Source organism: Phaeovulum sp., assembly GCF_030684035.1.
In the GTDB taxonomy this organism is placed as follows: Bacteria; Pseudomonadota; Alphaproteobacteria; order Rhodobacterales; family Rhodobacteraceae; genus UBA6213.
The window spans coordinates 1-55,279 of the sequence record NZ_JAUXPI010000057.1 but is presented as its reverse complement, the minus strand read 5'-3'; the positions used below and the strand labels follow the sequence as shown (position 1 = coordinate 55,279).

The 55,279-nt window shown below is 65.4% G+C and carries 54 protein-coding genes and 1 tRNA gene; 28 read left to right on the top strand and 27 right to left on the bottom strand.

Annotated features, from left to right (window positions below; all coding sequences use genetic code 11):
* Positions 1–65: 65 nt before the first annotated feature.
* From Q8J98_RS12925 to dusB, 3 genes are read right to left on the bottom strand one after another with little or no spacing between them, the layout of a single operon-like run.
* Positions 66–1,439: a response regulator gene (locus Q8J98_RS12925; RefSeq protein WP_305294716.1), complete on the bottom strand. Its 1,374-nt coding sequence runs from the start codon at positions 1,437–1,439 to the stop codon at positions 66–68.
* On the bottom strand, positions 1,439–2,521 hold the full coding sequence (locus Q8J98_RS12920) for a nitrogen regulation protein NR(II) (RefSeq protein ID WP_305294715.1): 1,083 nt from the start codon (positions 2,519–2,521) through the stop codon (positions 1,439–1,441). Before Q8J98_RS12920 ends, Q8J98_RS12925 begins: the two co-directional genes overlap by 1 nt.
* A complete protein-coding gene (gene dusB, locus Q8J98_RS12915) occupies positions 2,518–3,480 on the bottom strand; it encodes a tRNA dihydrouridine synthase DusB (protein WP_370868090.1) in 963 nt (320 codons plus the stop codon). Before dusB ends, Q8J98_RS12920 begins: the two co-directional genes overlap by 4 nt.
* 208 nt (positions 3,481–3,688) lie before the next feature.
* On the opposite strand from dusB, the gene Q8J98_RS12910 reads away from it, so the two are divergent.
* From Q8J98_RS12910 to Q8J98_RS12895, 4 genes are all read left to right on the top strand, one after another.
* Entirely contained in the window at positions 3,689–4,816 is a 1,128-nt protein-coding gene (locus Q8J98_RS12910; protein ID WP_305183820.1) for a bifunctional 2-C-methyl-D-erythritol 4-phosphate cytidylyltransferase/2-C-methyl-D-erythritol 2,4-cyclodiphosphate synthase, read from the top strand.
* Positions 4,807–5,307, top strand: a complete 501-nt coding sequence (locus Q8J98_RS12905) for a phosphatidylglycerophosphatase A (RefSeq protein WP_370868089.1) — start codon at positions 4,807–4,809, stop codon at positions 5,305–5,307. Before Q8J98_RS12910 ends, Q8J98_RS12905 begins: the two co-directional genes overlap by 10 nt.
* Positions 5,304–5,774, top strand: a complete 471-nt coding sequence (locus tag Q8J98_RS12900; protein ID WP_305183819.1) for a CinA family protein — start codon at positions 5,304–5,306, stop codon at positions 5,772–5,774. Before Q8J98_RS12905 ends, Q8J98_RS12900 begins: the two co-directional genes overlap by 4 nt.
* Before the next feature lie 154 nt (positions 5,775–5,928).
* Positions 5,929–7,107: an ammonium transporter gene (locus Q8J98_RS12895; RefSeq protein WP_305294712.1), complete on the top strand. Its 1,179-nt coding sequence runs from the start codon at positions 5,929–5,931 to the stop codon at positions 7,105–7,107.
* A 26-nt stretch (positions 7,108–7,133) separates the two neighbouring features.
* Here Q8J98_RS12895 and Q8J98_RS12890 read toward each other — a convergent pair whose 3' ends face one another.
* The 4 genes from Q8J98_RS12890 to Q8J98_RS12875 all read right to left on the bottom strand — a co-directional run bounded on the left by Q8J98_RS12890 (position 7,134) and on the right by Q8J98_RS12875 (position 14,496).
* Complete coding sequence (locus Q8J98_RS12890) at positions 7,134–9,410, bottom strand: Hint domain-containing protein (RefSeq protein WP_305294710.1); 2,277 nt, start codon at positions 9,408–9,410, stop codon at positions 7,134–7,136.
* A 165-nt stretch (positions 9,411–9,575) separates the two neighbouring features.
* The gene (locus Q8J98_RS12885; protein ID WP_305294709.1) at positions 9,576–10,340 is read right to left on the bottom strand and encodes a Hint domain-containing protein; all 765 of its coding nucleotides are present in this window, start codon (positions 10,338–10,340) and stop codon (positions 9,576–9,578) included.
* A 210-nt stretch (positions 10,341–10,550) separates the two neighbouring features.
* Entirely contained in the window at positions 10,551–13,586 is a 3,036-nt protein-coding gene (locus Q8J98_RS12880) for a Hint domain-containing protein (protein ID WP_305294708.1), read from the bottom strand.
* A gap of 826 nt (positions 13,587–14,412) precedes the next feature.
* A tRNA-Leu gene (locus Q8J98_RS12875) sits at positions 14,413–14,496 on the bottom strand.
* A 115-nt stretch (positions 14,497–14,611) separates the two neighbouring features.
* Between Q8J98_RS12875 and Q8J98_RS12870 the strand changes: the two genes are divergently transcribed.
* From Q8J98_RS12870 to Q8J98_RS12860, 3 genes are all read left to right on the top strand, one after another.
* Complete coding sequence (locus tag Q8J98_RS12870; RefSeq protein ID WP_305294728.1) at positions 14,612–15,190, top strand: YqaA family protein; 579 nt, start codon at positions 14,612–14,614, stop codon at positions 15,188–15,190.
* A 50-nt stretch (positions 15,191–15,240) separates the two neighbouring features.
* Complete coding sequence (locus Q8J98_RS12865) at positions 15,241–15,681, top strand: disulfide bond formation protein B (protein WP_305294727.1); 441 nt, start codon at positions 15,241–15,243, stop codon at positions 15,679–15,681.
* Positions 15,682–15,771: 90 nt separating this feature from the next.
* Positions 15,772–15,933 carry a hypothetical protein gene (locus tag Q8J98_RS12860; protein WP_305294707.1) on the top strand — a complete coding sequence of 54 codons (162 nt, stop codon included), beginning with the start codon at positions 15,772–15,774 and terminating at the stop codon, positions 15,931–15,933.
* 98 nt (positions 15,934–16,031) lie between these two features.
* On the opposite strand, the gene Q8J98_RS12855 is transcribed toward Q8J98_RS12860, so the two are convergent.
* A complete protein-coding gene (locus Q8J98_RS12855) occupies positions 16,032–17,279 on the bottom strand; it encodes a glycerate kinase (RefSeq protein WP_305294706.1) in 1,248 nt (415 codons plus the stop codon).
* A 569-nt stretch (positions 17,280–17,848) separates the two neighbouring features.
* Between Q8J98_RS12855 and Q8J98_RS12850 the strand changes: the two genes are divergently transcribed.
* Complete coding sequence (locus Q8J98_RS12850) at positions 17,849–18,133, top strand: helix-turn-helix transcriptional regulator (RefSeq protein ID WP_305294726.1); 285 nt, start codon at positions 17,849–17,851, stop codon at positions 18,131–18,133.
* Between the two features lie 11 nt (positions 18,134–18,144).
* On the opposite strand, the gene Q8J98_RS12845 is transcribed toward Q8J98_RS12850, so the two are convergent.
* A complete protein-coding gene (locus Q8J98_RS12845; RefSeq protein WP_305183812.1) occupies positions 18,145–18,357 on the bottom strand; it encodes a hypothetical protein in 213 nt (70 codons plus the stop codon).
* A gap of 146 nt (positions 18,358–18,503) precedes the next feature.
* Between Q8J98_RS12845 and serS the strand changes: the two genes are divergently transcribed.
* The gene (gene serS / locus Q8J98_RS12840; protein ID WP_305294705.1) at positions 18,504–19,793 is read left to right on the top strand and encodes a serine--tRNA ligase; all 1,290 of its coding nucleotides are present in this window, start codon (positions 18,504–18,506) and stop codon (positions 19,791–19,793) included.
* Between the two features lie 124 nt (positions 19,794–19,917).
* Here the strand turns inward: serS and Q8J98_RS12835 are convergent, their stop codons facing one another.
* From Q8J98_RS12835 to Q8J98_RS12815, 5 genes are all read right to left on the bottom strand, one after another.
* Positions 19,918–20,763 carry a hypothetical protein gene (locus Q8J98_RS12835; protein ID WP_305294704.1) on the bottom strand — a complete coding sequence of 282 codons (846 nt, stop codon included), beginning with the start codon at positions 20,761–20,763 and terminating at the stop codon, positions 19,918–19,920.
* 205 nt (positions 20,764–20,968) lie between these two features.
* A complete protein-coding gene (locus tag Q8J98_RS12830) occupies positions 20,969–21,694 on the bottom strand; it encodes a peptidase (protein ID WP_305294703.1) in 726 nt (241 codons plus the stop codon).
* A 33-nt stretch (positions 21,695–21,727) separates the two neighbouring features.
* A complete protein-coding gene (locus Q8J98_RS12825) occupies positions 21,728–22,540 on the bottom strand; it encodes a transglutaminase family protein (RefSeq protein WP_305294702.1) in 813 nt (270 codons plus the stop codon).
* Positions 22,537–23,490: an alpha-E domain-containing protein gene (locus Q8J98_RS12820; RefSeq protein ID WP_305294701.1), complete on the bottom strand. Its 954-nt coding sequence runs from the start codon at positions 23,488–23,490 to the stop codon at positions 22,537–22,539. The genes Q8J98_RS12825 and Q8J98_RS12820 overlap by 4 nt, the downstream gene beginning before the upstream one ends.
* A gap of 4 nt (positions 23,491–23,494) precedes the next feature.
* Positions 23,495–24,910, bottom strand: coding sequence for a circularly permuted type 2 ATP-grasp protein (locus Q8J98_RS12815; RefSeq protein WP_305294700.1), 1,416 nt, complete (start codon positions 24,908–24,910; stop codon positions 23,495–23,497).
* Between the two features lie 211 nt (positions 24,911–25,121).
* Here Q8J98_RS12815 and Q8J98_RS12810 point away from each other — a divergent pair, with 211 nt between their 5' ends.
* The 3 genes from Q8J98_RS12810 (at position 25,122) to Q8J98_RS12800 (ending at position 28,755) form a co-directional block, all read left to right on the top strand.
* Positions 25,122–26,939: a M3 family oligoendopeptidase gene (locus Q8J98_RS12810; protein WP_305294699.1), complete on the top strand. Its 1,818-nt coding sequence runs from the start codon at positions 25,122–25,124 to the stop codon at positions 26,937–26,939.
* 3 nt (positions 26,940–26,942) lie between these two features.
* Complete coding sequence (locus Q8J98_RS12805) at positions 26,943–28,121, top strand: dipeptidase (RefSeq protein ID WP_305294698.1); 1,179 nt, start codon at positions 26,943–26,945, stop codon at positions 28,119–28,121.
* Between the two features lie 82 nt (positions 28,122–28,203).
* On the top strand, positions 28,204–28,755 hold the full coding sequence (locus Q8J98_RS12800; protein ID WP_305294696.1) for an outer membrane protein: 552 nt from the start codon (positions 28,204–28,206) through the stop codon (positions 28,753–28,755).
* A gap of 63 nt (positions 28,756–28,818) precedes the next feature.
* Here Q8J98_RS12800 and Q8J98_RS12795 read toward each other — a convergent pair whose 3' ends face one another.
* From Q8J98_RS12795 to Q8J98_RS12780, 4 genes are all read right to left on the bottom strand, one after another.
* Complete coding sequence (locus tag Q8J98_RS12795; RefSeq protein ID WP_305294695.1) at positions 28,819–30,261, bottom strand: class I adenylate-forming enzyme family protein; 1,443 nt, start codon at positions 30,259–30,261, stop codon at positions 28,819–28,821.
* 69 nt (positions 30,262–30,330) lie between these two features.
* Positions 30,331–31,308, bottom strand: a complete 978-nt coding sequence (locus Q8J98_RS12790) for a Gfo/Idh/MocA family protein (protein WP_305294694.1) — start codon at positions 31,306–31,308, stop codon at positions 30,331–30,333.
* A gap of 142 nt (positions 31,309–31,450) precedes the next feature.
* Positions 31,451–32,350 (bottom strand): RNA polymerase sigma factor RpoH, encoded by a 900-nt coding sequence (gene rpoH / locus Q8J98_RS12785; protein WP_305183800.1) that lies wholly within the window; start codon positions 32,348–32,350, stop codon positions 31,451–31,453.
* Between the two features lie 151 nt (positions 32,351–32,501).
* Positions 32,502–33,530: an RluA family pseudouridine synthase gene (locus Q8J98_RS12780; protein WP_305294693.1), complete on the bottom strand. Its 1,029-nt coding sequence runs from the start codon at positions 33,528–33,530 to the stop codon at positions 32,502–32,504.
* On the opposite strand from Q8J98_RS12780, the gene Q8J98_RS12775 reads away from it, so the two are divergent.
* Positions 33,529–33,840: a DUF6476 family protein gene (locus Q8J98_RS12775; protein WP_305294692.1), complete on the top strand. Its 312-nt coding sequence runs from the start codon at positions 33,529–33,531 to the stop codon at positions 33,838–33,840. The genes Q8J98_RS12780 and Q8J98_RS12775 overlap by 2 nt on opposite strands.
* A gap of 113 nt (positions 33,841–33,953) precedes the next feature.
* On the opposite strand, the gene Q8J98_RS12770 is transcribed toward Q8J98_RS12775, so the two are convergent.
* A complete protein-coding gene (locus Q8J98_RS12770) occupies positions 33,954–34,220 on the bottom strand; it encodes an accessory factor UbiK family protein (RefSeq protein ID WP_305183797.1) in 267 nt (88 codons plus the stop codon).
* Positions 34,221–34,328: 108 nt separating this feature from the next.
* Here Q8J98_RS12770 and lgt point away from each other — a divergent pair, with 108 nt between their 5' ends.
* The 5 genes from lgt to Q8J98_RS12745 all read left to right on the top strand — a co-directional run bounded on the left by lgt (position 34,329) and on the right by Q8J98_RS12745 (position 38,463).
* Entirely contained in the window at positions 34,329–35,198 is an 870-nt protein-coding gene (lgt, locus tag Q8J98_RS12765; protein ID WP_305294691.1) for a prolipoprotein diacylglyceryl transferase, read from the top strand.
* Entirely contained in the window at positions 35,195–36,298 is a 1,104-nt protein-coding gene (locus Q8J98_RS12760) for a class I SAM-dependent methyltransferase (protein WP_305294690.1), read from the top strand. The genes lgt and Q8J98_RS12760 overlap by 4 nt, the downstream gene beginning before the upstream one ends.
* Entirely contained in the window at positions 36,282–37,046 is a 765-nt protein-coding gene (gene pgeF / locus Q8J98_RS12755; protein WP_305294689.1) for a peptidoglycan editing factor PgeF, read from the top strand. Before Q8J98_RS12760 ends, pgeF begins: the two co-directional genes overlap by 17 nt.
* 228 nt (positions 37,047–37,274) lie before the next feature.
* Positions 37,275–37,448: a hypothetical protein gene (locus Q8J98_RS12750; protein WP_305294688.1), complete on the top strand. Its 174-nt coding sequence runs from the start codon at positions 37,275–37,277 to the stop codon at positions 37,446–37,448.
* 265 nt (positions 37,449–37,713) lie between these two features.
* Positions 37,714–38,463 carry a Hint domain-containing protein gene (locus tag Q8J98_RS12745; protein ID WP_305294687.1) on the top strand — a complete coding sequence of 250 codons (750 nt, stop codon included), beginning with the start codon at positions 37,714–37,716 and terminating at the stop codon, positions 38,461–38,463.
* Positions 38,464–38,533: 70 nt separating this feature from the next.
* Here the strand turns inward: Q8J98_RS12745 and Q8J98_RS12740 are convergent, their stop codons facing one another.
* Positions 38,534–39,034 (bottom strand): Lrp/AsnC family transcriptional regulator, encoded by a 501-nt coding sequence (locus tag Q8J98_RS12740; RefSeq protein WP_305183791.1) that lies wholly within the window; start codon positions 39,032–39,034, stop codon positions 38,534–38,536.
* A 160-nt stretch (positions 39,035–39,194) separates the two neighbouring features.
* Between Q8J98_RS12740 and trxB the strand changes: the two genes are divergently transcribed.
* The 4 genes from trxB (at position 39,195) to Q8J98_RS12720 (ending at position 43,888) form a co-directional block, all read left to right on the top strand.
* Complete coding sequence (gene trxB, locus Q8J98_RS12735; RefSeq protein WP_305294724.1) at positions 39,195–40,139, top strand: thioredoxin-disulfide reductase; 945 nt, start codon at positions 39,195–39,197, stop codon at positions 40,137–40,139.
* Positions 40,140–40,329: 190 nt separating this feature from the next.
* On the top strand, positions 40,330–42,036 hold the full coding sequence (locus Q8J98_RS12730; protein ID WP_305294686.1) for a bifunctional sulfate adenylyltransferase/adenylylsulfate kinase: 1,707 nt from the start codon (positions 40,330–40,332) through the stop codon (positions 42,034–42,036).
* Between the two features lie 26 nt (positions 42,037–42,062).
* Complete coding sequence (locus Q8J98_RS12725; protein WP_305294685.1) at positions 42,063–42,890, top strand: hypothetical protein; 828 nt, start codon at positions 42,063–42,065, stop codon at positions 42,888–42,890.
* 122 nt (positions 42,891–43,012) lie between these two features.
* Complete coding sequence (locus Q8J98_RS12720; RefSeq protein ID WP_305294684.1) at positions 43,013–43,888, top strand: glycosyltransferase family 2 protein; 876 nt, start codon at positions 43,013–43,015, stop codon at positions 43,886–43,888.
* A 34-nt stretch (positions 43,889–43,922) separates the two neighbouring features.
* On the opposite strand, the gene Q8J98_RS12715 is transcribed toward Q8J98_RS12720, so the two are convergent.
* Both Q8J98_RS12715 and Q8J98_RS12710 read right to left on the bottom strand, forming a co-directional pair.
* Positions 43,923–44,150, bottom strand: coding sequence for a DUF1150 family protein (locus Q8J98_RS12715; protein WP_305294683.1), 228 nt, complete (start codon positions 44,148–44,150; stop codon positions 43,923–43,925).
* On the bottom strand, positions 44,147–44,575 hold the full coding sequence (locus Q8J98_RS12710) for an Hsp20 family protein (protein ID WP_305294682.1): 429 nt from the start codon (positions 44,573–44,575) through the stop codon (positions 44,147–44,149). The genes Q8J98_RS12715 and Q8J98_RS12710 overlap by 4 nt, the downstream gene beginning before the upstream one ends.
* Positions 44,576–44,787: 212 nt before the next feature.
* Here Q8J98_RS12710 and Q8J98_RS12705 point away from each other — a divergent pair, with 212 nt between their 5' ends.
* The 3 genes from Q8J98_RS12705 to Q8J98_RS12695 all read left to right on the top strand — a co-directional run bounded on the left by Q8J98_RS12705 (position 44,788) and on the right by Q8J98_RS12695 (position 46,628).
* Positions 44,788–45,006 (top strand): YdcH family protein, encoded by a 219-nt coding sequence (locus tag Q8J98_RS12705; RefSeq protein WP_305183785.1) that lies wholly within the window; start codon positions 44,788–44,790, stop codon positions 45,004–45,006.
* Positions 45,007–45,076: 70 nt separating this feature from the next.
* On the top strand, positions 45,077–45,562 hold the full coding sequence (gene purE, locus Q8J98_RS12700) for a 5-(carboxyamino)imidazole ribonucleotide mutase (protein ID WP_305183784.1): 486 nt from the start codon (positions 45,077–45,079) through the stop codon (positions 45,560–45,562).
* Positions 45,555–46,628 (top strand): 5-(carboxyamino)imidazole ribonucleotide synthase, encoded by a 1,074-nt coding sequence (locus tag Q8J98_RS12695; protein ID WP_305294681.1) that lies wholly within the window; start codon positions 45,555–45,557, stop codon positions 46,626–46,628. The genes purE and Q8J98_RS12695 overlap by 8 nt, the downstream gene beginning before the upstream one ends.
* A gap of 1,159 nt (positions 46,629–47,787) precedes the next feature.
* On the opposite strand, the gene hisG is transcribed toward Q8J98_RS12695, so the two are convergent.
* The 3 genes from hisG to hisS are packed head-to-tail and all read right to left on the bottom strand — an operon-like array spanning position 47,788 to position 51,211.
* Positions 47,788–48,495, bottom strand: coding sequence for an ATP phosphoribosyltransferase (gene hisG, locus Q8J98_RS12690; RefSeq protein WP_305294680.1), 708 nt, complete (start codon positions 48,493–48,495; stop codon positions 47,788–47,790).
* Positions 48,492–49,565, bottom strand: coding sequence for an ATP phosphoribosyltransferase regulatory subunit (locus tag Q8J98_RS12685; protein ID WP_305294679.1), 1,074 nt, complete (start codon positions 49,563–49,565; stop codon positions 48,492–48,494). The genes hisG and Q8J98_RS12685 overlap by 4 nt, the downstream gene beginning before the upstream one ends.
* A complete protein-coding gene (gene hisS, locus Q8J98_RS12680; RefSeq protein ID WP_305294678.1) occupies positions 49,565–51,211 on the bottom strand; it encodes a histidine--tRNA ligase in 1,647 nt (548 codons plus the stop codon). Before hisS ends, Q8J98_RS12685 begins: the two co-directional genes overlap by 1 nt.
* Positions 51,212–51,334: 123 nt before the next feature.
* On the opposite strand from hisS, the gene Q8J98_RS12675 reads away from it, so the two are divergent.
* The 3 genes from Q8J98_RS12675 (at position 51,335) to Q8J98_RS12665 (ending at position 53,118) form a co-directional block, all read left to right on the top strand.
* Complete coding sequence (locus Q8J98_RS12675; RefSeq protein WP_305294676.1) at positions 51,335–51,538, top strand: SlyX family protein; 204 nt, start codon at positions 51,335–51,337, stop codon at positions 51,536–51,538.
* Positions 51,539–51,543: 5 nt separating this feature from the next.
* The gene (locus Q8J98_RS12670) at positions 51,544–51,975 is read left to right on the top strand and encodes a hypothetical protein (RefSeq protein ID WP_305294675.1); all 432 of its coding nucleotides are present in this window, start codon (positions 51,544–51,546) and stop codon (positions 51,973–51,975) included.
* A gap of 66 nt (positions 51,976–52,041) precedes the next feature.
* Positions 52,042–53,118, top strand: coding sequence for an AbrB family transcriptional regulator (locus Q8J98_RS12665; protein WP_305294674.1), 1,077 nt, complete (start codon positions 52,042–52,044; stop codon positions 53,116–53,118).
* Positions 53,119–53,171: 53 nt separating this feature from the next.
* Here the strand turns inward: Q8J98_RS12665 and Q8J98_RS12660 are convergent, their stop codons facing one another.
* Both Q8J98_RS12660 and Q8J98_RS12655 read right to left on the bottom strand, forming a co-directional pair.
* Entirely contained in the window at positions 53,172–53,726 is a 555-nt protein-coding gene (locus Q8J98_RS12660; RefSeq protein ID WP_305294673.1) for a hypothetical protein, read from the bottom strand.
* A gap of 2 nt (positions 53,727–53,728) precedes the next feature.
* Positions 53,729–55,102 (bottom strand): ethylbenzene dehydrogenase-related protein, encoded by a 1,374-nt coding sequence (locus Q8J98_RS12655; protein ID WP_305294672.1) that lies wholly within the window; start codon positions 55,100–55,102, stop codon positions 53,729–53,731.
* Positions 55,103–55,279 lie beyond the last annotated feature (177 nt).

Sequence of the window (55,279 nt, the reverse complement as noted above, 5' to 3'; positions counted from 1 at the left end):
CCCCGGCCAGACGAGGCACAGGCGAATCCCTGAATGCGGAAATGCCACGCCGGTCTGTTGCATCTTTACATCAGCTTGCGGCGGCGTGTCACCTGAATATCCAGATCGGTGATCTTCTTGCGCAGCGTATTTCGGTTGATGCCCAGCAAGTCGGCGCAGCGCGCCTGATTGCCCGCCGTCGCATCAAGCGCGATCTCGATCAACGGGGCTTCGACTTCGCGCAAGATGCGATCGTAAAGCCCCGGCGCGGGCAAAGCGCCGCCGTGCAGGTCGAAGTAGCGCCGCAGGTGCCGCGCGACCGACGCCGAAATCCTGTCGCCCTCGCCCGCAGCACCTAGCGGCATCGGCTCGGCGACGGGTTGGCTGCCGAGTACCGCCTCGACCTCGCCACGCCCGATCTCTTCCTCGGCGGCGGTGACGACGAGGCGGCGCACGCTGTTTTCCAGCTGGCGCACGTTGCCGGGCCAGCTATAGGCGCGCACCAGCGCCAGCGCCTCGGGCGAAAGCCTGCGCCGGGGGGCACCCGCAGCCTCGGCCCGCGAGAGAAAGTGATCGGCCAGAAGCGGAATATCCTCGACCCGCTCGCGAAGACCCGGCACGGCAAGCGTGACCCCCGCGAGGCGATAGTAAAGGTCGCGGCGAAACCGGCCGGAATCGAGCGCCGCTGCCAGATCGCCCTGACTTGTGGCCATGATCCGCGGTGCCGGATCGGGAAGCGCATCAAGCATCCGCACCAGCCGCGCCTGCGACTCATCGTCGAAATCGGCGACTTCATCGAACACAAGGCTGCCGCCCCGCACCCGCAACAAGAGCGACGCGGGACCATCGGCACCCGCAAGGTCCGAGGCTTGCGCGACCACGAAGGGTTGGCTGCGGCGGTCGGAAAAATCGTGAATCGCGCGCGCGATAAGCGATTTGCCAGTGCCGGATTCGCCCACGATCAGCACCGCGAGATCGGCATTCATCACCCGCGCAACAAGGCGATAGAGCGCCTGCATCGCGGGCGTGCGCCCGACCAGCGGCAAATCGCTTGTCGCCTCGCGCGGGGTGCCGTTGCGCGCGGGCGCGGCGCGGTTGCGCCGCGCGAGTGCGCGGGCGGCGCGCTTCATCAGATCGGGAAGATCGAAAGGTTTGGGCAGGTAGTCATAGGCGTCGGCCTCGGCTGCTTTCACCGCCGTCATGATGGTGTTTTGCGCCGAGATCACGATCACCGGCAGACCGGGTCGCAGATTGGCGATCTTTGGCAGCGCTTCCAGCCCGTTGCCATCGGGCATGACCACATCGGAGATCACCAGATCGCCCTTGCCCTCTTCCACCCAGCGCATCAGCGTGGTCAGGCTTGATGTCGCGTGCACCCGACACCCTGCTCGGGTGAGCGCCTGCGTCAGAACGGTGCGAATAGTGCGATCGTCATCAGCAACAAGAACGGTGCCGTCCATCAGTCTCTCTCCAGATGCTTGGGTGCCACCGGCAGCGAAATGCGGAACACGGTGCGCCCCGGTGCCGATTCAACACCAATCCAGCCGCCGTGCTCCGACAGGATCTTGGACACCAGCGCAAGGCCAAGCCCGGTGCCGTTCTCGCGCCCGGAAACGAAGGGCTCAAAGATTTCGGCGGCAATGGCGGGCGGAATGCCGGGGCCATCGTCAATGATCTCAACCTGAAGCGGCAGCGCCGAGCCGCTGCCATCGGCGCGGCGCAGGCGCAGCGCGCGGTCATAAAAGCTGCGAATGCGGATCGTGCCACGCCCACCTTTCGCCGCTTCCGAGGCATTCTTCAGGAGGTTGAGGAACACCTGTGTCAACTGGTCGGCATCGCCCAGAGCATGCGGCAGCGAGGGGTCATAATCCTCGATCACCGCCATATGCGCGGCAAAACCCACCACCGCCGAACGCCGCGCCCGGTCGAGCACGTCATGAATATTGACCGCGCGCAATTCGGGCGGGCGGATATTGCCGAACTGTTCGACCTGCTCCAGCAGCTTAACCACTCGGCGGGTTTCGGCCACGATCAGGTCGGTCAGTTCCAGATCCTCGCCGCTGAGGTTCATGCTGAGCAATTGCGCCGCGCCCGATATGCCGGCGAGCGGGTTCTTGATCTCATGCGCCAGCATTTCCGCCATTCCCACCGCCGAGCGCGCAGCCGATTTCACCTGCGCGGCGCGCTCGAGCCGATCGGCAAGCTCGCGCGGATGGATCAGCAACAGCACGGTTTCGGGGTCGTCCCCAAGCGGGGTCGCCTGCAAGTTGCACACCACGGGTGCGCGTTCGCCGGTGCCGACATCGACATCATTGATGAAAAGGGCGGCGCGGCCCGCGCGCACCCGGGCAAGGATTTCCTCGACCGGCGCGCCAATGGCGATACGCTCGCCGACCGGCAGACCCTTCAGGGCGCGCTCGGACATGTTGAGGAACAACTCCGCCGCCGGGTTCACCTCCAGCACCCGGTCGGCACCGTCGATCAGGAGCGCCGGGGTGGGCAGGCTGGCCCAGATGATGCCGGGGGCGGGTGGGCGGCTCATGCAGCCACCCTTTCGCCGCTGGCGAAGGCGCGGCGGATCAGCGCCAGCGTCGCCGCCGGGCTGGCGGCAAGCAGCATTTCGGCACGCAGCGGCGCGCCTGCGACCGACGCATACCAGCCGAGGTGCTTGCGCGCCTGACGGCACCCGACCTCAACCCCGTAGAAACTGAGCATATCCTCGTAATGCTGGGAAATCATGTCGGAAAGAGCTTCGCCGACCGGCACCTGCGGGGCCGGGCAGCCATGCAGTGCATGGGCAATTTTGGCTAGCGCCCAGGGCCTGCCCTGTGCGCCCCGCCCGACCATCACCGCATCCGCGCCCGAGGCGGCGCGCGCGGCCTGCGCCGTTGGCGCATCAATGATGTCGCCGTTTGCGACCACCGGCACCCGCACCGCCGCTTTTACCGCTGAAATCGCCTCCCAATCGGCGCTGCCTTTGTAGAACTGCATCCGGGTGCGGCCGTGCACGCAGATCATCGCCACCCCGGCGGCTTCGGCGCGGCGCGCAATCTCGGCGGCGTTCAGGCAGCTGTCATCCCAGCCGAGCCGCATTTTCAGCGTTACCGGCAGCTGCACCGCCGCAACCACCGCCTCGATCAGCCTGAGCGCACGGTCGGGTGCGCGCATCAGCGCTGAACCCGATAGCCCGCCCGTCACCTTTTTTGCCGGGCAGCCCATGTTGATGTCGATGATCCGCGCGCCCATGTCGGCGACCATTCGCGCCGCCTCGGCCATCGGCTGCGCTTCGCGGCCAGCGAGCTGCACCGAGGTCACGCCATCGGCAAGGCCAAGATCAACCCGCGCCTTGGCCCGCACCGAGGGCCGCGCAGTCAGCATTTCGCCCGAGGCGACCATTTCGGATACCACAAGCCCCGCCCCGAAGCGCGCCACAAGGCGGCGAAAGGGCAGGTCGGTAATGCCCGCCATCGGTGCCAGAAATACCGGCGGATCAAGCGTCATCTCTGCCAGCGCGATACCCAAATGCCCAATCCCTGTGCGACGCCCCCCGAGCTACGCCCTTGGACGGCGATTCTCAACCTCGCACGGGCCGGGGACGGGCAATTTCGCGGCAGTTGCCTAATTTTTCGGCAAACTGCTGCACAATCACGCCGATTGCGCACCGGTCTGGCTTGGCCTAAGCAATCGCTCATGAGGTGGCGGAGGCGGCATGACGGTTGCGGTGATCATCGTAGCGGCGGGGCGCGGTACCCGCGCGGGCGCGGGCGAACCGAAGCAGTGGCGCATGCTCGACGGCAAAAGCGCATTGGCGCGCAGCCTTGCGGCCTTTGCCGGGTTCGAGCGTGTCGTGTTGGTGCTGCACCCCGACGATATGGCCCGCGGCGTTGCCGAATTTGGTGGCCAGGTTACCCTGGTCGAGGGTGGTGAAAGCCGCTCGGAAAGCGTGAGGAACGCGCTGGAACTGCTTGACGGCGCGGGTATTTCTCGCGTTCTCATTCATGATGGCGCGCGCCCGCTGGTGCCTGCGGCGGTTATCGCGCGGGTACTTGCGGCGCTTGAGGTGTCAGCCGCAGCCGCGCCCGCGCTGGCGGTGACCGATGCGCTTTGGCGGGGCGAGGCGGGGGCGGTTGTCGGCACCGTGCCCCGTGATGGCCTTTATCGCGCACAAACGCCGCAGGGCTTTCACTTCGACGCCATTCTTGCCGCGCATCGCGCCTGCCCCGAAGGCGGTGCGGATGATGTGGAACTGGCGCGGCGCGCCGGGCTTTCGGTTGCCATCGTCGCGGGCGACGAGGACAATCTGAAACTGACCTACGCCGAAGATTTCACCCGCGCCGAGCGGATTCTGGGGGCGAAAATGGATGTGCGCACCGGCAACGGCTATGACGTGCACGCGTTTTGCGAAGGCGACCATGTCTGGCTTTGCGGCGTGAAGCTGCCGCATGGGCGCGGCCTCAAGGGCCATTCCGATGCCGATGTCGGCATGCACGCGCTGACCGATGCGCTTTATGGCGCGTTGGCAATGGGCGATATCGGGCGGCACTTCCCGCCCTCCGACCCGCAATGGAAGGGGGCCGCCTCGCGCATCTTTCTTGCGCATGCGGCGCAACTGGTGCGGGCGCGCGGGTTTCGCCTTGCCAGCGCCGATGTGACGCTGGTCTGCGAGAACCCGAAGATCGGCCCGCATGCGCTTGAAATGGCGCGTGTTCTTGCAGAAATAATCGAGGTGGAGGCAGGCCGGATATCGGTCAAGGCCACCACCTCGGAAGGTCTTGGCTTCACCGGCCGCGAAGAAGGCATTGCCGCCCTCGCCACCGCAACACTGGTATCCGCATGACCCGCTTCATCACCACTTTCGCCTATGTCGGCCTGCTCCGCCCCGCCCCCGGAACCTGGGGCTCGGCGGTGGCCGTCGTGCTTGCAATCGGCATTGATTACCTGCTGGGCTTCTGGGTGCTGGCCGCCGCCACCCTCGCCATAACCCTGCTCGGGTTCTGGGCCTGCGCGCAGGCGTTGCGCGGCCGCCCCGGCGAAGACCCCGCCGAGATCGTCATTGACGAGGTGGCGGGGCAGTGGCTGGCACTGCTGTTTCCTGCCGCGGCCTTCTGGTGGATGGGCCTGCATGACTGGGCCTGGCGCGCCTACCCCGGCTGGGTCGCGGCATTCCTTTTCTTTCGTTTGTTCGACATCTGGAAACCTTGGGTGATTGGCCGTGCCGACCGGCGCCAGGACCCGGCCGGGGTGATGCTTGATGACCTCTGGGCAGGTGCTTTCGCGGGCGTCGCCACGGTCATCGCCGCAGGCGTTTCGCACGGGCTTTTGCTGTGAAGGTGGCCGATCTGATCGGCGCGGCCCGCGCGGCGAGTTTGCGCATCGCCACCGCCGAAAGCTGCACCGGAGGGCTGGTCGCCGCGGCCATCACCGATGTGGCGGGTGCTTCGGATGTATTTGAACGCGGTTTTGTCACCTATTCCAACGCCGCAAAGGTTGAAATGCTGGCGGTGCGCCCGCAAACGCTCGCCCGCGACGGCGCGGTAAGCGAGGCGGTCGCGGTCGAAATGGCCGAAGGGGCATTGGCGCATTCCGCCGCGAACCTGGCCGTGGCGGTTACCGGCATTGCCGGGCCGGGCGGATCGGTGCACGAGCCCGAAGGCCGGGTGTGCTTTGCGCTTGCCCGCAAGGGTGCCGCGACCCGGGCCGAGACACGCGAATTCGGGGCGTTGGGCCGGGCGGGGGTGCGCAAGGCGGCAACCCGGCATGCGCTGGCGTTGCTGGCAGCATCGATCGGGGTCTGATTCTGGCAGCGCCCAATGCCGCGCCATCCCGGCCAATATCTGCCCGCAAATTCAGCAAATTGCAAACCGCCCCAGAAAACGGCAGGCAGCGCCTGCACTGCCTCTTTGATTTGCGCCGGTGCCATGCTCGGTGCCTTCAAAACGGGGGGAACAGATGAACGCTGCCGATACCGCCTGGATCATGGCCGCCACGGCTTTGGTCCTTTTCATGTCGCTGCCGGGGCTCGCGCTGTTTTACGGCGGGCTGGTGCGGGCGCGCAACGTGCTCAGCATATTCATGCAGTGTTTTGGAATCGCGGCGCTGATGAGCGTTCTGTGGCTGCTTGCAGGATACTCGATCGCCTTTGGCGAGGGTGGCGCAATCTGGGGCGGGCTTGGTCGCGTGGCGTTGCATGGCATCGATGCCGCAAGCCTGCGCGGCAATCTGCCGGAAGCTGCCTTTTTCGCGTTTCAGATGACTTTCGCGGTCATTACCCCGGCGCTGATCGTCGGTGCCTATGTCGAGCGCGTGAGTTTCGCTTTCGTGATGGGGTTTTCGGGGCTTTGGATGCTTCTGGTCTATGCGCCTGTCGCCCATTGGCTTTGGGGCGGCGGGTTTCTTTCGGACGGCGGCATCTTTGGCGCGGTCGGCGCGCATGATTTTGCCGGTGGCATGGTGGTGCATGAAACGGCTGGGCTGGCGGCGCTTCTGCTTGCGGTGATGATCGGGCCGCGGCGCAACCGCACCACGCCACCGCACAACCCCGGCATGGTGGCGATGGGGGCGGGCATGCTCTGGGTCGGCTGGTTCGGCTTCAACGGCGGCTCGGCGCTTGCCGCCGATGGCACCGCCGCCATGGCGATTGCCGCCACCCATATTTCGGCCGCCGCCGCCGCGCTTAGCTGGGCGGTATGGGAGCGGATCAAGTTCGGCCGCTCGTCGCTGGTCGGCATCGTCACCGGTGCCGTCGCCGGGCTTGCCTCGGTCACCCCTGCCTCGGGCTATGTCGGCCCGGTCGCGGCGCTGGCGATTGGCGTGCTTGCGGGGGTGATCTGCCAGGAGGCGGTAAACCTTGTGCGCAACCGCCTGCACATCGACGACACGCTCGATGTTTTCGCGGTGCATGGCGTCGGCGGCATTTTCGGCACGCTCATGGTGGCGGCATTTGGCGGCGGTGCATGGGGCGCGCAGATCGGCGCACTGGCGCTTGTCGGGGCCTACACGCTGGCTGCGACCTGGGCGATTGCGCGGGCGGTGGCGCTGGTGGTGCCGATGCGCGTTGATGCCGAGGCCGAATCCAACGGGCTTGATCTTTCAACGCATGGCGAGCGTGGTTACGACATGAATTCCTAGTGGCAATAAACACGACCCAAGGCAGGTCACGCCGCCAAAAACACGCCAACCTCATGCGCCTTGAGGCTGAGCCGCGCGGCGGCAAACCCTGCCCGCGCCTCGGGCAAACGCAACTCGGGGAAGACCGCGAAAAGCTCGTCGCGCTGCGGCCCGTCAAGCCCGGCAAGCACGCCATCGCCGGGCTGGAAGCTTTCGGTCCAGGCGCCATCGGCAAGAATGATCTCATGCGCGTCGAACATGATGTGCAGATAGGTGACGCTGTCGCGGCGGGCGCGCACTATGCCGGGCTGGCCGACAAGGTGTAGCGCCGCCACCAGCACCTCGGCCTCACCAAAGAGCAGATCGGCGCGGGGTCGCGAAAACAGCATCCGGTGTTGCGGCGATACCAATAGATCGGCGCTCGGCAGGCCGTTGCCCAAGGCACCCGCACTGATCAGAACCGGCTGCAAACCGGGGTTGGCTGCCAGATCGCGCGCCGAAAGCGCGCGCCGCCCGATCCAGCGGATGCTTTGGTAGCCACTGTCGCGGGTCAGCACTTTCTGGCCGATCCGAAGCAGTTCCACCGGCACCGGCCCGGCCTTGGTCTCGTTTAGCGCGCCGGGGGTGAAGCATGGAACCTGGCTTATGTTCTCGATGTTCGAAAAGGTGGTGATGTCGCCATTCGCCCAGCGGATCGTGCCGTTTTCGGGATTGGAATCATAGATGATCTTGGCGCGGCCATGGATGATGATTTCGTCAATATCGCTGTTGTCGGCGTCTTCCGAGCCATCGACCACGTCGCCCGCGCTCTCGCCATGGTTGAGCGTGATCGTGTCGGACCCGGTGCCGCCGATGATCTGGTCTTGCCCCGCGCCGCCTTCGATCCAGTCATTACCGGCACCGCCCAGAATGGTATCGTCGCCATCTTCGCCGTAAAGAAAGTCGTCGCCGCCCCGACCGTCGAGGTAGTCGTTGCCAGCACCAGCGTGAAAGATATTGGTGTAGGGGTCTGCCGGGTTCGTCGAAGAGCCGTCAAAACCCAGCAGCGTGTCGTTGAAGGCCGAGCCATAGAGCCCGTCAACACCGCTGAGCGTATCGCCTGCCGCATCGCCCCCTGCGCCGGTTCCGGCGGCAAGATCGATGCTGACCCCCGCCCCCGAGGCGGAGTAATCGGCATAGTCCATGCCTTGCCCGCCGCTCAGAACATCGGCCCCCGCGCCACCGATCAAAGTGTCGTTGCCGGTGCCGCCGATCAGCGTGTCGTTGCCCGAGCCGCCATCGAGCATATCGGCACCGTCCTGACCAAACAGGCTGTCGTCACCTTCTCCGCCGATCAGCGTATCATCGCCCAGCCCGCCCTCGAGCGTGTCATTGCCAGAACCGCCATCGAGGCTGTCGTTGCCGTCGCCGCCAAGGATCGAATCAGCGCCGGCACCGCCTAGCAGCGTGTCATCGCCGATGCCGCCGAAAAGCGTGTCGTTGCCGGTGCCTCCGACAAGACTATCGTTGCCCGCATCGCCATAAAGCAGATCGTCGCCAAGCCCGCCTAGGATGGTGTCGTTGCCGTCGCCGCCAGAGACGGTGTCGTTATCGACCGGCACCGCTTCGAACTCGATATCGGATATGACGATCACCTGACCGCCCGTGCCACCGTTCGAGTAAATGATGTCGAAGCGCGCGACCGGCCCCGCGATCTCGATCAGCACCGACCCTGCGGCACTGGCGGCGGTATCGTTACCGGGGCCAGAGGTAATGGTGTTGCCCGAAACCGTGTCATTGCCCGCGGGCGTTATGGTGACCGGGATCAGGTTGCCCGTGGCGTCATAGGCGTTGATGGTGATGATGTCGGTCCAGCCGCCGGAATCGACGTCGTCGATACGAAAGCTGACATTCTCGACCGTGCTCGCATAGCCCGAGCCGGTAACCGCCGAGAAGTTGACCCCGATGGTGGCGGCCAGCCCGTTGCCGGTGGCGTAGAGCGCGGCCATCGAATTCGGGTTGTAGGTTTCGCCCGAGGCAACATAGCCGGTGGCCGAGGTTTCAACCTTGAAGCCGGTGGCGGGTCCATGGTCGGTGTAGGTGACGGTGGTGTTGATGCCGCCGGTGTTTTGCGTGTAGCTCGACCCGATATTGGTGCCTTGGCTGCCGCGCAGCGACCAATTGAAATCCAGGGGCGCATTGGCAAGGGTTTCGACGCCCGCGACGATGTAATCGTCGCCGCCGCCACCGGAGATGGAATCATTGCCCGAAAGGCCGGAAATCGTGTCGGCCGATGCGCCCCCGGCCAGTGTGTTGTTGGCACTCGTGCCCGTGATGACAGCCATTTACCCCGACGCTCCGCACTCTTACCCACTCGATCGCTTCAAGGTGACGGGGAATTGGGCCGGAAATCAGGCAATTCTACGCAAATGCGAAGGATTTGGGCGGGAACGGAGACAGTCCGCCGCGGCGCAGCAAGCTTGCGCCACGCCCCGGATTGCGCTCTGCGTTCAGGTGGATTCGGCACCCAATGCTTCGGGGCGGACCACCGCAAAGCGCTCAGGTACGGTCTGCGCAAGTTCCGGCATCTGCGCGCGCAGCTCAGCCTGCGCTTCGGGTGCGAGTGCTGCCAGCCGCGCCCCCGAAGGCTGAAAACTTTCGCTCCACGCGCCTTCGGCCAGCACCAGCTCGTGCCGGTCGAGCAGGATCTGAACATATTCGATATCGGTGCAATCGACGCGATGAACGCCCTCGCGGCCGATCAGTTCCCGCGCCTGCCAAAGCTGCTCGGTTGCATCGGTCAATTTCTGCCCCGGCATTGCGGCCAGAAAGCGGTGGTTGGGCGAAACCAGCATGTCGGCGGCGGGCACTCCATTGCCCAGCGCACCGGCGGCAATGCGCACCGGGCGCTGCGTCGGGTTTAGCCCGAGGTCGCGCCAGCCAAAGCGGCGCTGCCCGACCCAGCGCACCTCCTGCAAGCCATGATCGCGCGTCACCACCCGATCCCCCGGCCTCAGTTTGGTGGCAAAACATGGGCCACAGTCGGTCGCAAGCGCCACATAGGGGGTAAAGCAGGGGATCGCGGCAATGAATTCCGCAAGGCGGCGGCTTTCACGCGAGACGCCATCTTCCCCCGCCCAGCGCAGCCAGCCATCGCTGCGCTCCTGCGAAGAATACTCAAGCCGCACGGCCCTGACCGCCTCGGCCATCGCCGAACCGTCAGCCGCGTCATGCCCCTGCGGACCCGCTGGCAGGCGGGTATCATGCACAGTCATCGCTCACCCCTCTTCCGCGCCGCTGGCATCGGTCAAGTGTGCCCCGACACGCATCTTAGGCCCTGCGCGCGATTTGGCATAGCCCGACTGCCTTGAAACCGCCTGAATTCGCGGCACCAAACCGTTTCGCATCCGGAAACGCGAAAGCGGGGCGCTTCCGCCCCGCTCGCGCGCCCGTTTCCGGGCGGCCCCCAGGTGGCGCGTGCCGGGTCAGCGACCCAGCAGCGCCGCCTCATGCCGTTTCAGCGTGCGCCGCGCCACAGAGTAGTTTTCGACGCCTTCGCGGGTCTTGAGTTCCGGGAACAGCTCGAAAATCTCGTTGCGCTGCGCATTGCCCATGCCGCCCAGTGTTTGGTCGCCGGGCTGGAAGCTTTCGGTCCAGGCCCCGTTGGCCAGAACCACCTCGTGGCGGTCGAACATGAAGTGCAGATAGCTTGTGCCCAGCACTTCGACCGGCAGAATGCCCTTGTTGTCAACCAGATGCTTGGCGGCAACCAGAACTTCATGCTCGTCGAAGTAAAGCGCGGTCCGGTCACTGGAGACCAGCATCCGGTGGTTCGGGCTGACCAGCGTATCACGCTCGGGCAGACCGTTGCCAAGGCTGCCAGCCCGGATCAGCACCGGGCGCAGATGCGGTGCTGCGGCGAGTTCGGCGCGGTTCAGCGAACGTTTGCCGACCCAGCGGATTTGCTGGATGCCGTTGTCGCGGGTTATCACCCGGTCGCCCGCGCGCAGCTCTTCCACCGGCAGCTCGCCGCGCGGCGTTGCCACCAGCGTACCCGGGGTGAAGCAGGGGATCACGTTCTCGATGTTCTTGAATGTGAGCGTGCCCTTGACCGGACCACCAACCCCGTCGAGGAACTCGACAATGCCGTTTTCCGCATTCATCGGGTCATAAATCACCCGCAGCGGCCCGGCACCGGTCAGGTCGAGCACGTCGTAGTCGTCGCCGCCCTCGCCGCCGTCGATGAAATCGCCCGCGCCATCGGCACCCGAACCGACGATGAAGGTATCGCGGTCGTCGCCGCCATACATATGGTCGGCACCGGCACCGCCGGTCAACAGGTCGTTCCCGCCCTCGCCGTAAAGCGTATCTTCGCCTTCACCGCCATCAAGCGTGTCGTTGCCGGGGTGCAGATCGACGATCACCGGCTGATCGATCACCGCGCCATTGAGCGTGAAGCCCGAGTTCACTTCGCGCGTGGTCAGCGTGAAATTGATGAAGCTGCGGTTCTCGAAGGCCGCCGAAAACCAGGCATCCTGGTCTGACGGGTCGTTCTGTTCGGTGCCCATGGCGGTGATCGTGCTGCCCGCATTCAGCGCCAGCGACGTGTCGGCGGTCAGACCGTAGGTGGTGAATTGGTCGGCGGGAATACCGACCTTTTCGGCAAAGGCGGTCTTGTCGAGGTCACCAAAGGTGGCAATCGAGGAAATGTCGATCGGCAGGCCGGTCGTCTGGTCGTAGAACTCCAGCCGGAAGCTCGCGGTCTTGCCCGCGTCGCTCGAATCGTTGTTGCCGTTAAGCAGAATCTCCTTCCCGGCTCCGCCGGTCAGATCGACATTGAGGCCGGACGAGCGGTCAACCAGAATGAGCTTGGCCATCACCGTGCGCCCGTCTTCGGTCACGGTCACGTTCTTGTAGATGACGCTGTCGCCCGCATTTGCGCAGCCATCTGCACCGGTTTGCGAGCCGTATTTGACATTGGCCGCAGAAAGCGTCAGCGGTTCCGCCAGGTTGCCGGGGGCGTCGCAAGCACCGCCCGAGTCGCCCCAGATCACGTCATTGCCGGAGCCGCCCGCCAGCGAGTCGTTGCCAGCGCCGCCGTAGATGCGATCATCACCCGCATCACCCGAAATGCTGTCGTCGCCGCCTTCGCCAAAGATCACGTCATTGCCGTCACCGCCCGAGATGGTGTCGTTTCCGGCACCCTCGGCACCACCGCCGGATCCGACCAGTGCCGGGTCGAAATGGGTGTAGAAGTCGTTGTAGAAAGTCTCGTAATCGACGCCCGGCCCGGTGTTCATGATCGACCCGGAATCCGGCTCGGTACCGTTGGAGTTGCCGTCAACCTGGAAATACTGCGTGGGCTGAATGCCGCCTTTGATGGACACACCGATCACGGTGCTGCCGGGATCAAGGCTGGAATCGCTCGCGATCAGGAAGTCGCGCATCTGCGTATAATACATATCAAGGTCGTTGCTGATGAACTTGGCACTTCCCGAGTTGGGGAAGCCATCAACCTTGGCCGAGTAGTCCGCCACGCCGTCGCCGTCGGTATCAAAATAGAAGACGACGTTGGAAATTGCTTGTTGCCACTCGGGGAAGTAATCGCCTGTGGGCAACACACAACTGGCATTATCGCCAAAAAGCGTGTCGTCACCGGCACCGCCTGAAATCAGGTCGGCACCCGCGCCGCCCAACACAAGGTCAGCCCCGGCTCCGCCACTGATATTGTCGTCACCCGAACCGCCAAGCAAGGTGTCGTCGCCAGTGCCGCCATCGAGCGTGTCGTTGCCTTCGCCGCCGGAAAGGTAATCGTCGCCGGCTTCGCCATATAGCAGATCATCGCCGGCCTCGCCGTAAACCTTGTCATCGCCTTCGCCCGCAAAGACGGTGTCGTTGCCCGCACCGGCCTCGACGATGTCATCTTGCGGCGCTTCGCCGGGCAGGATCGCGTCATTGTGGTCAATCCGGTCGCCGTCCGGGTCGCCAGTGTAGTTGTAATCGATCAGGTCGGCACCCGCCGTGCCTTCAACAATGCCGTCAAGCGTGACCAGCGGCGGCAGCGCCGTGGTGGCGAGGCTGGAATAGGGAACCGACGGGCAGTTGGATTGCAGGCTGAGCACCGTATAGGTCTGCCCCGGCTGCATCGGCGCGGTCGAGACAAAGCCCATCACGTCGTTGCCCATGTTGATCGCATAGACGGTGATGTTGTCAGCCGGATTGTTGGAACCTGCGGGACGCACGATATAGGAATATTCCGGTGCGATGTCGCCTGCGGGGTGGCTTTTTCCATCGAGCACGACCGCCGCGGTCGCATCCTGGCTGGTATCGCCATCGTTGAAATTCTTGTCGTTGTCGGAGACCGTGATCTTGGTCAGCGCCGCAGTGGCGTCGATCGTGAAGGTCGTGCCGGCAGGTGACGACTTGCCGTTGTCCGCATCGGGAAAGAGCGTACCGCCGGTGCTGGTGACATTCGCCAGATCCCAGGCATAGACCGCGTAGTTGGTATAGTTATAGGTCATCACACTCTCCAAACCGTCCCGCGAGACCGGGGCAGCGCGCGTTCGCGCACCTCCGCCCGCAATGATCCACGCAAGGGGCAATCCCCTTGCACATCCCTGTGTGAGGCCCCGGTTGCGGGTAAGGGTTGCAGGCATACCTCGACGCTGCCGCAATCGACAGTTCAGCCCAAGTCAGCTTGTCGAAGTTTCGCGGGGCGGCAGATCGCCCCATTCCCAGCAGCCCCGTTCCAACCAAACCCGGCATCCGAAGATGCCTCACACTCATTGGCCACCCCCATGGCCATTGCCCCCCAGTCGAGCCACCAAGAGATACCGCGCGCGCCGAAAGCGCGGAAGGGGAAAAAGCGCCAATCGTGGCGCAACTGCGGCGGCGGCAAGGCGCGCTCTGCCTAGTTTCCCCCTGTTGCGGCCACATTTGCCCGGCGATTGTTTCCGCGGTTTTGCGGCGGATGGCGGGCGACCTTCACTTTTGATTAGTAATAATAGCCCGTTAATGGCGATCGGATTCCGCTTCGCGTCGCGAACCGGCGCAGCGATTTGGGGCGACTGTTTCTGAACCGGCAACAAACGCCTTCAATGCTGCCGCCGCGCCTGCCCACAAAAAGTCGCAATCTGGTTAACGGCGATTGTTCCCACAACGCACCCAAAGACGCCGTTTCGCGCTCACTGTTCCTTGGGTTGTCTTCCTGCGGCGAATCACTTTGGTCGAGGTGACAGATTCGCCCAAAAAGCACTGATGCTGCTTTACGCTGCGGCAAATCGGCGCTGAACAGGGTTTGTGATCTGACACATGCGCCATCAACGGAACGCGCTGGAAGCAAGGCCATGGTGCCCAAGGTCGGACTCGAACCGACACGCCTCGCGGCGGGGGATTTTGAGTCCCCTGCGTCTACCATTTCGCCACTTGGGCCCGGCACTTGCTCTATCGCCACCAAAGCACGCTGACAAGACCCTCGCGTGCTTGACGGCGCGCGCCCCGCGCGCGATTGGGGGGCGGGTGGCAGGTGAGGGTGGCGACGGTGGCGATGATCCGCAGGCTTTACGACTGGGTGCTCGGGCTTGCCGGACACCGCCACGCAATCTGGGCACTGGCTGCGATTGCCTTCATCGAAAGCTCGGTGTTCCCGATCCCGCCCGACGTGCTGATGATCCCGATGATCGTGGCGCGTCCTTCGCGCGCGTTCCTGATTGCGGCGGTCGCTACGGCGGCCTCGGTAACCGGCGGCATGCTTGGCTATTACATCGGCTGGGGGCTGATGGATGCGGTCGGGCGTCCGGTGCTCGATTTCTACGGCGCGCAAGGCAGCTTTGACGATCTGGCGCGGCGCTTCAACGAATTTGGCGCTTGGGCGGTGCTGACGGCCGGGGTCACGCCCTTTCCCTACAAGGTCATCACCATCTTTTCGGGGGCAACGCAGCTGAACCTCGCGCTCTTTGTCACGGTATCGTTTGTGGCGCGGGCCTTGCGATTTTTCCTGATCGCGGCTTTGTTGTGGCGGTTCGGCGCGCCGATACGCGATTTCATCGAGCGGCGGCTGGGCGTCTTGTTCATCCTGTTCGTCGTGCTCCTGATCGGCGGCTTCTATTTCGTGAGATACCTGTGAACAGCATTCGAAGCCTGATCCACGCGCTTACAGCAACACGACTGCGGCTGATGCTACTTGCAGCGGCGGGGTCCGCCGGGTTGCTGCTGGCGGCGCTGGTGTTTCAGGCCTTCGGCATCGAGCCTTGCAAGCTTTGCTGGTGGCAGCGCTATCCGCATTATGCGGCGGTCGCGGTCGGGGTGCTGGCGCTGGCATGGCGGCCCAGCGTTCTGCTGGCGTGGTCCGGCGCGGCGGCGGCGGCGGCAACAGCCGCGATCGGCATTTACCACACGGGTGTCGAGCGGAAATTCTGGGCCGGGCCGGATACCTGCACCGCGGGCGCGCTCAACGGGCAATCTGCGCAGGATCTGCTGAGCCAGATCATGGCGGCACCGCTGATCCGCTGCGATGAGGTCGCCTGGGCCCTGTTCGGCATTTCGATGCCAAGCTGGAACGCCATCGCTTCGCTCGGGCTGATGGCAATCTGGGTCGCCGCCGCGCGGCGCGCCTGAGCCGGCAAACTGGGCGCAAACGCCACGCGATGGCCCTTTTGCCGCCAAGATTACCCGTCACGCAGGCAGCATTCCAGACCCGGAGCCGCTATGATCCTGACCTTTGACTCCCTCGCCCTCAGTCTGATCGTGATAGCCACTTGCAGCGAAGCGTTGCGGCTGGCCCGCCTGCGGCAGTTGCGCGGAACAGTGGCAGCGGCATCGCCGCCCGAAGCGGCAGAGCATGATGTCGTCGCCACCGCCAAGACCTGACGAGAGACGCTCCATTACACTTTCGTCAGAATTGGCCGCTATGCTGCCCGCCTGTAGGGTAATGAGCACTGGCGCGGGTGGCGGGGCCACCTGCGCTGTTACCCCTCTTTTCCACGCAGCAGGACCGCCAGATCGGCCACGTTGGTGCCGGTTGCGCCGGTAAAAAGCAGCGCCCCGGCCGCCGCGAGCGCCGGGTAAGAGTCGTTGTCTGCCAGCCGTTTTGCCGGGTCGATGCCGGCCCGGCGCATCGCCGGAAGGGTCTGCGGCCCGACCACCGCACCCGCTGCGTCGGTCGGCCCGTCGCGCCCGTCGCTTCCTCCCGCCAGAAATGCCCAGTCACCCGCAAGCCCCTCCGCCTCGGCCGCCAGCGCCACCCGCAAGGCCAGCTCCTGATTGCGCCCGCCAAGACCCCGCCCGACAAGCCGCACCGTGGTTTCGCCCCCCGCCACCAGCACCTGCCCCGGCTCCATTGCGCCAAGCGTGGCAATAATTTTCGCGGCCATTTCGCCGACATCACCGCTCAGCGCAAAATCGGCAAGCTCGGCACCCTCCGCCTGCATGGCCGCCAGCGACAGCGCGTTCGACCCCACCAGCAGGTTGCGCGCCGCGGGCAATTCTGCCGCCGCAGTTTCGGGGCTGGCCAGATGCGCGCGCACGGCGGCGGGCAGCGCCGCCCACAGGCCAAGCGCGCGGCAGAGCCCCACCGCCTCGGCCCGGCCCCCCAAGGCGGCCACGGTAGGGCCAGAGGCGATCACCCGCAAATCATCGCCCGGCACGTCCGACAGGATCAACGCCACGATAGGGGCCCGGCAGGCGCGCAGCCAGCCGCCGCCCTTCAAGCGCGACAGCGCCTGCCGCACCAGGTTCATCTGGCCGATATCGGCACCCGAGCCGAGCAAGAGGCGGTTCACCGCTGCCTTGTCATCAAGGCTGATGCCCGGCACCGGCGTCGGCAAAAGCGCCGAGCCGCCGCCGGAAATCAGCGCCAGCACCCGGTCTTGCGGCATCGCGGCGGTCAGCGCCGCCTCGACCGCGCGCCCCGCCGCTTCGCCTGCGGCATCGGGCACCGGGTGGCCCGCAGCCAGCACGACCGCCCCCGCCAGCGGTTTTGCCGCCTCGCGCGTGGTAACCACCAGTGCCGGAATCCCTCGCGGCAGCGCTGCCAGCGCAGCCCCGGCCATGGCATGCGCGGCCTTGCCAAGCGCGATCAGCCGCCACCGCCCCCCCGGCTCGGGCGCGTCGGCCAGCGCCTGCGGCAGATGCCGCGCAACGGCCTGTGCCGGGTCCGCTGCCGCCACGCCCGCCGCGAACACCGCCCGCGCCCTTGCCTGCAATTCCTGCGTCATCCCGGCCTCGCCGTTGCCCGCGCAGTGATGCCACGAAACGGGTGCCGAGAAAATGGCGGGAATTGCCGCGCGGCGAATGCGCCGATGCCGGTGTCACCCAGGGCAAACCCGCAGCACGAGGGCCTGCCCGGCGCGCACCGGCATACGGGATCTGGCTGAGGATCAAACCAGCCGCGCCGACACAGCCCCCGGCGACGGTGCGGCCACAGCGAAACCGCCGGATGCGCACCGTTGGTTGCCGACCCGACGACCGGTATAACGGTCGCGGCGGCATCAGCATGAACATACCGCGTATTTGCTACATATTGCAATTCCAATATCTATATCTCGATCAGGAAGTGCGCCCCGGCGCAACGCTTGGGGAAACCGGAAATCTGGCACCGCGCAGCACAAATTCTTGTCTCGATTCGCGGGGCAGCGCATGCTATCGCGAAGAAATCGGGTGCCAGACAGGGACCGAGCAAACGGAACGTGGTGGGCAGGACATGGCCGCAGACACGCTGAGCAAATCGAAGACGGCCCCGGCAGACGAAGCCGAGCAAGGCTGCATTGCGATTGCCCCCGAGGAAATGATCAGCCGCGCGCAAGCGGCTTCGGCCTTCCTCAAGGCGCTCGCGCATGAAGGGCGGCTGATGATTCTGTGCTACCTGTCGTCGGGCGAGAAATCGGTGACAGAGCTTGAAAACCTGCTCGAGTCGCGGCAGGCGGCGGTCAGCCAGCAACTGGCCCGGCTGCGGCTTGAGGGCCTTGTTATCTGCCGCCGCGATGGCAAGACCATGTATTATTCGCTCTCTGACCCCAAGGCGGAAAGCGTGGTGGGGCTGGTGTACGAGCTATTCTGCAAGGCCCCCTGAGGCGGCGCGCTTCAGCTGCAGGTCACTTCGCGCGAGGTGCTGCCCGGGGCATTGTTGATTTCGTAACAGCGTTGCTTGCCATCATCACCGACGCAGGTTTTCCAGCTGGTGCCGTTGCCCTGATCCATCCAGCTTGTGCAGCTTGGCTCGGCAAATGCAAAGCTCGGCACCAGAAGCGCTCCGACAAGTGCGCCACCGGCAACGGCTTTCGATATCTTCCTCATGATTCCCTCCAAGCGCCCCCCGGGGGGCGCTTTTTCAGTTTACGCGCAATCGCGCCGACTGTCTGCGCCGCGATGTCGCAGGCGGGCTTTTCGCGCCTGTTGCAATAGGTTAAAGCGGCGCCAGACCCTGAACTTCGAGGCCCGCCATGCATGACATCCGCGCCATCCGCGAAAATCCAGCCGCTTTTGATGCCGCGCTCGCGCGGCGCGGGCTGGCCGCGGCCTCGCCCGCGATCCTGGCGCTCGACGAGGACCGGCGCGCCAAGATCCTTGCCGCTGAAACCGCCGCCGCCGAGCGGAACCGCGCCAGCAAGGAAGTCGGTGCCGCCAAGGCACGCGGCGACGAAGCCGAATTCGAACGGCTGCGCGCGCTGGTGGCCGAGAAAAAAGCCGAGATCGCGCGGCTCACCGCCGAGGCGGCCGCCGAAGACGCCGCCTTGGGCGACATGCTGATGTGGATCCCCAATCTTCCGCATGCCGAGGTGCCCGATGGTGCCGACGAGCAGGGCAATGTCGAAATCCGCCGCTCGGGCAGCCCGCGCGAATTCGATTTCAAGCCGCTGGAGCATTACCAGATCGGCGGCGTCGCCAAGGCGATGGATTTCGAGACCGCCGCAAAGCTTTCTGGGGCGCGCTTCGTCGTATTGTCGCGCGGGGTCGCGCGCATCCACCGCGCGCTTGGCCAATTCATGCTCGATCTGCACATTGATGAACACGGGCTGACCGAAATGATCACCCCGGTATTGGTGCGCGACGAGGCGATGTTCGGCACCGGCAACCTGCCGAAATTCGCCGAAGACAGCTACCAGACAACCAACGGCTGGTGGCTTATCCCCACCGCCGAAGTGACGTTGACCAATACCGTTGCGGGTGAAGTGCTCGACGCGGCGGCATTGCCGATCCGGATGACCGCGCTGACCCAGTGTTTCCGCTCCGAAGCCGGGTCGGCGGGCAAGGATACCGCCGGGATGCTGCGCCAGCACCAGTTCGAAAAGGCCGAGATGGTGACGATCTGCACCCCCGAGACCGCATTGGCCGAGCACGAACGGATGACCGCCTGCGCCGAGGCGGTGTTGCAGCGGCTCGGCCTGCCCTACCGGACAATCGTGCTTTGCACCGGCGACATGGGTTTTGGCAGCCAAAAGACGCATGATCTGGAGGTCTGGCTGCCGGGGCAGAACAGCTACCGCGAGATTTCATCGGTTTCCACTTGCGGCAGCTTTCAGGCGCGCCGGATGAACGCGCGCTGCCGTGCTCCGGGGGGCAAGCCCGAATTCGTGGCAACGCTCAACGGTTCTGGCCTTGCGGTCGGGCGTTGCCTGATCGCGGTGCTGGAAAACGGCCAGCAGGCAGATGGCTCGGTCAGCCTGCCCGCAGCGCTGCACCCCTATCTCGGTGGCAAGACCCGGCTGACCGCCGAGGGCGTGCTTGCCTGATCGATCTGCGCCCGGCAGCGGGCCCGGCGCAGCGCCCCAAGAAGGGCAGCCCGAAGCGCGAAGCCCAGGTCTGTAGTGGCTGGTCTTTACGCGAGAGTGGCAGGTCTTTACGCGAGCGAACGGATCAGTTGTCCATCGGGTGCATCCAGCTTGCCGCCTGGAAGGCCCCCATCGGCGTGCGCAGCGCGCTGGTAGGCCGCGCTCCCAGCGGCACCCGGACGCCCACATACACATCCATCGATGTCACGTGGTCGGCCTTCACGTTGGTGGTGACATGCGCGTAATCGATGCTGCCGACCAGATCGATGCGATCCGTCAGGCGGTGAACCGCCTCGAGCCCGAACACCACGTTGCGGCCCGCATCGCCGCAATCCTGAAAGCACTTGCTCGAATAGGCATGCTCGGCGCTGACATCAATCGTGGTGCGGTCGGAAACCTGGATCAGATAGCCGATCCGGTAATCGTAGCCCTCGAATTCGTTGTCGCCGGGCGCTCCCACCGCCCTCGCCTGCCCCAACTGCGCATAAAGCGAGCCGCCATGGGGAAGGAAATACTCGGCCTCGACGCCATAGATGGAGCCCTGCATCGGGCTGTCGGAGTTCTTGCCGTCAAAGAACCCAAGCCCGGCAAACGCCCCGACGTAGAGGTTGGAAATCCGCGTGCCCGCGCGCGCACCAACCACTCCGGTATGCAGCGGCCCGGTTGCGTTCACATTGTTGAAACCACGATCATCAGTAAATTCGGCGCGCCCGTCGAATGCCAGCGCCACGCGACCCAGGTTCACGCCGCCGTAGCCCGCAAGATAGCCCCCGAAATACGGGCTGTTGATGACATTGTTCACGGTGTTGGTTCTGTCGGTCATCTGAAAACCGGCCTCGACCGACGATTGCCAGCCCTGCGCCAGCGCGCCGGATGCCGCCACGATGCCCGCCATAGCAAGCGCCAGCCGCCAGATATTTCTCGCGTTCATCTGCCTGTTTCCCGCTGCTGCACGAGCGCACCCCTCGGGGCGGCCCAAGAAAACTCCCTGATTCAAGATCGATAGCGCTCGCAGCGGAACCGAGCAAGCATGGCGACGCAATAATTCGCCTTTGTTGCGCAATTCACCGCTCGCCCCTTGCTGCCGCGCGCAGAACCCGCACCCGCGCATAAAACCCGATGAAAGCCACACCGCCTCAAAGCGTGATGCGGCTGAAGCCATCGCGCAGCGCCTTTGACCAGGCCTCGCTCATCGCGGCAAAATCGGCGTCGCCCGCTTCGATGCGCCGCCGCATGGTCACCCGGCAGGCGTCGCGCGCGATCACCGCAAGGTCCAGCGGCATGCCTACCGAGAGGTTCGAGCGCAGGGTGCTGTCCATCGACAGGAGCACCGCCTTTTGCGCGTCCGAAAGGCTGGTCGAGGGCTTTACCACGCGGTCGAGAATAGGTTTGCCGTATTTGTGTTCGCCGATCTGCAAGAAGGGCGTGTCTTCGGTCGCCTCGATGAAATTGCCTTCGGGATAAATCAGAAACAGCCGCATCGCCCCGCCCGCGCGCTGGCCGGCCACGATCATCGAGGCGGTGGCCGAGCTTTTTGCCGCGTTCATCTTGCCGTCGATGTCGGCGCGCACCCCTGCCAGCGTGTTGCCAAGGATTTCGGCGACCTTGAGCATGGTCGGTGCCAGCATGATCGAGCTTTCGGCGCTGGCCTCGGGCGCGTCGATCGCCTCGCGCAGCCGCGCCATGGTGGTTTGCGTGACCGAAAGGCTGCCCGCAGTGAGAATTGTCACGACCCGCTCGCCCGGATCTTCAAAGCTGAACATCTTGGTGTAGGTGGCGATGTTGTCGAGCCCGGCATTGGTGCGGGTATCGGACAAAAGCACCATGCCTTCGTTCAGCAACAGCCCCACGCAATAGGTCATCTGTGGTCCCCGGCCCGTTTGTTCGCGGCAACGTTATTGCTGGCTTGCGCCGACTGCAACCGCGACCTCCAGGCTTTCGCTGCCGGGGCCCATGGCCAAGCCCTTGATTGGCGCGGCCTCTTGCGCATCGCGGCCTGATCCGAGGCGAATGTAGCGATCATCGGGGCAACAGGCGTTGGCCGCGTCAAAACCGATCCAGCCCAGGCCATTAACCCAGATTTCGGCCCAGGCATGCGCCGCTTCCTGCGCGCCCGCCGCCGCATCGCTGAACAGATAGCCCGAAACGTAGCGGGCAGCGAAGCCCGCAACATGGGCGCTGGCAATCAGCGCGTGGGCGTGATCCTGGCAAACCCCCTCGCCAAGCGCCAGCGCCTCGGCGGCGGTGGTATGGGCGTGCGTTGCACCGGGGCGGTAGGCGATGGCGGCGCGCACCGCAGCGGCAAGCAGATGTGCGCGGTCGAGCGCGTCGCTCGCGCCCGCCGCCGCCTCCTGTGCAAGCGCCACAAGTGCTGCATCGGGCTCGGTCGGCGTGCTGGCGCACAGGTAGGCCTCGGCGGGAACGGTTTCACGGTGGCCAGCCAGCACGCCGTGCAGATCGCGGGTTTCAACCTGGCCACTGACCCGCACCGTCACCTCGCGCACCGGTCCGCGCACCGACCAGCCTTCCACACGATCCCCCGCGCCATCGCGAAAGCTGCCGCCGCGAATGCCGCCCTCAACCTCGACCTGCCATTCGCGCGCGGCCTGCCCGTCAAAGCGCGAGGGCGTAAGCCGCAGGCTTTGCACCGCGCCACGCATCGGTGCCGAATAGCGGTAGGTGGTTGCATGGCTGACAGTCAGGATCATCGTGCCTCTCCGCTCAGATAGTTTTCCTGCACAAGTGCGGCCAGTCCGCCCACGTCCTGCACAAAGCGGGTCAGAAACTCGTGCAGCCCTTCCTCGAACACGTCCTCGACCGAGGTCGTCTCAAGCTGGCGCAAAAGCCTGCGCGCGCGCTCTTGCGCGGGTGTCGCGCAACCGTAAGCCAGTGCGAGCGCGTCAAGGTGGCCCACCGCCTCGCCGGTGGCGGTCATCAGCGACCGCGGGCTTTGCCGGTTCAGGATCAGGAAATGCGCGATCTTGCCCGCAGTGATCTCGCCACCGTAAGCCCAGTGAAAGGCGCGGTGCGAGGAAAGCGCCCGCAGCAGCGTTTGCCACTGGTAGTTGTCCAGCCCCGAGCCGACCAGATCGACGCGCGGCAGCAGAACATAGTATTTCACGTCGAGCAGCCGCGCGGTGTTGTCGGCGCGTTCAAGCGCAAAGCCGAGGCCGAGAAAATGATAGCCATCGTTGCGCAGCAAGGTGGCGTCAATGGCACCGCGCAACATCGCGGTATGGCGCATCGTCCATTCGGTCAGTTGCGTCAGTTCCAGTTCCGAGCGCGGCCTGCGTTCCAGCGCGCGCATTTCCTGAAACGCGGCATTCAGCGCATCCCATACCTGCGTGGTCAGCGCGGTGCGCACGATGCGGCCGTTCTCGCGTGCCTTCTCGATGCAGGAGGCAACCGACGAGGGATTGTCGCGGTCGAAGAACAGATAGCTTTCGATGTTGCGCTGCACCGGGTCGCCGTATTTTTGCGCAAACCCCGAGGCGGTGCCAGAGGCGCGCAGCAGACTGTCCCATTCGTTGCGGTAGCCGTGGCCCGCCTGCGGCATCAGCGCGATCCGCCCCCCCACCTCCAGCAGCCGCGCCATGGTTTCGGCCCGCTCGATGTAGCGCGCGATCCAGAACAGGTTTTCCGCCGTGCGGCTCAGCATCGCATCACTCCGCCAGAACCCAGGTATCTTTCACCCCGCCGCCCTGCGACGAGTTCACCACCAGACTGCCATCGGTCAGCGCAACCCGGGTCAGACCGCCGGGCACCAGTTCGATGCGCTCGCCCACAAGGCAATAGGGGCGAAGATCGACATGGCGCGGTGCGATGCCTTCGTTGACAAACGTCGGTGTGGTCGAAAGCGCCAGCGTCGGCTGTGCGATGTAATTGCCCGGGTTGGCAATCACCCGCGCGCGAAACGCCTCAAGCTGCGCCGCGCTCGACCGGGGGCCGACGAGCATGCCGTAGCCGCCCGAGCCATGCACCTCTTTCACCACCAGTTCCGCCAGATGATCGAGCACATGGCCAAGATCGTCGGGCTTGCCGCACTGCCAGGTCGGCACGTTTTGCAGCACCGGCTCTTCGCCAAGGTAGAAACGGATCATCTCGGGCACAAAGGTATAGATCGCCTTGTCATCCGCCACCCCGGCACCGGGTGCCGAGGCAATCGAAACCCCGCCCGAACGATAGACATCCATCAGCCCGGCAATGCCCAGCATCGAATCCGGGCGAAAGCAGAGCGGGTCAAGGTAGGCATCATCGATGCGCCGGTAGATGACATCCACCTTTTTCGGACCCTCGGTAGTGCGCATCCACACGAAGCCGCCTTCAACAAAAAGGTCAGCCCCCTCAACCAGTTCCACCCCCATCAGGTCGGCCAGAAACGAATGTTCGTAATAGGCCGAGTTGAAATGCCCCGGGGTCAGGATCACCACCACCGGCTCGCCCTCGCATTTTGCCGGGGCCACCGAAGCCAGCGTGCGGCGCAAGAGGTCGGGGTAGCCATCGACCGGCTCGATGCGGTTTTCACGAAACAGCGCCGGGAACATCCGCATCATGATCTCGCGGTTCTCCAGCATGTAGGAGACCCCCGAAGGCGTGCGGCAGTTATCCTCAAGCACGAAAAAGTCGTCCGGCCCGGTGCGCACCAGATCGATGCCGACGATATGCGAATAGACCCCGCGCGGCGGCGTGAACCCGGCCACGGCGCGTTCGTAGGCGGCATTCTGATAGACCAGCCGGGCAGGAATGCGCCCGGCGCGGATGATTTCACCTCGGCCATAGACATCGAGCAAAAAGGCGTTCAGCGCCCGCGCCCGCTGCTTGATGCCGCGCTCAAGGCGGTGCCACTCGACCTGGGTGAAAACCCGGGGAAACATGTCGAAGGGAATGAGCCTGTCAGGGTCTCCGCCCTCGCCATAGACCGCGAAGGTAATGCCGATGCGGCGAAACAGCGCCTCGGCTTCGGCCTGCTTCATCTGCCGGAATTCGGCAGGCATCGCCCGCATCCAGTCTTCAAGCCGCGCGTAGGGGGCACGCACCTGGCTGCCCTGATACATTTCGTTGAAAAACTCGATCGCCATGACGGCTGATTCCTCCGGCCTTTGGGCAAGTATTAGGCAGCCATCTGTTGCAGGGAAAGCGCCGAACCTGGGCTGCGGGGCGTGGCAGCGTCAATGTTGCCGCTTTCGCGTGCATGTGCTGAAATTCAAGGCAGACCTTGCATCGGCTCCGCCCCTTGCGCCCGCCACCGCCAAGCGCCTATCTGGGCGGGCAAATTGAGATGAGGACGCCATGCCCCTGCCCCGACCCCTGCACGCCGCCGCCACGACTGCGGGCCACAACGCCTTCGGAAACCTGCCCGAATGGGACTTGTCCGACCTCTATGCCGCCCCCGACGCCGCCGAAATTGGCCGCGACATGGGCTGGCTTGAAACCGCCTGCGCCAGTTTCGCCAAAGATTACGAGGGCAAGCTGGCGGCGCTCGACGCGGCTGGCATGGCAAAGTGTATTGCCCGCAACGAGGCAATCGAAAACATCGCCGGGCGGCTGATGTCGTATGCCGGCCTGCGCTATTACCAGAACACGCTTGATGCCGCGCGCGCCAAGCAGATGGCCGACCTTCAGGACAAGATCACCACATTCACCACGCCGCTGGTGTTCTTTGGCCTCGAGTTCAATCGCATCGACGAGGCACAGTATCAGGCGGTGTTCGCCGACCCCGCAGTGGCTCGCTTCAAACCCGCCTTCGACCGGCTTCGCGCGATGCGCCCCTACCAGCTTTCGGACGAGTTGGAGAGGTTCCTGCATGACCAGTCGGTGGTCGGCTCGGCCGCATGGAACCGGCTCTTTGACGAACAGCTTGCGGGCATGACCTTCAGCGTTGCGGGTGAAAGCCAGAGCCTTGAAGCCACGCTTGATCTCATGACCGACCACGACCGCAGCCGCCGCGAGGCGGGGGCGCGGGCCTTGGCCGACGGCTTCGCCGGGCAGATCAAGCTTTTTGCCCGGGTCCACAACACGCTCGCCAAGGAAAAGGAAATCGAGGACCGCTGGCGCAAGATGCCGAACCCGCAGTTTTCGCGCCACCTTTCCAACCATGTCGAGCCGGAAGTGGTCGCAGCGCTGCGCGACGCGGTGGTGGCGGCCTACCCGCGGCTTTCACACCGCTACTACACGCTCAAGGCCAAGTGGCTGGGGCTGGAAAAGTTGCAGGTCTGGGACCGGAACGCGCCGCTGCCTACCGAGGCCCCCCGCCTGATCGGCTGGGATGAGGCGCGCGAGACCGTGCTTGCCGCCTATGCCGGTTTTTCGCCGGAAATGGCGGCCATCGCGGAACCCTTCTTCAAGCGGGGCTGGATCGATGCTGCGGTAAAGCCGGGCAAGGCACCCGGAGCCTTCGCGCACCCCACTGTGACCACCGTCCACCCCTATGTGCTGTTGAACTACCTCGGCAAGCCGCGCGACGTGATGACGCTGGCGCACGAACTTGGCCACGGCGTGCATCAGGTGCTGGCCGCACCGCAGGGCGAAACGCTGGCCCCCACGCCGCTTACGGTTGCCGAAACCGCCAGCGTATTCGGTGAAATGCTCACCTTCCGCCGCCTGCTCGATGCGGCAAAAACCCCGGCCGAGCGCAAGCAACTGCTTGCCGGCAAGGTTGAGGACCAGATCAACACCGTGGTCCGCCAGATCGCCTTTTACGATTTCGAGTGCAAGTTGCACGCGGCGCGCGCTGAGGGCGAACTGACCCCGGATGGCATCAACGCGCTCTGGATGAGCGTGCAGGCCGAAAGCCTTGGACCCGCGTTCGAATTCATGCCGGGTTATGAAGCCTTCTGGGCCTATATTCCGCATTTCGTGCATTCGCCGTTTTACGTCTATGCCTATGCCTTCGGCGACGGTCTGGTGAACGCGCTTTATGCCGCCTATGCCGAGGGCCTGCCGGATTTTCAGGCGAAATACTTCGAGATGCTCAAGGCGGGTGGATCGAAACACCACAAGGACCTGCTCGCGCCCTTCGGTCTCGATGCCTCTGACCCGACGTTCTGGGGCAAGGGGCTTGGCATGATCGCAAGCATGATCGACGAGCTGGAAGCAATGGAGGGCTGAGGCATGCGCATCTGGCGTTGGGTCGCGGGCGGTACCGGCGCGCTGGTGCTGGCGGGAGCGGCGGGGTTTTTTGCGCTCGCTCCGGGAATTGTCGAACGCGGCATGAACCGCACCCTCTCCTGGCCCTGGGAAGTGACACCCGAAGGGCAGGCGTTCCACGACAGCCTGATCATCGGCGATTGGCATTCGGATTCGCTCCTGTGGGACCGCGACCTGCGCCAGCACTGGGACCGCGGCCATATGGACCTGCCACGCTTGCGGGTCGGCAATGTGGCATTGCAGGTGTTCACCACCGTCACCAAAAGCCCGCGCGGGCTGAATTATGAACATAACCTTGCCGATGCCCCCGACGACATCACCTTGCTGATGATCGCCGAGCTGCGGCCCCCGCGCACCTGGTTCAGCCTGACCGAGCGCGCACTTGACCAGGCGGCGCGGCTCAACGCGACCGCCAGGGCGGCGCCGGAGGAACTGAAGGTGATCCGCTCCAAGGCCGACCTCGCGGCGGTGCTGGCGGCGCGGGCTTCGGGCAGCCAGATCGTCGGCGGCATTCTGGGTGCCGAGGGCGGCCACGCGCTGGAAGGCGACATTGCCAACCTCGGGCGGCTTTGGGATGCGGGTTTCAGGCTCATGGGCCTCACCCATTTCTTCGACAACGAGCTTGGCGGTTCGCTGCATGGCGATGGCGGTGCCGAAGCGGGACTGACCGATTTTGGCCGCGCGGTGGTGCGGGAAATGGTGGCCCGGCAGATGATCATCGACCTTGCCCATGCCAGCCCGCAGATGCTGCTTGATGTGCTGGCGATCGAGGGCAGCCGCCCGATCGTGTCGCACACCGGCATCCGCAGCCACTGCGAAACCCCCCGCAACGTGCCGGATGATCTGTTGCAGGCCGTTGTGGCCAAGGGCGGCATCGTCGGCATCGGTTTTTGGGACGAGGCAACCTGCGACGCCTCGCCCGCGGGCGTCGCCCATGCGATCTTTACCGCGGTCGAGGTGCTGGGCGAAGACAACGTGGCGCTCGGCTCCGATTTCGACGGCGCGGTGCTGACCGGGTTCGATGTCTCGCGGCTGGCGGTGCTCACCCAGGCGCTTCTCGATTCGGGCCTGCACACGCGGGTGATTGCCAAGGTGATGGGCGGCAACATGGCGCGCTATCTGGCCGAAAACCTGCCGGATTGACCCCGAATGCCCCGATTTCGGCAGGACAGCCCGGCGCGCATCTGCTAGAATGCCGACAAACCGAGCTTTGGGAGTCGCTGAGATGAAGGGTCTGAAAACCGCCGTCGTATCGGCTATCGCACTTGGCAGCGTCGCCGCGCCAGCCGCAGCGCAGCAGTGGAGTGGTGCCTATGTCGGCGGCGCGGTCGGCCTTTCCGGCGGTGGCTTCAATTACAATGCCAACTATGGCGATTTCAATGGTGGCAACGCGCAGCTCTTTGCGGGCTACAACGTGCCGTTTGGCAACCTGGTTTTGGGCGGCGAACTTGCCGTCACGCTTGGAGAGGTTGTTACCAGCAACCTCGATGACTACCTCAAGAGCCTCGCAGATCTGAAACTGCGTCTTGGCACCACCTATGGCAGCATGCTTGTTTATGCCTTGGTCGGCTACAGTGCGGGCACTTCCCAATATGAGGCTGCCAGCAACAATTTCCACGGCCTCAACTACGGCGTCGGGCTCGACTATGGGGTGAATGACCGGATGTTTGTTGGTGCCGAGTTGCTGGCACGCAACATTGTTGACGATAGCGGTCTTGGCTATCTCGACACCCGGCCGATGACCACCCTGTCGATCCGCGCCGGTCTGCGCTTCTGAGCCTGAGCAGATGGCTTGCCTGGCCCGCCCCGAAGGCGGGCCTTCGCATTTCGCTCGGCCCAATCAGAGCAGTTCGCTGCGCAGCGCGTTCAGATCGACCTTGCCCCCTGCGGTGACCGGCAGCGCCTCGCGGTGCAGGATGCGGCCAAGGTGCAGGCCGGGAAAATGCTGATCGAGAACCGCCTGTGCGGCCAGCGGTGCAATCGGCTCCGGCCCGGTGTGCACCACCAGCAACTCCTCAAGCCCCATCGCATCAGTCCTTGCCAGACAGGCGAGCGCATCAACATTCAGCGCCGCCTCCAGCGCCACCTGCACTGCCTCAAGGGCAATCTTGTTGCCGCCGACGTTGATGATGTTCTTGATCCTTCCTATCAGGTAAAGGTGGTTGCCGACCCGGCGCATCACATCGCCGGGAAAGAAATAGCCCCCCGGAAAGCCTTTCTGCGCCGCGTCCGCGCCCGATTTCAGATAGGTTCCGGGGGCATCGCCGCGCAAGCTGCGAAAACCCACCACCCCTTCCGACGCGCCCGGCAAGGGCCGCAGCGCCTCGTCGAAGAACGCAATTTCGATATCGGAGCGGAAAATCTCGCCCAGATAACCCTCGCCATGCGGGCTTGCGGGGTCGAACCGCGCCAGACACAGCGCGCCAAATTCCGAGGTGCCATAGGCCACATCAATTGTCGCCGCGGTTTTCTCGGCGATGCGCGCCATCAACTCGGTGCTGGCAAATGCGCCCCCGACCACGATCGAGCGCAGCGCAGTCAGGTATTGCGCCGCATTGGCAACCTCGAGCATCTGGCGGATCACCACCGGTGTGGTTTCCAGATGGCTGACGCGGGCGAGATCGATATATTGCAGCGGCCGGTTGCGGTGCTCGCTCAGCGCCACCACGCTGCCGCCGGCAAGCAAGACCCGAAAATTGGCGGCGATCGCCCATAGCATCTGCATCGAAACGGTTATCAGCAGGCGCATGTCCGGTGCGGCCGGATCGGCGCGCCAGTAGTCGATGCCCATGAAGTTGCGCATCTGCGCGGCCTCGCCGGTCACCACGAACTTCGGCAGCCCGGTGCTGCCCGACGTGGCAATGACAAACGCCCCGCCATCGCCCCCGGCCTGCTCGAAGCCGTCAAGCGACGCTTGCGGCACGGTGCCGAACCAGCCCGGTTCGACCACCACCTGGCTTTCCGCTGGCAACAGCGGTGATGTTTCGGTGCCCACCGCCAGATCGTAGGCAATGCCCGCCTCGTGCACCAAGCGCGCCGATGCAAAGATCACTGTCAGCGAATGCCGACTGAGCAGCAGGGCAAAGGCGATGGCAAATTCGGGCCGCTCCGAGGTGAGCACGATGCGCATGCCGCCCCGCAGCCCGCGCGCCAGAAGCGCAGCCTCGCAGGCCTTTGCCACTTGCAGGATTTCGCTGAAGCTGAGCTGACTTTTCTCGGTAATCAACGCGACCTTGTCGGGAAAACGCCGTGCCGTTTCGCAAAATGCCGTAATCAGCCGCATCTGTGCCCCCTTGAGCCTTGATGCGCGCAGTAGATACCGCCTCGCCAGAGCGAGCAAGCGGTGCGCGGTTCAGACCTCGCTGGCGAACACCATTTCGATCATCGCCTGCGTGCCGCGCGCATCTTCCAGCCGCCAAGGGTAGGGCGCGCCCTCGCGCAGGCTGCGCCCGAAGGCCTCGACCTGAAGCACATACTGCCGCGCGGCGGGAAAATGTTCGACCAGATCCGGCAAGCCACGGCGGCGCATTTCAATGTGCGCGTCGCCGAATACGGCGGGGTTGAACGGCGCAGTCAGCCGGATCAACCCGCGCTCGCCCTGAAACACCACTTCCTGGCGCGGATAAAGCCGCATCGAGGTGAGGCCGGTATAGCTGAACCGCCCCTGCGGCCCCGCAAAGTCACCCGAAACCGCCGCCCAGGTATCAACGCCGTTTTCGCGCCGGATCCGCGCTGAAAGCGCCTCCGGCTCTGCCCCGGTGGCAAAGCGCACCGAGCTGTAGATGTAAACCCCGATGTCGCGGATGCTGCCGCCGCCCATTTCCGCACTGTTGCGGATGTTGCCGGGGTCGGCACGGTTGTCGTAGCTGAAATGCGCATCGGCATGTTCGACGCGGCCAATCTCGCCCGCCGCGATCCAGTCGCGCACCCGCTGCCACTGCGGATGATGGACGATCATGTAAGCCTCGGCGGCCAGCAACCCCGAGGCATCGCGCGCCGCGATCAGCGCGTCAAGCTCGGCCAGCGTCATTGCCACCGGCTTTTCGCAAAGCACATGCTTGCCCGCCGCCAGCGCCTTCAGCGACCATTCGACATGCAGATGGTTCGGCAGCGGAATATAGACCGCGTCAATCGCCGGGTCGGCGAGCAGCGCCTCATAACTTCCGTGCACCAAAAGATCGGGGCAAAAGTCGCGGAAAGGTTCAGCGCGCGCCGCTGCCGAAGTCGCAAGCGCTACCAGCCGCGCCCCCCGCGCCGCATGAATTGCTGGCCCCATCTGCTCGCGCGCAAATTTCGCCGCACCAAGAATGCCCCAGTTCACCGGTTTCATGCTAGCCCCTTCCCGCCGCATCCCACGCGAAAGCTAACCCCGTGGCGGTGAAATGGAAAGCGCGGAGCGACCGGCGGGAAAAAACAAAGCCCGCCCGGGCGAAGGCACGGGCGGGCGTCACTTGCGCAAGGCCCGCCTGCACTCAGGCAGGCACCAGCATGCCCTTTTCGCGTGCCAACACCCGCATCCGGTCCTGCAACTTCTCGAAGGCGCGCACCTCGATCTGGCGGATCCGCTCGCGCGAAACCTCATACTGCGCCGAAAGCTCTTCCAGCGTCACCGGATCATCGCGCAACCGCCGCTGTGCCAGAATATCACGCTCGCGCTCGTTCAGCACATCCATCGCGGCAACCAGCATGGCGCGGCGCGCACCCAGCTCGTCGGCCTCGGCATAGGCCTCGGCGGTGTTGGTGCTTTCATCCTCAAGCCAGTCCTGCCACTGGGTCGAACCGTCGCCATCGGCAGAGCCGACCTGCGCATTGAGCGAGGCATCGCCGCCCGACAGGCGGCGGTTCATCGCCACGACTTCGGCTTCGGTGACGCTCAGATCATGGGCGATGCGGGCGACATGCTCGGGGCGCAGATCACCCTCTTCCAGCGCGCCGATCCGGCTTTTCGCCTTGCGCAGGTTGAAGAACAGCTTTTTCTGCGCCGAGGTCGTACCAAGCTTCACCAGGCTCCAGGAACGCAGGATGTATTCCTGAATGGAGGCACGTATCCACCACATCGCATAGGTCGCAAGCCGAAATCCACGCTCGGGGTCAAAGCGTTTGACCGCCTGCATCAGCCCGACGTTCGCCTCGGAAATCACCTCGGCTTGCGGCAGACCATAGCCGCGGTAGCCCATGGCGATTTTCGCGGCAAGGCGCAGGTGGCTCGTCACCATCCGGTGCGCCGCGGCGGCATCCTGATGGTCCACCCAGCGTTTGGCCAGCATGTATTCCGTTTCCGGCTCCAGCAGCGGAAACTTGCGGATCTCCTGCAGGTAGCGGTTCATCCCTTGCTCCGGACTCGGTGCCGGAAGGTTTGCGTAACTGGCCATTTCCGACCTTTCTCCCTGATCGAGGATCAAACAACATGGGCCAAGCCGGGCGGCGGGTCAAGGCTGCCGCCGCGCCTCTAGCATGGCTTTCTGAACGCAGAATGAAGCCGGTTTCCGTCGGGCAACAGCGAAAACGGCACCGCTCACGCCGTTATGATCCACCAAGCTCGGCCAACAGTGCCGCCATGTCGGGTGGCAATGGCGCGGCAAACTCCAGCGGCTCGCCCGTAACCGGGTGCGCGAAGCCCAGCGTTGCCGCATGCAGCGCCTGACGCGGAAAGGCACCCAGCGCCTCGGCCGCCGCCGCGCCAAGCGCGCGCGGCGCGGCCTTGCGGGCCCCACCGTAGGTGGCATCGCCCACCAGCCCATGCCCCGCATAGGCCATGTGCACCCGGATCTGATGCGTGCGCCCGGTTTCAAGCCAGCATTCCATCAGGGCAACGGCGGGCGGGGTGCCGAACCCCTGCAACACCCGCGCCCGCGTCACCGCATGGCGCCCGCCCGCCCAGCTCACCGCCTGCCGCTGCCGGTCGGTGCGATGCCGCGCAAGCTGGGTTTCGATGCGCAGCACATTGGCCGCCTCGAAGCTCACGCCGCGAAGGCCGCGCAACCTCGGGTCGGCGGCCGAGGGCAGCCCGTGCACCAGCGCCAGATAGCGCCGATGCACCGAATGCGCCTCGAACTGCGCCGCCAGCCCGTGATGCGCGCGGTCCGACTTGGCCACCACCAGCAGGCCCGAGGTATCCTTGTCGATCCGGTGCACGATGCCGGGGCGCGCCTCGCCCCCCACTCCCGAAAGCCGCCCGCCAAAATGGTGCAAAAGCGCGTTGACCAGCGTGCCGGCTTCCGACCCCGGTGCCGGGTGCACCACGAGACCTGCGGGCTTGTCGATCACGATGAGGTCGTCATCCTCCCAGATCACGCAAAGCGCGATGTCCTCGGCGGCGGTTTCGACGGCGCGCGGCGGCGCAAGCGCGATGGCGTAGACCTCACCTTCCGCCACCCGCGCCTTGAGATCGGTGATCGCGGTCCCGGCGCGGCTCACCGCCCCCTCGCCAATCAGCCGCGCAAGGCGCGAGCGCGAAAGCGCCGCGGCCTCTGGCACATCGCGCGCCAGCGCCTTATCAAGACGCTCGGGCGGGGCCTCGCCGATCAACACCTCAAGGATGCGCGTTTCCATGTCCGTTCTGCCTTCCGAGCCACCCGCACCCGCGCCGCTGCCGCCAGACCTGCGTTTTGTCAAACGTCTGGTGACCGTGCTGACCGCCACGATGATTGCGGGCCTTCTAGCGATCATCGTTCTGCTTGTCATCCGCCTCGCGGCACCCGCGCCGCTGCTGCCCGCCCTGCCCGCAAACATCGCGCTGCCGGAGGGTGCCGAAATCGCCGCGCTCACCTTCGCCGAAGGCGTGATCGTGGTGGTCACGAAAACTGGCGAGGTGCTGCTTTACGGCCCTGACGGCAAGCTGCGCCAGCGCCTGAAGCCCTGACCCCCGCATCCTGCTTCAGAAAAAAATATCCCCCGCGGAGCGGTTTTGCAGCCCGCGCCCCGGGCGGCGTGTTCCGGCCGGGGCAAGGGCCGGTCGCCGCGTCACCCGGCCCTTCAGGCCTTGGGCTTGGCAGCTTTCGCGGGCTTGGCTTCCAGCGCATCCAGCCGCGCCTTCAGCGCCTCGTTTTCCTCGCGCGCTTTCGCGGCCATCGCCTTGACCGCGTCAAATTCCTCGCGGGTGACAAAATCGCGGTCGGCAAGCCAGCGGTCCATCCAGCCTTTCACGGCGGTCTCGGCCTCGGTCTTGGCCCCCTGCGCCACACCGACGGCGTTGGTCATCAGCTTGGACATCTCGTCGAAGAACTTGTTGGGCGTCTGCATGGCGGGCTCCTGCATCGGGATTTGGTCCTATATGGGCGGGCGGGTGCAAAAGCTCAAGGTTGACTTCGCTTTCGCGCCGGGGTCTTTCTGCGCCACGAAGGAGCCGCCATGAACCCCGCCATCGCCTTTCCCGCGCTCAGCCCGGAAGTGTTTTCGATCACCCTCTGGGGCTTCGAGTTTGCGCTGCGCTGGTATGCGCTGGCCTATATCGCAGGCCTGCTGATCGCCTGGCGCATCCTTGTGGTGCTGATGCGCCGCCCGGCGCTTTGGGGCGGGCAGGCACCGATGCAGCCTGCGGCGGTCGAAGATCTGCTGACCGCGGTGGTGATCGGCGTGGTTCTGGGCGGACGGCTCGGTTTCGTGCTGTTCTATCAGCCCGGCTATTACCTCGCGCATCCGCTTGAAATCGTGAAGGTCTGGCAGGGCGGCATGGCGTTTCACGGCGGCCTGCTGGGGGTCGTGGTGGCGGGTCTGTGGTTCTGCCGCCGCCACGCCGTTTCCCCCTTGCGGCTCGCCGATGCCTTCGCGCTCGCGACCCCCGCCGGGCTGATGCTCGGGCGGATCGCCAATTTTATCAACGCCGAGCTTTGGGGCCGCCCGACCACGCTTCCCTGGGGGGTGATATTCCCCGGACCCGAGGCGCAGAATTGCCCCGGCGTGATCGGCCCCTGCGCGCGCCACCCCTCGCAGCTTTACGAGGCGGGGCTTGAAGGCTTGCTGCTTGGCCTTGTGCTCGTGGTGCTGCTGCGCCGGGGCGCGCTTTTGGCACCGGGGCGGCTGCTCGGCACATTCCTCGCGGGCTACGGCGCGGCGCGGTTCTTTGTCGAATTCTTCCGTCAGGCAGATGCGCAGTACATTACCCCTGACAATCCGCTTGGCCATGTGATCGGCGTGGCGGGCTACGGGCTGAGCATGGGGCAAATGCTGTCGCTGCCAATGCTGGCCGCGGGTCTGTGGTTCTTGTGGCGGGCCCGGTGACCCCGCTCGCGCGCGCTCTGGCGCGGCGCATTTCGTCCTGCGGGCCGATGCCGCTTTCGGACTACATGGCCACCTGCCTGCTCGACCCCGAGCACGGCTATTACACCACCCGCGATCCACTCGGCGCGGCAGGTGATTTTACCACCGCTCCCGAGATCAGCCAGATGTTTGGCGAAGTTCTGGGCCTTGCACTGGCGCAAAGCTGGGTCGATCAGGCGGCACCCGCGCGCTTCGTGCTTGCCGAACCGGGGCCGGGGCGCGGCACGCTGATGGCAGACATGCTGCGCGCGGCGGGGCGGGTTCCGGGGTTTCTGGCGGCGGCGCGGCTGCATCTGGTCGAGGCCTCGCCCGCCTTGCGCGCGGTGCAGGCCGCCAAACTCGCCGCCTTTCAGCCGCACTGGCACACGGGCCTTTCCGAGCTTCCCGAAGCGCCGCTGTTTCTGGTCGCAAACGAGTTTTTCGATGCGCTGCCGATCCGCCAGTTCGTGCGCCAGCACGACTGCTGGGCCGAGCGGCAGGTCGGGCTGTCTGGCGGCACGCTGGCCTTCGGGCTGGCACCGCCGCTGCCGCTCGCGGCGCTGGCCGCGCGGCGTGCCGACACCCGAGAGGGCGACGTGGTTGAAACCTGTGCCCCGGCCGAGGCGGCGGCGGCCGAGATCGCGCGGCGCATCGCGGCGCATGGTGGTGCCGCGATTTTCATCGACTACGGCGGCTGGCAGAGCCTGGGCGATACCTTTCAGGCGCTGCGCAAGCATGCGCCCTGCAACCCGCTGGAGCGGCCGGGCGAGGCCGACCTGACCGCGCATGTGGCGTTTGCGCCGCTCGCTGCGGCGGCGCGCGCGGCGGGGGCGGCGGCCAGTGCGCTGGTCCCGCAAGGGGTGCTGCTGGAACGGCTCGGCGTCACCGAGCGCGCGCGCAAGCTGGCGCAGCAGCTTTCGGGCGCGGCGCTGGAAAACCACATTGCCGCGCACCGACGCTTGACCCACCCGCAGGAAATGGGAAACCTGTTCAAAGCACTCGCGATTCACCCACTGCGTGCCCCCCCTCCAGCCGGGTTCGCGCCGGATCAGCCAAAGGCAGACCATGCCCACGACGCTTGAGTTTCTGACCGCGCCCGCGCTGAGCCCGTTTCGCCACGGTTTCTTTACCCGCCACGGCGGTGCCTCGTCGGGCATTTTTGCCGGGCTGAATTGCGGCCCGGGGTCAAGCGACCAGAGCGAGGCGGTGGCGATCAACCGCGCCCGTGCCGCGGCGGCAATGGGGGCCGGGCCCGAGGCGCTGGCCGGGGTGCATCAGGTCCATTCCGCCGTGGTCGTGACCGTCACCGCGCCCCTGCCCGCGCCGCTGCCCCGCGCCGATGCGCTGGTTACCGCCACCCCCGGCGTGGTGTTGACCGTGCTGACCGCCGATTGCCAGCCGGTGCTTTTTGCCGATGCCTCGGCCGGGGTGATCGGTGCCGCGCATGCGGGCTGGAAGGGGACGCTTGCCGGTGTGCTTGAGGCGACGGTCGAGGCGATGGAGCGGCTCGGCGCGCGGCGCAACAAAATCACCGCGGTGATCGGCCCCTGCATCAGCCAGCGCGCCTACGAGGTCGGCGAAGATTTCATGGCAGATTTCCTTGCCGAAGAGGAAACCTACAGCCGTTTCTTTTGTGGCGGACCGAATGGCAGGCCGATGTTCGATCTGCCGGGGCTGGCGCTTTTCCGGCTCCGGGCGGCGGGTATCGGGCATGCGGAATGGACCCGGCACTGCACCTATTCCGACCCGGAGCGGTTCTTTTCCTACCGCCGCGCCACGCATTTGCAGGAAGCGGATTATGGCCGCCTGCTCTCGGCGATCCGGCTCTGATCTGCGCCGCAATACTGCCGTATTCGCCGCGCCGCCGGGGGACATGTAAGCGAAAATCCCAAAGATTTGCTGCAAATTGCGCGATGCCCCGAGGCACCCGCGCCGCTGCCGGGTTCACAGCAATTGCCCGGTGATGCCGTATCGGTGCCGCAATGACTTGCGAGAAATGGTTATCCGGGCGGCAAGACCCGTAACTGGCCGCAAGCGGCCCAAGGCAGGATACGAGAGATGACCCAGAAAAAATCGCGCCGCTGGCTGCAATCTGCCATCACCGAAGCCGCCAAAACCGATGCCGTCATGCCGTGGCAACGCGGTGCGACGCGCATGGCCACTCTTGCGCAGCGCCGCGAAGTGGCAAAGCCTGCTGCGCCCAGCCTCCGCTCCATCATGCGCCGCGCCTGAGCGGCCGCTGATTCGCCCGCCACCGCCGAAATGTGGCGATTTCCTTCCAGCCATCGAAACAGTTGCGGGGCACGCGGCCGGATTGGTCCCGTGCCCCGTGGCAATTCGCCCCGGAATTTGACAGCGCGGCGCGTATTCCCGCATCTTGAGGGGGAAGACGTCTGCACCTGGTGGGGGCCGCTGCAGATGTGATGAGACCGAAAGGCCGATCATGTCGTACCCCCTCCGCCCAGTCGCAGATTTTGCGGCACAAGGGCAGCGCCTTGTGACCCTTGCCTCCCCGGCCCGCCTGCCGCTGGCCGAACCGCCCGACAGGCTTCCGCAACGCGCGCGGGCCTTGACCCGCCGCTATGAGGCCTCATGGCTGACCGCGAGTGGCGAGGTGGAAAGCTCTACCCGCATCGCCCCGGCAACGGCGCTGTTTGAAGAGGCATTCTCGGCACTTGCGCGCGGATCGCTGGTAGCAACCGAGGCCGGGCCGGTCGCGGTTGAAGACCTGCAACCGGGCATGCGCGCGTTGACCGCCGAAGGCGGTAGCGAAACCATCACCTGGATCGGTTCGATGACGCTCTACCCCGGAACGACGGGCGAGGGCGAGAGCACGCTCACGCGGATCACCGCCGAGGCGTTCGGTGCCAACCGGCCGATGCCCGACCTCGTGCTCGGTCCGCGGGCGCGGCTTTTGCTGCGCGATGCGCGCTGTCGCGCGGTTGCCGGCAGCGATGCCGCCTATGTGCCCGCGCGCGCCTTTGTCGATGGGGTGAGCGTGATCGAGCTGCGCCCGGCGGTGCCGGTTGCCACCTATCACCTGGTGCTGGAGCGGCAAGCCAGCCTGCGGGTGATGGGCATGGAAGTGGAAAGCTACCACCCCGGCACCGGCATTGAAGCAATGGTAGATCCACGCATGCTGGCGCTGTTTGTGGCCTTCTTCCCGCATCTGGCGCGTCTGGCAGATTTCGGCACCCTCGCGCATCCGCGCCTGACCCGGTTCGAGGTCGAACGGCTGATCGAATAGCACGATATCGCGGGGGCCAGCCCCCGCACCCCCGGGGTATTTGGACGAAGAAGAAGCCGTGAAAGGGGTCTCAGGCGTGGCGCGAAAGCCGGGCCTCAAGCACTTCGAATGGCACACCCGGCTGATCCTTGGCGCAGCGGATGACCAGCGAGGTTTTCACCGAGGCAACATTCGCCGCCGCGGTCAGTTCCTCGGTCAGGAAGCGCTGAAAGCTTGACAGATCGGGGGCCACGCATTTCAGGATGAAATCGATCTCGCCGTTGAGCATGTGGCACTCGCGCACCAGGGGCCAGGCGCGGCAGCGCGCCTCAAAGGCCGAGAGGTCGGTTTCGGCCTGGCTCAGCAGCCGCACCATGGCAAATACGCCAACCTCAAAGCCCAGTTCACGCGGATTGACATCGGCGTGGTAGCCACGAATGTAGCCCGCTTCCTCGAGCGTGCGAACCCGGCGCAGGCAGGGCGGTGCCGATATGCCGACCCGCTTGGCAAGTTCGACATTGGTCATGCGCCCGTCGGCCTGCAACTCGGCCAAAATCTTGCGGTCGATTTCGTCGAGCCGGGAACCAGACATCTTGCGTCTCCAGAAGTTTTGCGGAAGGTATCGCTGCAGCGCTGTTTGCGCAATAATATTTCGCGTAACGCCTTGCAAGCGCAATCGGACGCGGCGGCGGCGGGGGTTCAAATGCGCGTTCTCTGCATATATATGCGAAAAAATGGATATGGAGATCATCATGGGCGCGACACGGCACAGCAAGGTTCTGATCATCGGCTCGGGGCCGGCGGGGTACACCGCCGCGGTTTACGCCGCGCGTGCCATGCTGGAGCCGCTGCTGGTGCAGGGCATGCAGCCGGGCGGGCAGCTGACGATTACCACCGAGGTCGAGAACTGGCCGGGCGAAAGCACGATCATGGGGCCCGATCTGATGGTCAAGATGGAGGCCCATGCGGCCGCGACGGGAGCCGAGATCGTTTCCGACCTGATCACCTCGCTTGATCTGCAAAAACGCCCGTTCACCGCCATCGGTGACAGCGGCACCACCTACACCGCCGATTCGGTCATCCTGGCGACCGGGGCGCAGGCGCGCTGGCTGGGGCTGGCTTCGGAAGAGAAATACAAGGGCTTCGGTGCCTCGGCCTGCGCCACCTGCGACGGCTTCTTTTATCGTGGCAAAGAGGTCGTGGTTGCGGGCGGCGGCAATTCGGCGGTGGAAGAGGCGCTTTACCTGACCAACTTTGCCAGCAAGGTCATCCTCATCCACCGCCGCGACAGTCTGCGGGCCGAAAAGATCCTGCAACACCGGCTGTTCAAGCACCCGAAAATCGAGGTGCTCTGGAATCATACGATCGAAGAAGTGCTCGGCACCGAGGCCCCGCTTGGCGTGACCGGGGTGCGGGTTCGCGATGTGCATTCGGGTGCCGAAAGCGTGGTGCCCTGCGACGGCTTCTTTGTTGCCATTGGCCATGCGCCCGCCTCGGAACTGGTCAAGGATCAGCTCGAACTGCATCACGGCGGTTATGTGAAGGTCGAGCCGGGCAGCACCCTGACCTCGATCCCCGGCGTCTTCGCGGCCGGTGACCTGACCGACCCGGTTTATCGGCAGGCGGTGACCAGTGCCGGCATGGGCTGCATGGCGGCGCTTGATGCGGAGCGGTTTCTGGCCACCGAAGAAAGCTGATCGCGGCTCGCGCGCCGGACCGGAACAGGTTCCGGCGCGCGCTGAAACCGGCGACACATCGTTCTGATCTTGGCAATTCGCGCAATGATCGCTTGAATTCCGCCACAAACGCGCGCTAAGCCCCGCGCGAGCGCGGGCACCCTGCCCGCCCGACAAGAACCGATCAGGTCAACCAGGCGAGCCCATTGCGATGTCCCTTTCCAATCTCGCTCCGATCCAGGAGCTTTATGTTTCGCACGAATCCGCATTGAAGCTGAAAACCGAGGCCGGCACGTTGCCGTCGTGGGATCTGACAGCGCGCCAGATCTGCGATCTGGAGCTGTTGATGAACGGCGGCTTCAACCCGCTGAAGGGCTTTCTGGGCCAGGCCGATTACGAAAGCGTGGTGGAAACCATGCGGCTCGCCGATGGCGCGCTCTGGCCGATTCCGGTCACGCTGGACGTGTCCGAGGCGTTTGCGGCAACGGTCGAACCGGGCCAGGACATTGCGCTGCGCGACCCCGAAGGGGTGATCCTTGCGATCCTTTCGGTCAGCGACAAATACCTGCCCAGCAAGCCGCGCGAGGCGGAAATGGTGTTCGGGGCCGATGACCTCGCGCATCCGGCGGTGAACTATCTGCACAATGTCGCGGGGCCGGTCTATCTGGGCGGGCCAATCACCGGCATCCAGCAACCGGTGCATTACGATTTCAAGGGCCGCCGCGATACGCCCAACGAGTTGCGCGCCTTCTTCCGCAAGATGGGCTGGCGCCGGGTGGTGGCGTTCCAGACCCGCAACCCGCTGCACCGCGCACATCAGGAACTGACCTTTCGTGCCGCGCGCGAGGCGCAGGCGAACCTCTTGATCCATCCGGTGGTCGGCATGACCAAGCCGGGCGATGTGGACCATTTCACCCGGGTGCGCTGCTACGAGGCGGTGCTTGACCAATATCCCTCCTCGACCACCTCGATGAGCCTTCTCAACCTTGCGATGCGCATGGCGGGGCCGCGCGAAGCGGTCTGGCACGGGCTGATCCGGCGCAACCACGGTTGCACCCATTTCATCGTCGGGCGCGACCATGCGGGCCCCGGCAAGAATTCGGCCGGGCAGGATTTCTACGGCCCCTACGATGCGCAGGTGCTGTTCAAGGAGCATGAAGCGGAAATCGGTCTCGAAATGGTCGATTTCAAACACATGGTCTATGTGCAGGAAAAGGCCCAGTATTACCCGGCGAACGAGGTCCCGGACGGCTCGACCGTGCTTGATATCTCGGGCACCGAGCTGCGCCGCCGCCTGCGCGAAGGCATTGAAATTCCCGAATGGTTCAGCTTTCCGCAAGTGGTGGCCGAGCTGCGCCGTACCTCGCCCGCGCGCGCGAAACAGGGCTTCACGGTATTCTTCACCGGGCTGTCGGGTTCCGGCAAATCGACCATCGCCAACGCGCTGATGGTCAAGCTGATGGAAATGGGCGGCCGCCCGGTAACGCTCTTGGATGGCGACGTGGTGCGCAAGCACCTTTCCTCCGAGCTTGGTTTTTCCAAGGAGCACCGCGACATCAACATCAAGCGCATCGGCTATGTGGCAAGCGAGATCACCAAGAACGGCGGCATCGCGCTTTGCGCGCCGATCGCCCCCTACACCGCCACCCGCCGCGCGGTGCGCGAAATGATCGAACAATACGGTGCCTTCGTCGAAGTGCATGTGGCAACCAGCATCGAGGAATGCGAGCGGCGCGACCGCAAAGGCCTCTACAAATTGGCGCGCGAAGGCAAGATCAAGGAATTCACCGGCATTTCAGACCCCTACGAGGCACCGAGCAAGGCCGAACTGGTGGTTGATACGGAAAATGTCGATGTCGATCATTGCGCGCACCAGGTGGTGCTGAAGCTCGAGGGCATGGGGTTGATCCGCAACTGAGGCACTTGCTGCGAAAGGAAGGGCAAATGCGGATTGCATCGTTCTGGCACTCGGGCCGTCTGCGCAACATCGAGAAACTCTGTCTGGCATCCTGGCTTGAGGCCGGGTTCGAGGTAGATCTATTCAGCTATGGCCCCGTCGAAGGCGTGCCCGAGGGCGTGGACCTGAAACCTGCGGACCAGGTGCTGCCCGAAAGCCTGCTGCAAAAGCTGCTGCCCATCCTGCACACCGAACGTCGCGGGTTCCAGCCGATGGTGAACTTCTCCGACCTGTTTCGCGTCAAGTTGCAGGAACGTGGTGCCGGTCTCTGGCTTGATTGCGACGTGCTCTTGTTTCGCCACTTCGAGGTCGATCCGGCAAAACCGTTTTTTGCCTTGGAAGATCGGCACCGCATCGGCAGCCCGGTTTTCTATCTGCCGCAAGACAATCCGATGATTGCGGACTATCTGCGGGTTCTGGAAACGCCGGATCTGATGCCGCACTGGCTGGGTTTTCGGCGCGGCGTGCTGCGCCCGACCTTCTGGCGGCTGCTTGGCCGCCCGTTTTCGCCCGCCGATCTGGGCATCACGATCTATGGGAACGACGCCTTCACGCAACTGGCGCGCAAACACGATTTGGCGCGGCACGCGCTCGGGGTGCGGCCTTTCTATGCATGGAACGGCGCGCAGACGCTGCGCTTTTACAGTGCTGACGAAACCGAACGTCTGGAAGATGATCCCTCTGTGTTCGGGTTGCACATCCACCGCAAATTGCACCCGATCCCGCGCCCGGCGGCGGCCAGCCTCTATGGCCGGATGCTTGATCGCCTGGCCCAGCGCCTGCCGCATCTCGCGTGGCTGCCCGATAGCGGCTGACCGGCCCGGATCGGCGGCAATATGCCGCGTCGCGCAGACGGTTCGGCTTTCGCCTTGTCGAGAGCCCGCACGCGGTTTAGCACGTTTCCAGATGATTCACCCAAAAGTTGCAGCTTCCATCCATGTCCGACCTGATCATTTCGCTGTCCACCATCCCGCCGCGCTTTCCCCATATCGGGCAGACGCTTGCCGATCTTCTGGCGCTCGATGCCGATATCGCCGAAATCCGGCTGAACATCCCCAAGCACTACCGCCGCTTTCCGGATGTCTCGGCAGAAACGCTTTCGGGCATTCCCAAAGGCGTGCGCGTGGTCCGGGTCGAGGAAGATCTTGGCCCGGCCACGAAGATCCTGCCCACCGTCGCCGAACTGCGCGGGCAGGATGTGGAGATCCTGTATTGCGACGACGACCAGCATTATGACCGGCCCTGGGCCCGGCGTTTCCTGAAGGCGCGGGCAGAACAACCAGATGCCTGCATCGTCGAACGGGGATACGACTTTGAAACGCGCCCCAAGGGCAGCGAATATTACATCGAGCGGCAGTGGTTTCCGCGCGCCAAACGCAGACACAAGGGGCTGGCCTACCGGGCATGGCGCGCCGCAACGCTTTGCCGCAAGAAACTGCCGGTTTACACCGAAAGCGGCTATGTCGATGTCGCCGAGGGCTTTCGCGGGGTGATGATCCGGCCTGGGTTCATTCCTGATGCGGCCTTTGACATCCCCGATATTCTCTGGACCGTCGATGACCCGTGGCTTTCGGGGCACATGACGCGCATTGGCGTGCCGATCTGGCTTTTTGCCGATGCGCCGCATGACCGGCTTCCCTACGAGGCGCACAATCACCATCGGCTTGGCACCTATGTCTACAAGGACCACGGGCGGCTTGCCGCCGACACCCGCTGCATCGAATATTTCCGCACCACCTACGGCATCTGGCAAGATCGCAAAGCCGGGCAGCGCCAGCCCGAAACTGCTGGCTACCCGGACCGCGCCGCCTGAGCCGCGCAGTTTAGCCACGGCGGCGCAGGCGCGGCTAGTGCACGTGCACCGGGGTGCGGTCGTGCTGGCGGGCAAGCGCGAAAGCCAGCTTGCAATCGGCCACCAGTGCCAGCCTCTCGCCGTCTGCACCATGCACCGCGTATAGCGTATCAAGCCCCGCCGCTTGCAGGCGGATCTCGTCGGGCAAATCAGCCACGGCAACCGCGCGCACATAAACGATGCGGTTTTCGGGTTCCGAGCCAAAATCGAATTTCGTGTTCATCGCTTGCCCCCCTTGGTTCCGGTGATCGGAATCGAGCGCACCACCGGCTCGGGAACGGCGCGGCGCAGATCGATGTGCAACAGGCCGTTTTCCAGCACCGCCGCCGCGACCTCGACGCCCTCTGCCAGCAGGAAACTGCGCTGGAACGCCCGCGCCGCAATGCCGCGGTGCAGGAACACCCGGTCATGTTCGTCGTCACCCTGCTGGCCACGGATCACCAGTTGCCGATCCTCAAGCGAAATCGCCAGATCCGGCTCGGCAAAGCCAGCTACCGCCAGCGTGATACGAAAGCTGTCGGGCGAGGATTGTTCGATGTTGTAAGGCGGGTAGCCATCGCCGCCGGTCTTGGCGGTGCGCTCCACCAGCCTCTCGAACTGATCGAAGCCAAGCAGGAATGGATGCGCGGCAAAGCTGAGTTTCGTCATCGGGCAGGCCCTTCTCAAAGCGACATGCGGGGTTTGCGGGCCCCTTGCGGCGACCCATGCGAAATATGGGCAGCCTTTCCCTTCTCTGCAAGACGCGGCATCGGTGCCGAACTGACTGGTTCACGCAATCGCCCCCGCGCGCTATAGTGGGGCACTCCCGGCCCCGCGACTCGGGTGGATCGGCCAACTCCAGAAAACGACGGGCAGACCTGATGACCGCACAGAACGCGATGAACCCCGAAGAGGTCATGCGGATAGAGCTTGGGGTGCTCAGACGCGAGCACCGCGACCTTGACGAAGCGATTGCCGCACTTGGCGATACGATGCGCGCCGATCAGCTGACGCTGCGGCGGCTGAAAAAGCAGAAGCTGGCACTGAAGGACCAGATCGCGCGGCTGGAAGACCGGCTGACCCCCGACATCATCGCCTGAGCCGCCCCCCACGGCTTGCGCGGGGCAACCCCGCAGCTATAGTGCGCGGCGGCAGCAGGCGGGGGCGGCAATGGGCGTGGCAGTGGGAATTATCATGGGCAGCCAGTCCGACTGGCCGACCCTGCGCGAGGCGGCGACGCTGCTTGACGAGCTTGGCGTGCCTTACGAGACGCGCATCGTCTCCGCCCACCGCACTCCGGACAGGCTTTGGGAATACGGGCAGGGCGCGGTCGGGCGCGGGCTCAAGGTGATCATCGCGGGCGCGGGCGGGGCGGCGCATCTGCCCGGCATGATGGCCTCGAAAACCCGGTTGCCGGTGATCGGCGTGCCGGTGCAAAGCAAGGCCCTTTCGGGGCTCGACAGCCTCTATTCGATCGTGCAGATGCCGCGCGGCTATCCGGTGGCGACGATGGCGATAGGGGCCGCCGGGGCGGCGAATGCGGCGCTGATGGCCGCGGCGATACTGGCGCTTGGGGATGCCACGCTGGCGGCGCGGCTTGAAGCGTGGCGGGCGGCGCTTTCGGCTTCGGTGCCCGAGGCACCGACGAATGACTGAGATGCTGGCACCGGGCGGGTGCATCGGCATTCTTGGCGGCGGCCAGTTGGGGCGGATGCTGGCGGTCGCGGCATCGCGGCTTGGGCTGCGCGCGCATATCTTCGAGCCGGGCGCGAACCCGCCTGCGGGCCATGTTGCCGAACGGGTGACCCGCGCCGGTTATGGCGATGCCGCGAAGCTGCGCGAATTTGCCGCCTCGGTCGATGTCATCACCTACGAGTTCGAGAATATCCCGACGGCGGCGCTGGATCTGCTCGAAAGCCTGCGCCCGATCCGGCCGTCACGACGGGCGCTTGCAGTCAGCCAGGACCGGGTCGCGGAAAAGACCTTTCTCAACTCCATCGGACTTGAAACCGCCCCCTGGGCCGAAGTGACCGACGCGGCGTGCCTGAAGGCGGCGCTGGCGCGGGTCGGGGTGCCTGCGGTGCTCAAGACCAGCCGGCTCGGCTATGACGGCAAGGGGCAGGCGCGGATCAATGCGCCCGCCGATGCGGCCGCGGCGCTGGCGGCGATGCAGGGGGCGGGCGCGGTGCTGGAGCGGTTCATCGGTTTCAGCCGCGAGGTTTCGGTGATCGCCGCGCGCGGGCTGAGCGGCGAGATCGCCGCCTACGATCCCGGCGAGAACCTGCACCGGGGCGGGATTCTTCATACCACCACCGTGCCCGCCCGGCTGACCGCAGCGGAACGGGCTGACGCGGTGTTGATCGCGGCGCGGATTTTGAACGCGCTTGATTATGTGGGCGTGCTGGGGGTGGAATTGTTCGTCACCCCGGCCGGGCTGCTGGTCAACGAAATCGCGCCACGGGTGCATAATTCGGGGCATTGGACGCAGGCTGGCTGCGCGGTCGATCAGTTCGAGCAGCATATCCGCGCGGTGGCGGGCTGGCCGCTTGGCGATGGCAGCCGCTACGCGGATGTGGAGATGACCAACCTGATCGGCGACGATGTGGCGCAGGTGCCCGCGCTCGCCCGCGAGGCGGGATGCTCGATCCATCTTTACGGCAAGGCCGAGGCCCGGCCGGGGCGCAAGATGGGGCATGTGAACCGGGTCCCGAAGCGCGGATGAGGCGGCGGCATAACACGCGTGTTATGCGCGCTAACCCGTTCTTTTGAAACGCTTCCTGAAATTCCGTTAACCGGTTGGAAAGGAATTCTGCGCGCCGGTTGCGCCGCCTCCGGGGGGACACCCGGAACGGGGTCTGGCTGCAATCGCCATACTCTGGCCGCGGACCCCGAGGGATGAACACCCCGCAACAGGGTGCCCGCTTGCGCTTTGACGTCGAGAGCCAATCGTCGCCCGCATGATGGCGGGGCAGCGGGCGGCAGAGGTCGCCGCCCTTGCCGTCTTGGTTCGCTGGGTGGGCAAGTGCCAGGCGCGGTTCTGCGCTGGCGGCACGATGGCTTGACCGGGTCAACTGGCCGCAGCCACACGCTGCCCGCGATGGCATGCCCCGCTCGCAGGGGTCAACGCGCTGACGCGAGCTTACCGCCAGCGTTCGACATCCCGAACAAGCTGCCCGGCACTCCGCGCGGGCCGTTGATGGCCTTGCGGGGATGGCCGAAGTGCCGAGCGGCGCGAGCGCCCGACCGGGGGGGCGAGCACCGCGTCGCCATCATCGCACGGTTTCGACGAGGGGGCGGGCCGAGCCCATGCCGACCGGGGGAGGCGGCACCCGCCGCTGCCCCCAGGCGGGCGAGCGCCGAAGCACCCAGCCCCTGCCCCCCGGGGGGGGGGGGAAGCGCGCCGCGTCGCCCTCATCGCGCCGTTTCGACGAGGGGGCGGGCCGAGCCCACACCGACCGGGGAAGCGGCACCCGCCGCTGCCCCCGGGGGGGCGAGCGCCGAAGCCCCCTGCCGCTGCCCATGGGGAGGGGGAAGCGCGCCGCGTCGCCATCATCGCACGGTTTCGACGAAGGGGCGGGCCGAACCCACACCGACCGGGGGAGGCGGCACCCGCCGCTGCCCCCAGGGGGGCGAGCGCCGAAGCACCCGGCCCCTGCCCCCCGGGGGGGGGGAAGGGGAAGCGCGCCGTGGGCCGCCAATGTTCGGCACCCCACGGCAGGTGTCCGGCATCCGCGCGGGCGGTTCGCGGCCTTGCGGGGAGGGCCGAAGTGCCGAGCTGCGCGAGCGCCCGGGAGGGGCGTTCTCCACGTCTGGCCGAGGGCACGCCCGCCCCATGACAGACCGGATCACCGATGCGGAACCCGCTTGCCGGGCGTCGAATCCTAGAGCCGGGGCGGCGGCAGGCCGAGTTGCGCGGCCAAAGCGGCGAGCCGGGCGGCGCGGCCATTGCCCCAGTCCGCCGCGCGGGCGGCAAAAAGCGTTGCCTGACTCTGGTGGATCAGCGCACCATCCAGAATCTTGAGGTGGTTGGCGCGCAAAGTCTCGCCCGACGAGGTGATATCGGCCACCGCCTCGGCGGTCAGGTTCTTGACCGTGCCTTCGGTGGCACCCTGGCTATCGACAAGCTGGTAATCGGCCACGCCCTGCTCGCGCAGGAATTCGCGCACCAGGCGGTGGTATTTGGTGGCGATGCGCAGCCGAAAGCCGTGCCGAGCGCGAAATGCGGCGGCGACCGCATCGAGATCGTCGAGGCTTTCCACATCGGCCCAGGCGGCGGGCACGGCGATGATCAGGTCGGCATGGCCAAAGCCCATCGGTGCCAGCGCCAGAACCTCGGTTTCCCAATCGGCCAGCCGCTCGCGCACGAGGTCCGATCCGGTGACGCCAAGGTGAATGCGGCCCGCCGCCAGTTCGCGCGGGATCTCGCCCGCCGAAAGCAGCACCAGTTCCACCCCGTCGGCACCATCGACGGCACCGGCATATTCGCGTGCATTGCCGTTGCGGCTGAGCGCCACGCCGCGTTCGGCGAACCAGGCGAAGGTATCTTCCATCAGGCGGCCCTTCGAGGGCACACCGAGCTTGAGGCTCATGGCTGGCCCTCCAGATCGGCAACAAGGCCGGGGCGGATTACCCCGCCCACGGCGGGGATCGAGCGGCCAGCGCCCAGCACCGAGGTCAGCGCATCGTAGCGCCCGCCAGAGGCGACGGGCGGCAGGTCGGGGCGGGCGGCGGTGAAGGAAAACACGAAGCCGTCGTAATATTCCATGGTGCCGAGGCCGTGGCTGGCCTGATAGGTGACGCGCGCCAGATCGACGCCGCGCGCGGCAAGCGCCGCAAGGCGGCGGTCAAGGCGGGCAACCGCAGGGGCGATGGCGGGGATTTCGGCGCAAAGCGCGGTGAGGTCTGCCAGCGCCTGCGGTGCCGGGGCGCTGACCGCGAACAGCCGCGCGAGGCCGGCCACCTCGGCGGCGGCAAGCGGCGGTGCTGCGGCATCTTCGCGCAAGGCGGCAATCCGGGCGGCCATGTCGGCGGCGCTGCGCAGGCCCACCCAATGCGCGCGCGGCACCGCCCCCGCCAGGAGCGCCGCGCGGCTGGTGCTGGGGGTGGGCGGAGCCGCATAGCGCGCAAGGAGCGCCTGAAAACGGGCGGGACGCCAGATCGTGCGCAAAAGTGCTGCACGGCGGGCGGGAAGCGTGTCGAGCCCGCGCACCGCATCCATCAACAGGCCGATATCGCCGATGGCCGCATGAAGTTGCACAGCGGCCAGCAGCCGCGAGAACAGCGCGAAAACCTCGGCGTCGGCGGCCTCGGGGTCGGCGCGGTCAAAGGCCTCGTAGCCTGCCTGAAAATATTCGGGGGCGCGGGCGCTGCGGTGTTCCTGCGCCCGAAACACCTCGCCAAGGTAGCAATAGCGCGCCGGGTCGGCCCCGTGGGCCATATGCGCCTGCACCACCGGCACGGTAAAATCTGGCCGCAGCATCAATTCGCCGCGCAAGGGGTCGGCGGTGACATAGGCGCGGGCGCGGATATCTTCGCCGTAAAGATCAAGCAGCGCCTCGGCGGGTTGCAGGATATCGGCCTCGACCTCAACCGCGCCCGCCGCCCGGAAGGCGGCAAGGAGGCGGGTGCCGGTGGCGCGGGCGGCGGCCTTGGTGGCCATCAGCCGCGCCCCAGCATGGCGAGGACGGCGGCGACGAGGTTTTCGCGCGGCACCTCGGTTTGCGCGGGCTGGGCCTTCCATTCCGCAAGGCTCGCTTCGGCGGCAATGCGCGCACCAAGGGCGAGGTCTTTCAAAATGACTACCCCACGCGCCGCCTCATCCCCGCCCTGGATCACGGCGATGGGCGAGGCGCGTTTGTCGGCGTATTTCAACTGGTTGCCGAATTGTTTCGGGTTGCCGAGATAGACCTCGGCGCGAATTCCGGCGCGGCGCAATTCACCCGCCATGCCGAGGTAATCGGCCATCCGGTCGCGGTCCATCACCGTCACGATGACCGGGCCTTGGGCGCTGCCCCCGGCGCGGCCCTTTTCGCGCAGCGCGGCAAGCAGGCGGTCAACGCCGATGGAGACCCCGGTGGCGGGCACCTTTTGGCCGGTGAAGCGTTCGACGAGGCCATCGTAGCGCCCGCCGCCAGCGACCGAGCCGAACTGCCGCTTGCGTCCCTTTTCGTCGAGAATTTCAAAGGTCAGTTCGGCTTCGAACACCGGGCCGGTGTAGTAGCCAAGGCCGCGGACGACCGAGGGGTCGATGATGATGCGGTCGGGGCCGTAGCCCTGGGCGGCGAGGAGGGCGGCGATGGATTCGAGTTCGGCCACGCCTTCGAGGCCAACTACCGAGCCACTCACAAGCTCTCGAAGGTATTTCGTGGTGACCGATGCTCTATAGAATGCTGCTTCGGGATCGGTTGCGGTGGGTTTTCCCGTTTCTTCCTCAAACGAGTACATGGCTCTCGTGAGACGGCTGTACGGTGCGCCTTGCTCTATCGCTTCGCTAGCAATGCCTCCCAGAAGAGTCTCAACGGCCCGGTTCGCTCCCACGAACCTCGTTATTACTTCGGCCTGCGCCTCGCTCAGCCCAGCCCCCTTGGTGAAATCGCCGCTCTCATCCTTCCGCCCCACCCCCAGCAGCGCGCGCACGCCGGGCTCGCCGAACTTGTCGAACTTGTCGATGGCGCGCAGCACGATGCCGCGTTCGTCCTCGTAGGCGTCGGGGTTGGCGGGGTCGAGGATGCCTGCGACCTCCATCACCCCGTTCAGCACCTTGCGGTTGTTCATCCGCACCACATAATCGCCGCGCGGAATGCCCACGGCTTCCAGCGCATCGGCGAGCATGGCGCAGATTTCTGCATCGGCCGCCACCGACGCGGCGCCCACGGTATCGGCGTCGCATTGGTAGAACTGCCGATAGCGCCCCGGCCCCGGCTTTTCGTTGCGCCAGACCGGGCCCATGGCGTAGCGGCGGTAGGGCGAGGGCAGGTCGTTGCGGTATTGTGCGGCGACGCGGGCGAGGGGTGCGGTGAGGTCATAGCGCAGGGCCAGCCAGTCGCCTGCCTTGCTGGCAGCTTCCTCATCTTCCTGCCAGGCGAAAACCCCGGCATTGGGGCGATCCACATCGGGCAGGAACTTGCCCAAAGCCTCGACGGTTTCCACGGCGGCGGTTTCCAGCGGGTCGAAGCCGTAGCGGTGATAGACCTCGGCGATGGCATCGAGCATGGCCTTGCGCTCGGTCACATCGGCACCGAAATAGTCGCGGAACCCTTTTGGGGTTTCGGCGCGCGGGCGGCGGGTGGGCTTGTCCTTGGCCATTAGGGCACTCTCGCGTAAGGTTTGGCTCGGGTAAGGTCTGGCGCGCGCAGGGTTGGCGCGCGCAAGCTTTCGCGCGGTCATAGCGAAAGGCCGCAGGGCGGGCAAGCAGCGTAGGGGAAGCCGATGCAGCGGATCGACAAGGCGGAAGAAGAAATCGCGCATCTGGCGCGCATGGTCGAAGACCTCTCAGATGTGGTGGCGCGGCAAGAGGCGGCGCTGAACCGGCTGGAACGGCGCATCGGCCTGCTGATCGAGCGCGAAGCCGAACGCGAGGCGGAAGCGGGGGGCAGCGTGACGCTGACCGACCAGCGCCCGCCGCATTGGTGAGCGCGATGTGGCGCGGGCGCTGGTGGGGGCGGGTGGCGCTGCTGATGACCGCGGTGCAGGCGGCGGCGTTTTGCGCATTGGCGCTTTGGCCGCATGTGGATGACCCGCAGGCGGCGCGGGCGGTGGCAGCGCTGCGCAGCGAAATCTGGGCAAATTCCGGTCTGGCGCTTCTGGCGCTGATGGCGATGCCGCTGCTGGCGGTGCTGGTGTTCACGCTGGCCGGGCTGACAGCACGGCTGCTTGCGGCGCTGGCGCTGGCGGCAGTGGCGGCGCTGATCTGGCTTATGTCGGGCGAGTTTGGCGCGCTCATCGCGCTGCGCGAGGCACCGATGGAACTGGCGCGCGGGCTGGTGGCGGCGCGGGTGCAGACGGCGGCGCTTGCCGTGCTGGCGCTGGCGGCGCTGATCGCGGCGCGGCGGGCCTCGGCGCTGGCGTGACGACGGCTTGCGCCCGCCCCGAGGCGGTGCGAGGGTTTGCGCAGACCCGCTCACTACGGCGCACCGATGGCTTTCCTGCTCCGCATGCCCAAGGGCACGCATCTTCCCACGCTCGCCCTGACGCTGGCGCTTGGCACCGGCGGCGGCTTTGTGGCCCGCGCGTTGCACCTGCCGCTGCCGATGCTGCTAGGCTCGCTTCTGGCGGTGGCGGCGGCGGCATTGGCCGGGCTGAAGCCGTTTGGCAGGTTGCCGCAGTTTCCACCTGACTTGCGGCTGTTGTTCGTGCCGATCATCGGGGTGGCGATTGGCGGCAATTTCACCCCGCAGATCGTTGCCGAGGCGCGGCTTTGGTGGCCATCGCTGGTGGCGCTTTGCCTTTACATTCCGGTTGCGCATCTTCTGGGCTACCGCGCCCTTCGCGCCACCGGCAAGCTTGACCCGATCACCACGTTTTTCGGCACCGCCCCCGGTGGTCTGGTGGAAACCGTGATGATGGGCGAAGAGATGGGGGCCGATGTCGCCATGCTGACCATGCTGCAATTCCTGCGGCTGATCCTGACGATCATCGTGGTGCCGCTTGGCTTTACCATTGCCACCGGCCATGCGGTTGGCTCGGCGGGCGGCGCTTCGCTGGTGGTGACGCATGTGCTGAGTCTGGCCGACTGGGGCTGGATATTGGGCGCGGCGGCGCTGGGGCTGGCGCTGGGGCGCGCCTCGCGGCTGCCTGCTGGGGTGATTACCGGGCCAATTCTGGTTTCTGCCGCGATGCATCTTTCGGGCCTGAGCGATGCCAGCCCGCCCTTGTGGTCGATCATGGCCACGCAGATTGTCATCGGCACCTCGCTTGGGGTGCGATTTGCCGGAATGCCGCTTGCCTATTTCGGGCTGGCGCTGCGGCTGGCGGCGGTAAACGTGACCATTTTCATCGCGTTGGCGGCAGTTTTCGCGGTGGCGCTGGCGGATTTCGTGCACGAGCCGGTGGCGGCGGTGTTTCTGGCCTTCGCGCCGGGCGGGCTTACCGAAATGGCGCTGATCGCGCTGAGTTTGCAAATGAGCGTGATCTATGTGACCGCGCATCATGTGCTGCGCATCGTGCTGGCGGTGGCGCTGGCGCGGGGGTTTGCGGCGCGGGTGCGGCAGTAAACGCAACCCCGCGGGCGCGATCCCGCGGGGCCTTCGAATGGCGTCGGGCAGGTTCAGCCTTCGGACTTGCCAAGCTTCAGGAAGGCGAGGCCGAGCATTACCACCGCGACCCCGAGCATGAGCCAGATCGTACCGTCTGGCACATAGAAGGTGGAGTATACTTCCCATCCGGCCAGGCGCAGCCATTCGGCAACCTCGGTGTAGCTGCCGTGCAAATGCCCGCCAAGCGTGCCGGTGATGCCCACCAGGATCACCCCGATCAGCGCCATGAGGCCCATGATCCAGCGCGACGCACCCTGCCAGATGCGATCGCCCTGCAGGAACCGCGTCACCGCGAGCAGCGTGAAGAAGGCAAGCGACCAACTGGCCATCATCATGTGGTTGCGCCCCATCGGGGTAGAGGAAATCGTCTCCCACGGCCAGATGCTGATGCCGAGCGACCAGGCAACAGCGCCTGCCAGAACGCCCAGCACGAGGAACACCTTGAGGGCGCGGTCCATGGCCTGCCCGAGTGGGCCATCGGTGGCGACGCGAATGAAGATCGCGAGCGACGAGACCATCCAGAGCGCGATCGGAAAGTGAATTGCAACAGTGTGGTAGGCACCCATGATCAGACCTCCTTTCGTTGCGCGAGCACAAGGTTGAGCGCCACCCCGAAGGCCGCGATCAGCGCCAGCCCCGCGAACAGCGTTTTAAGCCATTGCGGCCTGATTTCCGATTTGAACTCGACCTCGATTCCGTATTGGGTAAGCTGCTCCGGGCTGTGGCGATATTTTACCGGAACGCCTTTCGCGATGTATTCGGCCCCGGCGTGCGAGGCACTGTTAAGCATTGGCCATGTTACCTGACCTGGATAGAATAGCGTGATCTCGGTCCAGGTATTACCCCAGGTAGGGGTTTCGCCCGCAAATTTGGTGGCGATGATTTCGGCATCGCGGCCGAGACCCAATGTCTGCGGCAGCGATACATAATGCCAGCGCAGCCCGGTGGCATTGCGGTGAATTGCAAAGGCGGTGGTATAGCTGCCGAGGTCGCGCAGGGCCTTGTCATCGGCGGAGTTGCCGGTGTCGAGCACGCGCGTCAATGTCACATCCCAAAAGCCAGCGGCCCAGCGGCCCTGTCCGAGCACGCCGATATCGCCGCGCGAGCCGGTGCCGGGTTTGAGAATACGCCGGGGCAACACGTCGCCGTTTTTCCAGCCCGCATCGGGGTCATAGGGCAGCACTTGCCCCTCGATCAGCGCATAGACCTGGTCTTGCGAGACCCGGCCTGCGACCACATCATCCCAGTTCAGCGCCTTGTAACCCGCGACCACGGGGTCGAACATCACGCGGGGTTGACCGAGCGCATTGTCGAAATTGGTCGAATAGGAGGCAGTTCCGGCATCGCCATCGCGCCCGGTGCTGATATTCTGGTCATCTGCCTGCCCGATGGGGTTCGAGCGGCCGCCGCGCCAGTGCCAGAGGTCGAGAAAATAACCCGCGTCGCGCAATGTCGCCAGCGTGCCGTCGGGGGCCATGTCATCCCACTGGCCAAGCTGGTTGCGCGTTGCCGGAAGGTATTTGGTGACCACTTCGGGGGCCTCGTCGGTCAGCCCCTCAAGCCCGGCACCAATGGTGATATATCCACCGTAGCGCGAAAACTCGGGCACGCTGCCATCATCAAGCATCATTGCCACGCGGTCTTCGTGCAGGCCGTTCGGCTCGGAGCCTGGCACCGCATTGCCCTCGGTGACCCACTTGCCATCCTCATACCGCATCACATCGTGAAAGATGCCGGGGCGGGCCGCGGGCCAGCGATAGCGAAAGAACATGGTGGTGTCATTGTAGGCGGCCTGCACCTGAAATGGCACCGTCAGCTGATCGGGAATCGAGATGTTGCGCGCCGGATCATTGCGCACGATTCCGGTACCATGCGTGACCCAGACCACGATCAGAGTGCCGGCAAACAAGGCGGCGGCCCCGATGATTTTGACTTGTTGCATTGACGTCCTCCCACGATATATTGCATTGCAGCATTATAGGAACGTCTGATTAACGGCTTCGGCTTCGCCGAGATGGCCGTCTGAGCGTCGCTGGGGCACCTTTTTCGGGCAAATGGCATCGATTTTGCGGTTTCGGAGCCGCATCCGCGGCGGCGCGCCCGCTTTCGGGCAGACTGG

Coding starts and splice junctions, on each gene's coding strand:
- Q8J98_RS12925 (WP_305294716.1), bottom strand. CDS start 1,439: ATGGACGGCACCGTTCTTGTTGCTGATGACGATCGCACTATTCGCACC.
- Q8J98_RS12920 (WP_305294715.1), bottom strand. CDS start 2,521: ATGAGCCGCCCACCCGCCCCCGGCATCATCTGGGCCAGCCTGCCCACC.
- dusB (WP_370868090.1), bottom strand. CDS start 3,480: ATGACGCTTGATCCGCCGGTATTTCTGGCACCGATGGCGGGCATTACC.
- Q8J98_RS12910 (WP_305183820.1), top strand. CDS start 3,689: ATGACGGTTGCGGTGATCATCGTAGCGGCGGGGCGCGGTACCCGCGCG.
- Q8J98_RS12895 (WP_305294712.1), top strand. CDS start 5,929: ATGAACGCTGCCGATACCGCCTGGATCATGGCCGCCACGGCTTTGGTC.
- Q8J98_RS12890 (WP_305294710.1), bottom strand. CDS start 9,410: ATGGCTGTCATCACGGGCACGAGTGCCAACAACACACTGGCCGGGGGC.
- Q8J98_RS12885 (WP_305294709.1), bottom strand. CDS start 10,340: ATGACTGTGCATGATACCCGCCTGCCAGCGGGTCCGCAGGGGCATGAC.
- Q8J98_RS12880 (WP_305294708.1), bottom strand. CDS start 13,586: ATGACCTATAACTATACCAACTACGCGGTCTATGCCTGGGATCTGGCG.
- Q8J98_RS12870 (WP_305294728.1), top strand. CDS start 14,612: ATGATCCGCAGGCTTTACGACTGGGTGCTCGGGCTTGCCGGACACCGC.
- Q8J98_RS12865 (WP_305294727.1), top strand. CDS start 15,241: ATGCTACTTGCAGCGGCGGGGTCCGCCGGGTTGCTGCTGGCGGCGCTG.
- Q8J98_RS12860 (WP_305294707.1), top strand. CDS start 15,772: ATGATCCTGACCTTTGACTCCCTCGCCCTCAGTCTGATCGTGATAGCC.
- Q8J98_RS12855 (WP_305294706.1), bottom strand. CDS start 17,279: ATGACGCAGGAATTGCAGGCAAGGGCGCGGGCGGTGTTCGCGGCGGGC.
- Q8J98_RS12850 (WP_305294726.1), top strand. CDS start 17,849: ATGATCAGCCGCGCGCAAGCGGCTTCGGCCTTCCTCAAGGCGCTCGCG.
- Q8J98_RS12845 (WP_305183812.1), bottom strand. CDS start 18,357: ATGAGGAAGATATCGAAAGCCGTTGCCGGTGGCGCACTTGTCGGAGCG.
- serS (WP_305294705.1), top strand. CDS start 18,504: ATGCATGACATCCGCGCCATCCGCGAAAATCCAGCCGCTTTTGATGCC.
- Q8J98_RS12835 (WP_305294704.1), bottom strand. CDS start 20,763: ATGAACGCGAGAAATATCTGGCGGCTGGCGCTTGCTATGGCGGGCATC.
- Q8J98_RS12830 (WP_305294703.1), bottom strand. CDS start 21,694: ATGACCTATTGCGTGGGGCTGTTGCTGAACGAAGGCATGGTGCTTTTG.
- Q8J98_RS12825 (WP_305294702.1), bottom strand. CDS start 22,540: ATGATCCTGACTGTCAGCCATGCAACCACCTACCGCTATTCGGCACCG.
- Q8J98_RS12820 (WP_305294701.1), bottom strand. CDS start 23,490: ATGCTGAGCCGCACGGCGGAAAACCTGTTCTGGATCGCGCGCTACATC.
- Q8J98_RS12815 (WP_305294700.1), bottom strand. CDS start 24,910: ATGGCGATCGAGTTTTTCAACGAAATGTATCAGGGCAGCCAGGTGCGT.
- Q8J98_RS12810 (WP_305294699.1), top strand. CDS start 25,122: ATGCCCCTGCCCCGACCCCTGCACGCCGCCGCCACGACTGCGGGCCAC.
- Q8J98_RS12805 (WP_305294698.1), top strand. CDS start 26,943: ATGCGCATCTGGCGTTGGGTCGCGGGCGGTACCGGCGCGCTGGTGCTG.
- Q8J98_RS12800 (WP_305294696.1), top strand. CDS start 28,204: ATGAAGGGTCTGAAAACCGCCGTCGTATCGGCTATCGCACTTGGCAGC.
- Q8J98_RS12795 (WP_305294695.1), bottom strand. CDS start 30,261: ATGCGGCTGATTACGGCATTTTGCGAAACGGCACGGCGTTTTCCCGAC.
- Q8J98_RS12790 (WP_305294694.1), bottom strand. CDS start 31,308: ATGAAACCGGTGAACTGGGGCATTCTTGGTGCGGCGAAATTTGCGCGC.
- rpoH (WP_305183800.1), bottom strand. CDS start 32,350: ATGGCCAGTTACGCAAACCTTCCGGCACCGAGTCCGGAGCAAGGGATG.
- Q8J98_RS12775 (WP_305294692.1), top strand. CDS start 33,529: ATGTCCGTTCTGCCTTCCGAGCCACCCGCACCCGCGCCGCTGCCGCCA.
- Q8J98_RS12780 (WP_305294693.1), bottom strand. CDS start 33,530: ATGGAAACGCGCATCCTTGAGGTGTTGATCGGCGAGGCCCCGCCCGAG.
- Q8J98_RS12770 (WP_305183797.1), bottom strand. CDS start 34,220: ATGCAGACGCCCAACAAGTTCTTCGACGAGATGTCCAAGCTGATGACC.
- lgt (WP_305294691.1), top strand. CDS start 34,329: ATGAACCCCGCCATCGCCTTTCCCGCGCTCAGCCCGGAAGTGTTTTCG.
- pgeF (WP_305294689.1), top strand. CDS start 36,282: ATGCCCACGACGCTTGAGTTTCTGACCGCGCCCGCGCTGAGCCCGTTT.
- Q8J98_RS12750 (WP_305294688.1), top strand. CDS start 37,275: ATGACCCAGAAAAAATCGCGCCGCTGGCTGCAATCTGCCATCACCGAA.
- Q8J98_RS12740 (WP_305183791.1), bottom strand. CDS start 39,034: ATGTCTGGTTCCCGGCTCGACGAAATCGACCGCAAGATTTTGGCCGAG.
- trxB (WP_305294724.1), top strand. CDS start 39,195: ATGGGCGCGACACGGCACAGCAAGGTTCTGATCATCGGCTCGGGGCCG.
- Q8J98_RS12730 (WP_305294686.1), top strand. CDS start 40,330: ATGTCCCTTTCCAATCTCGCTCCGATCCAGGAGCTTTATGTTTCGCAC.
- Q8J98_RS12725 (WP_305294685.1), top strand. CDS start 42,063: ATGCGGATTGCATCGTTCTGGCACTCGGGCCGTCTGCGCAACATCGAG.
- Q8J98_RS12720 (WP_305294684.1), top strand. CDS start 43,013: ATGTCCGACCTGATCATTTCGCTGTCCACCATCCCGCCGCGCTTTCCC.
- Q8J98_RS12715 (WP_305294683.1), bottom strand. CDS start 44,150: ATGAACACGAAATTCGATTTTGGCTCGGAACCCGAAAACCGCATCGTT.
- Q8J98_RS12710 (WP_305294682.1), bottom strand. CDS start 44,575: ATGACGAAACTCAGCTTTGCCGCGCATCCATTCCTGCTTGGCTTCGAT.
- Q8J98_RS12705 (WP_305183785.1), top strand. CDS start 44,788: ATGACCGCACAGAACGCGATGAACCCCGAAGAGGTCATGCGGATAGAG.
- purE (WP_305183784.1), top strand. CDS start 45,077: ATGGGCGTGGCAGTGGGAATTATCATGGGCAGCCAGTCCGACTGGCCG.
- Q8J98_RS12695 (WP_305294681.1), top strand. CDS start 45,555: ATGACTGAGATGCTGGCACCGGGCGGGTGCATCGGCATTCTTGGCGGC.
- hisG (WP_305294680.1), bottom strand. CDS start 48,495: ATGAGCCTCAAGCTCGGTGTGCCCTCGAAGGGCCGCCTGATGGAAGAT.
- Q8J98_RS12685 (WP_305294679.1), bottom strand. CDS start 49,565: ATGGCCACCAAGGCCGCCGCCCGCGCCACCGGCACCCGCCTCCTTGCC.
- hisS (WP_305294678.1), bottom strand. CDS start 51,211: ATGGCCAAGGACAAGCCCACCCGCCGCCCGCGCGCCGAAACCCCAAAA.
- Q8J98_RS12675 (WP_305294676.1), top strand. CDS start 51,335: ATGCAGCGGATCGACAAGGCGGAAGAAGAAATCGCGCATCTGGCGCGC.
- Q8J98_RS12670 (WP_305294675.1), top strand. CDS start 51,544: ATGTGGCGCGGGCGCTGGTGGGGGCGGGTGGCGCTGCTGATGACCGCG.
- Q8J98_RS12665 (WP_305294674.1), top strand. CDS start 52,042: ATGGCTTTCCTGCTCCGCATGCCCAAGGGCACGCATCTTCCCACGCTC.
- Q8J98_RS12660 (WP_305294673.1), bottom strand. CDS start 53,726: ATGGGTGCCTACCACACTGTTGCAATTCACTTTCCGATCGCGCTCTGG.
- Q8J98_RS12655 (WP_305294672.1), bottom strand. CDS start 55,102: ATGCAACAAGTCAAAATCATCGGGGCCGCCGCCTTGTTTGCCGGCACT.